This window comes from Stappia sp. BW2 (assembly GCF_008107695.1).
In the GTDB taxonomy this organism is placed as follows: domain Bacteria; phylum Pseudomonadota; class Alphaproteobacteria; order Rhizobiales; family Stappiaceae; genus Roseibium.
Genome location: NZ_VIRG01000066.1, coordinates 1318008 through 1374251, shown reverse-complemented (window position 1 = coordinate 1374251; position 56244 = coordinate 1318008). Strand labels below are relative to the sequence as shown.

At 59.6% G+C, this 56244-nt stretch carries 53 protein-coding genes and 1 tRNA gene (1 of these 54 cut by a window edge); 31 read left to right on the top strand and 23 right to left on the bottom strand.

Going from position 1 to position 56244, the window contains the following annotated elements:
- The 3 genes from argB to FMN63_RS17770 all read right to left on the bottom strand — a co-directional run.
- Positions 1 to 237 carry the 5' portion of an acetylglutamate kinase gene (gene argB, locus FMN63_RS17780; RefSeq protein WP_148585428.1) on the bottom strand. The gene continues 651 nt to the left of window position 1, outside the view, so 237 of the gene's 888 nt are visible here — the first part of the coding sequence; its start codon is at positions 235 to 237; its stop codon lies off the left edge, out of view.
- 97 nt (positions 238 to 334) lie between these two features.
- Positions 335 to 982, bottom strand: coding sequence for a ribosome biogenesis GTP-binding protein YihA/YsxC (gene yihA, locus FMN63_RS17775; RefSeq protein ID WP_148585427.1), 648 nt, complete (start codon positions 980 to 982; stop codon positions 335 to 337).
- Positions 983 to 1016: 34 nt separating this feature from the next.
- Entirely contained in the window at positions 1017 to 1694 is a 678-nt protein-coding gene (locus FMN63_RS17770) for a CatB-related O-acetyltransferase (RefSeq protein ID WP_148585426.1), read from the bottom strand.
- A 43-nt stretch (positions 1695 to 1737) separates the two neighbouring features.
- Between FMN63_RS17770 and FMN63_RS17765 the strand changes: the two genes are divergently transcribed.
- On the top strand, positions 1738 to 3003 hold the full coding sequence (locus FMN63_RS17765; RefSeq protein WP_148585425.1) for a hypothetical protein: 1266 nt from the start codon (positions 1738 to 1740) through the stop codon (positions 3001 to 3003).
- A gap of 85 nt (positions 3004 to 3088) precedes the next feature.
- Here the strand turns inward: FMN63_RS17765 and yidC are convergent, their stop codons facing one another.
- From yidC to rpmH, 3 genes are read right to left on the bottom strand one after another with little or no spacing between them, the layout of a single operon-like run.
- Positions 3089 to 4909 (bottom strand): membrane protein insertase YidC, encoded by a 1821-nt coding sequence (yidC, locus tag FMN63_RS17760; protein WP_205514067.1) that lies wholly within the window; start codon positions 4907 to 4909, stop codon positions 3089 to 3091.
- Positions 4910 to 4915: 6 nt separating this feature from the next.
- On the bottom strand, positions 4916 to 5317 hold the full coding sequence (rnpA, locus tag FMN63_RS17755) for a ribonuclease P protein component (RefSeq protein WP_006934270.1): 402 nt from the start codon (positions 5315 to 5317) through the stop codon (positions 4916 to 4918).
- A gap of 59 nt (positions 5318 to 5376) precedes the next feature.
- A complete protein-coding gene (gene rpmH / locus FMN63_RS17750) occupies positions 5377 to 5511 on the bottom strand; it encodes a 50S ribosomal protein L34 (RefSeq protein ID WP_006934271.1) in 135 nt (44 codons plus the stop codon).
- A gap of 337 nt (positions 5512 to 5848) precedes the next feature.
- On the opposite strand from rpmH, the gene FMN63_RS17745 reads away from it, so the two are divergent.
- The 7 genes from FMN63_RS17745 (at position 5849) to FMN63_RS17710 (ending at position 12897) form a co-directional block, all read left to right on the top strand.
- Positions 5849 to 6658 (top strand): TVP38/TMEM64 family protein, encoded by an 810-nt coding sequence (locus tag FMN63_RS17745; RefSeq protein WP_286192679.1) that lies wholly within the window; start codon positions 5849 to 5851, stop codon positions 6656 to 6658.
- Between the two features lie 37 nt (positions 6659 to 6695).
- The gene (locus FMN63_RS17740; protein ID WP_148585423.1) at positions 6696 to 8126 is read left to right on the top strand and encodes a dihydrolipoyl dehydrogenase family protein; all 1431 of its coding nucleotides are present in this window, start codon (positions 6696 to 6698) and stop codon (positions 8124 to 8126) included.
- Between the two features lie 82 nt (positions 8127 to 8208).
- Positions 8209 to 9681: a sensor histidine kinase gene (locus FMN63_RS17735; RefSeq protein ID WP_148585422.1), complete on the top strand. Its 1473-nt coding sequence runs from the start codon at positions 8209 to 8211 to the stop codon at positions 9679 to 9681.
- 215 nt (positions 9682 to 9896) lie between these two features.
- Positions 9897 to 9973: transfer RNA gene (locus FMN63_RS17730), tRNA-Arg, on the top strand.
- Positions 9974 to 10148: 175 nt separating this feature from the next.
- On the top strand, positions 10149 to 10766 hold the full coding sequence (locus FMN63_RS17725; RefSeq protein ID WP_148585421.1) for a glutathione S-transferase family protein: 618 nt from the start codon (positions 10149 to 10151) through the stop codon (positions 10764 to 10766).
- 1207 nt (positions 10767 to 11973) lie between these two features.
- Complete coding sequence (locus tag FMN63_RS17715) at positions 11974 to 12291, top strand: hypothetical protein (protein ID WP_148585420.1); 318 nt, start codon at positions 11974 to 11976, stop codon at positions 12289 to 12291.
- A 195-nt stretch (positions 12292 to 12486) separates the two neighbouring features.
- Positions 12487 to 12897 (top strand): GNAT family N-acetyltransferase, encoded by a 411-nt coding sequence (locus FMN63_RS17710; protein ID WP_162530065.1) that lies wholly within the window; start codon positions 12487 to 12489, stop codon positions 12895 to 12897.
- A 151-nt stretch (positions 12898 to 13048) separates the two neighbouring features.
- Here FMN63_RS17710 and FMN63_RS17705 read toward each other — a convergent pair whose 3' ends face one another.
- The 4 genes from FMN63_RS17705 to FMN63_RS17690 all read right to left on the bottom strand — a co-directional run bounded on the left by FMN63_RS17705 (position 13049) and on the right by FMN63_RS17690 (position 15087).
- On the bottom strand, positions 13049 to 13300 hold the full coding sequence (locus FMN63_RS17705; protein ID WP_148585418.1) for a hypothetical protein: 252 nt from the start codon (positions 13298 to 13300) through the stop codon (positions 13049 to 13051).
- A 128-nt stretch (positions 13301 to 13428) separates the two neighbouring features.
- On the bottom strand, positions 13429 to 13638 hold the full coding sequence (locus tag FMN63_RS17700; protein ID WP_148585417.1) for a cold-shock protein: 210 nt from the start codon (positions 13636 to 13638) through the stop codon (positions 13429 to 13431).
- Between the two features lie 315 nt (positions 13639 to 13953).
- Entirely contained in the window at positions 13954 to 14220 is a 267-nt protein-coding gene (locus tag FMN63_RS17695) for a BA14K family protein (RefSeq protein ID WP_148585416.1), read from the bottom strand.
- Between the two features lie 165 nt (positions 14221 to 14385).
- Positions 14386 to 15087, bottom strand: coding sequence for a Crp/Fnr family transcriptional regulator (locus FMN63_RS17690; protein ID WP_148585415.1), 702 nt, complete (start codon positions 15085 to 15087; stop codon positions 14386 to 14388).
- 124 nt (positions 15088 to 15211) lie between these two features.
- Between FMN63_RS17690 and FMN63_RS17685 the strand changes: the two genes are divergently transcribed.
- The 5 genes from FMN63_RS17685 to FMN63_RS17665 all read left to right on the top strand — a co-directional run bounded on the left by FMN63_RS17685 (position 15212) and on the right by FMN63_RS17665 (position 21165).
- Entirely contained in the window at positions 15212 to 15730 is a 519-nt protein-coding gene (locus FMN63_RS17685) for a FecR domain-containing protein (protein WP_162530064.1), read from the top strand.
- A complete protein-coding gene (locus FMN63_RS17680; protein WP_148585413.1) occupies positions 15727 to 17643 on the top strand; it encodes a CHASE2 domain-containing protein in 1917 nt (638 codons plus the stop codon). Before FMN63_RS17685 ends, FMN63_RS17680 begins: the two co-directional genes overlap by 4 nt.
- A gap of 381 nt (positions 17644 to 18024) precedes the next feature.
- On the top strand, positions 18025 to 19377 hold the full coding sequence (locus tag FMN63_RS17675; RefSeq protein ID WP_148585412.1) for an aspartate aminotransferase family protein: 1353 nt from the start codon (positions 18025 to 18027) through the stop codon (positions 19375 to 19377).
- Entirely contained in the window at positions 19374 to 20462 is a 1089-nt protein-coding gene (locus FMN63_RS17670; RefSeq protein WP_148585411.1) for an anhydro-N-acetylmuramic acid kinase, read from the top strand. The genes FMN63_RS17675 and FMN63_RS17670 overlap by 4 nt, the downstream gene beginning before the upstream one ends.
- Positions 20463 to 20547: 85 nt before the next feature.
- Positions 20548 to 21165 (top strand): GntR family transcriptional regulator, encoded by a 618-nt coding sequence (locus FMN63_RS17665; RefSeq protein WP_148585410.1) that lies wholly within the window; start codon positions 20548 to 20550, stop codon positions 21163 to 21165.
- Here FMN63_RS17665 and FMN63_RS17660 read toward each other — a convergent pair whose 3' ends face one another.
- Both FMN63_RS17660 and FMN63_RS17655 read right to left on the bottom strand, forming a co-directional pair.
- Positions 21166 to 21570 (bottom strand): MAPEG family protein, encoded by a 405-nt coding sequence (locus FMN63_RS17660; RefSeq protein ID WP_148585409.1) that lies wholly within the window; start codon positions 21568 to 21570, stop codon positions 21166 to 21168. It abuts the gene before it with no gap.
- An 82-nt stretch (positions 21571 to 21652) separates the two neighbouring features.
- Positions 21653 to 23047, bottom strand: coding sequence for an L-serine ammonia-lyase (locus FMN63_RS17655; protein ID WP_148585408.1), 1395 nt, complete (start codon positions 23045 to 23047; stop codon positions 21653 to 21655).
- Between the two features lie 247 nt (positions 23048 to 23294).
- Here FMN63_RS17655 and kynU point away from each other — a divergent pair, with 247 nt between their 5' ends.
- Complete coding sequence (kynU, locus tag FMN63_RS17650) at positions 23295 to 24515, top strand: kynureninase (RefSeq protein ID WP_148585407.1); 1221 nt, start codon at positions 23295 to 23297, stop codon at positions 24513 to 24515.
- Here kynU and FMN63_RS17645 read toward each other — a convergent pair.
- The gene (locus FMN63_RS17645; protein ID WP_148585406.1) at positions 24508 to 26586 is read right to left on the bottom strand and encodes a putative bifunctional diguanylate cyclase/phosphodiesterase; all 2079 of its coding nucleotides are present in this window, start codon (positions 26584 to 26586) and stop codon (positions 24508 to 24510) included. The genes kynU and FMN63_RS17645 overlap by 8 nt on opposite strands.
- A gap of 425 nt (positions 26587 to 27011) precedes the next feature.
- Between FMN63_RS17645 and kynB the strand changes: the two genes are divergently transcribed.
- The 10 genes from kynB to hemP all read left to right on the top strand — a co-directional run bounded on the left by kynB (position 27012) and on the right by hemP (position 36526).
- Positions 27012 to 27641: an arylformamidase gene (gene kynB, locus FMN63_RS17640; RefSeq protein WP_162855047.1), complete on the top strand. Its 630-nt coding sequence runs from the start codon at positions 27012 to 27014 to the stop codon at positions 27639 to 27641.
- A gap of 71 nt (positions 27642 to 27712) precedes the next feature.
- Positions 27713 to 28483: an ABC transporter ATP-binding protein gene (locus FMN63_RS17635; protein WP_148585405.1), complete on the top strand. Its 771-nt coding sequence runs from the start codon at positions 27713 to 27715 to the stop codon at positions 28481 to 28483.
- Positions 28480 to 29187: an ABC transporter ATP-binding protein gene (locus FMN63_RS17630; RefSeq protein ID WP_148585404.1), complete on the top strand. Its 708-nt coding sequence runs from the start codon at positions 28480 to 28482 to the stop codon at positions 29185 to 29187. Before FMN63_RS17635 ends, FMN63_RS17630 begins: the two co-directional genes overlap by 4 nt.
- Before the next feature lie 5 nt (positions 29188 to 29192).
- Positions 29193 to 30065, top strand: a complete 873-nt coding sequence (locus tag FMN63_RS17625) for a branched-chain amino acid ABC transporter permease (RefSeq protein ID WP_148585403.1) — start codon at positions 29193 to 29195, stop codon at positions 30063 to 30065.
- A gap of 15 nt (positions 30066 to 30080) precedes the next feature.
- Entirely contained in the window at positions 30081 to 31067 is a 987-nt protein-coding gene (locus FMN63_RS17620) for a branched-chain amino acid ABC transporter permease (protein WP_148585402.1), read from the top strand.
- 92 nt (positions 31068 to 31159) lie between these two features.
- Complete coding sequence (locus FMN63_RS17615; RefSeq protein WP_148585401.1) at positions 31160 to 32365, top strand: ABC transporter substrate-binding protein; 1206 nt, start codon at positions 31160 to 31162, stop codon at positions 32363 to 32365.
- 328 nt (positions 32366 to 32693) lie between these two features.
- The gene (locus FMN63_RS17610) at positions 32694 to 33872 is read left to right on the top strand and encodes a BaiN/RdsA family NAD(P)/FAD-dependent oxidoreductase (protein ID WP_148585400.1); all 1179 of its coding nucleotides are present in this window, start codon (positions 32694 to 32696) and stop codon (positions 33870 to 33872) included.
- A gap of 292 nt (positions 33873 to 34164) precedes the next feature.
- On the top strand, positions 34165 to 35232 hold the full coding sequence (locus FMN63_RS17605) for a LacI family DNA-binding transcriptional regulator (protein WP_148585399.1): 1068 nt from the start codon (positions 34165 to 34167) through the stop codon (positions 35230 to 35232).
- Between the two features lie 101 nt (positions 35233 to 35333).
- Positions 35334 to 35798: an iron-responsive transcriptional regulator RirA gene (gene rirA, locus FMN63_RS17600; RefSeq protein WP_148585398.1), complete on the top strand. Its 465-nt coding sequence runs from the start codon at positions 35334 to 35336 to the stop codon at positions 35796 to 35798.
- Between the two features lie 386 nt (positions 35799 to 36184).
- Positions 36185 to 36526 (top strand): hemin uptake protein HemP, encoded by a 342-nt coding sequence (gene hemP, locus FMN63_RS29870; RefSeq protein WP_286192693.1) that lies wholly within the window; start codon positions 36185 to 36187, stop codon positions 36524 to 36526.
- 174 nt (positions 36527 to 36700) lie between these two features.
- On the opposite strand, the gene FMN63_RS17590 is transcribed toward hemP, so the two are convergent.
- From FMN63_RS17590 to betI, 4 genes are all read right to left on the bottom strand, one after another.
- Positions 36701 to 37984, bottom strand: coding sequence for an adenylate/guanylate cyclase domain-containing protein (locus FMN63_RS17590; protein WP_148585397.1), 1284 nt, complete (start codon positions 37982 to 37984; stop codon positions 36701 to 36703).
- A 285-nt stretch (positions 37985 to 38269) separates the two neighbouring features.
- The gene (betB, locus tag FMN63_RS17585; RefSeq protein WP_148585396.1) at positions 38270 to 39733 is read right to left on the bottom strand and encodes a betaine-aldehyde dehydrogenase; all 1464 of its coding nucleotides are present in this window, start codon (positions 39731 to 39733) and stop codon (positions 38270 to 38272) included.
- Between the two features lie 58 nt (positions 39734 to 39791).
- Positions 39792 to 41450, bottom strand: coding sequence for a choline dehydrogenase (gene betA / locus FMN63_RS17580; RefSeq protein WP_148585395.1), 1659 nt, complete (start codon positions 41448 to 41450; stop codon positions 39792 to 39794).
- A 15-nt stretch (positions 41451 to 41465) separates the two neighbouring features.
- The gene (gene betI / locus FMN63_RS17575; RefSeq protein ID WP_148585394.1) at positions 41466 to 42068 is read right to left on the bottom strand and encodes a transcriptional regulator BetI; all 603 of its coding nucleotides are present in this window, start codon (positions 42066 to 42068) and stop codon (positions 41466 to 41468) included.
- 364 nt (positions 42069 to 42432) lie between these two features.
- Between betI and FMN63_RS17570 the strand changes: the two genes are divergently transcribed.
- From FMN63_RS17570 to choV, 3 genes are all read left to right on the top strand, one after another.
- Positions 42433 to 43377: a choline ABC transporter substrate-binding protein gene (locus tag FMN63_RS17570; protein WP_148585393.1), complete on the top strand. Its 945-nt coding sequence runs from the start codon at positions 42433 to 42435 to the stop codon at positions 43375 to 43377.
- 77 nt (positions 43378 to 43454) lie between these two features.
- Complete coding sequence (gene choW / locus FMN63_RS17565; protein ID WP_148585392.1) at positions 43455 to 44300, top strand: choline ABC transporter permease subunit; 846 nt, start codon at positions 43455 to 43457, stop codon at positions 44298 to 44300.
- A gap of 11 nt (positions 44301 to 44311) precedes the next feature.
- Positions 44312 to 45340, top strand: a complete 1029-nt coding sequence (gene choV / locus FMN63_RS17560) for a choline ABC transporter ATP-binding protein (protein ID WP_162855062.1) — start codon at positions 44312 to 44314, stop codon at positions 45338 to 45340.
- Between the two features lie 288 nt (positions 45341 to 45628).
- Here choV and FMN63_RS17555 read toward each other — a convergent pair whose 3' ends face one another.
- Positions 45629 to 45841, bottom strand: a complete 213-nt coding sequence (locus FMN63_RS17555; RefSeq protein WP_006934329.1) for a cold-shock protein — start codon at positions 45839 to 45841, stop codon at positions 45629 to 45631.
- Between the two features lie 383 nt (positions 45842 to 46224).
- On the opposite strand from FMN63_RS17555, the gene FMN63_RS17550 reads away from it, so the two are divergent.
- Positions 46225 to 46590 (top strand): BA14K family protein, encoded by a 366-nt coding sequence (locus tag FMN63_RS17550; protein WP_148585390.1) that lies wholly within the window; start codon positions 46225 to 46227, stop codon positions 46588 to 46590.
- 140 nt (positions 46591 to 46730) lie between these two features.
- Here FMN63_RS17550 and FMN63_RS17545 read toward each other — a convergent pair whose 3' ends face one another.
- Positions 46731 to 47186 carry a YaiI/YqxD family protein gene (locus FMN63_RS17545; RefSeq protein WP_148585389.1) on the bottom strand — a complete coding sequence of 152 codons (456 nt, stop codon included), beginning with the start codon at positions 47184 to 47186 and terminating at the stop codon, positions 46731 to 46733.
- Positions 47183 to 48436 carry a BaiN/RdsA family NAD(P)/FAD-dependent oxidoreductase gene (locus FMN63_RS17540; protein WP_148585388.1) on the bottom strand — a complete coding sequence of 418 codons (1254 nt, stop codon included), beginning with the start codon at positions 48434 to 48436 and terminating at the stop codon, positions 47183 to 47185. The genes FMN63_RS17545 and FMN63_RS17540 overlap by 4 nt, the downstream gene beginning before the upstream one ends.
- 174 nt (positions 48437 to 48610) lie before the next feature.
- Between FMN63_RS17540 and FMN63_RS17535 the strand changes: the two genes are divergently transcribed.
- A complete protein-coding gene (locus FMN63_RS17535; protein ID WP_148585387.1) occupies positions 48611 to 49804 on the top strand; it encodes an HD domain-containing phosphohydrolase in 1194 nt (397 codons plus the stop codon).
- Positions 49805 to 49910: 106 nt separating this feature from the next.
- On the opposite strand, the gene FMN63_RS17530 is transcribed toward FMN63_RS17535, so the two are convergent.
- Together FMN63_RS17530 and FMN63_RS17525 are read right to left on the bottom strand one after the other, a co-directional pair.
- The gene (locus FMN63_RS17530) at positions 49911 to 50699 is read right to left on the bottom strand and encodes a glycosyltransferase family 2 protein (RefSeq protein ID WP_148585386.1); all 789 of its coding nucleotides are present in this window, start codon (positions 50697 to 50699) and stop codon (positions 49911 to 49913) included.
- Positions 50700 to 50788: 89 nt separating this feature from the next.
- The gene (locus FMN63_RS17525) at positions 50789 to 52459 is read right to left on the bottom strand and encodes an alpha-glucosidase family protein (RefSeq protein ID WP_148585385.1); all 1671 of its coding nucleotides are present in this window, start codon (positions 52457 to 52459) and stop codon (positions 50789 to 50791) included.
- A gap of 573 nt (positions 52460 to 53032) precedes the next feature.
- On the opposite strand from FMN63_RS17525, the gene FMN63_RS17520 reads away from it, so the two are divergent.
- Both FMN63_RS17520 and FMN63_RS17515 read left to right on the top strand, forming a co-directional pair.
- Entirely contained in the window at positions 53033 to 54199 is a 1167-nt protein-coding gene (locus FMN63_RS17520) for an acetyl-CoA acetyltransferase (RefSeq protein WP_148585384.1), read from the top strand.
- Positions 54200 to 54292: 93 nt separating this feature from the next.
- Positions 54293 to 54745: a hypothetical protein gene (locus tag FMN63_RS17515; protein ID WP_148585383.1), complete on the top strand. Its 453-nt coding sequence runs from the start codon at positions 54293 to 54295 to the stop codon at positions 54743 to 54745.
- Positions 54746 to 54920: 175 nt separating this feature from the next.
- Here the strand turns inward: FMN63_RS17515 and FMN63_RS17510 are convergent, their stop codons facing one another.
- Positions 54921 to 56015, bottom strand: a complete 1095-nt coding sequence (locus FMN63_RS17510) for a hypothetical protein (RefSeq protein WP_148585382.1) — start codon at positions 56013 to 56015, stop codon at positions 54921 to 54923.
- Positions 56016 to 56244 lie beyond the last annotated feature (229 nt).

Below are 56244 nucleotides of genomic sequence, written 5' to 3'. Positions count from 1 at the left end.
GATGTTCAGCCGCTGCAGCATCTTGCCGATCTGCGGCCCACCACCATGAACCACCACCGGATTGACCCCGGACTGGCGCAGCAGCGTGATGTCGCGCGCAAAGGCCTGGCCGAGTTCCGGATCGCCCATGGCATGGCCGCCGTATTTCACGACAACCGTCTTGTTGTCGTAACGCTGCATGTAGGGCAGGGCATGGGCAATGATGTTGGCGCGTGTGGCGGTGTCAGGCGTGGTCATGGAACTGAAATACTCACCGTGGCTGGAAAAAGTCTCGCGAAAGCCCCCTGCTATAGCCGGTTTGAAGTGGCTTCACAATCGGCGCAGGAGACAGGGATTATTGAGTGGCCAGAAGAAACAGCTCTGCCCGCAGTTCATCGACACCGCGGTTTTTTTCCGAAGACGTTGCCAGGATTTCCGGATGGGCGGCCACACGCTTGCGCAGGATCGCCTGGGTTTCCTCGATCAGGCGAACGAGTTGCGGCGGCTTGATCTTGTCGGCCTTGGTCAGAACCACCTGATAGACGACGGCGGCCTTGTCGAGCAGGTCCATCGCTTCGAGATCGTTCTTTTTGATGCCGTGGCGGCTGTCGATCAGAAGGATCACCCGGCGCAGGTTCGGCCGTCCGCGCAGGTAGGAAAACACCAGCTGGGTCCAGGCTTCCACCAGTTCCTTGGGCGCCTGGGCATAACCGTACCCGGGCATGTCGACGATTGTCAGCGGCGTCTCGGGCGCGATGAAGAAGTTCAGCATCTGCGTCCGGCCCGGCGTTGCCGAAGTGCGAGCCAGATCCTTGCGCCCGGTCAGCGCATTGATCAGGCTGGACTTGCCGACATTCGACCGGCCCGCAAAGGCGATCTCCGCCCCGGCTGCCTCGGGCAGATTGGCCATGTCGGTGACGCTGGTCAGAAAGTCCCACGGCCGGCAGAACATCAGCCGGCCAGCTTCAAGGTCTTCATCGGAATATTTTTGGTCTTCGCTCATAAGCGCCTTCTACCCTGCCTGAAAGCAACCGTCACTAGTTTTGGCGTGCCGTGTCGCGCTCAACGCTCAACTCTGTTGCGACAGACTCAAGCACATCGATATCCGCACCGCGGATTGCATCGAGGTTCCGGGAAATCGTTTCGATGGGCCAGTTCCACCAGGCGATTTCAAGCAGCCGTTCGATGGTCGCTTCATCGAACCGGAGTTTCACGACCCGTCCAGGATTGCCGACCACCACCGCATAGGGCGGCACGTCGGATGCGACGACCGCATGCGCGCCTATGATGGCCCCCGAACAGATGGTGACACCGGGCATGACCGTTGCATTGGTTCCGAACCACACATCATGCCCGACAACGGTATCTCCCTTCAGATGGTCGAAAATGGTCGCCGGATCGAAGCCCTGTTCCCAGCCATTTTGAAAGATGTTGAACGGGTAGGTCGAAAACCCGGTCATGGCGTGGTTGGCGCCGCTCATGATGAAGGTCGTTCCCTGCGCGAGTGCGCAGAACTTTCCGATCTTCAGCCGGTCGCCGAGAAAGTCGAAATGGTAGCGCACGTTGCGGTTCTCGAACTCCGCTGCGTGGCTTTCATCATTGTAATAGGTGAAGTCGCCGATCTCGATCGTCGGTCGGGTGACGAGATTCTTGAGAAAAACCGTGTGCGGTTCGCCGTTGAACGGATGGAGCGTATCGGGAGAAGGGCCGTGCATGGGGCCTCCTTGAAAGCAAGAAAACAAGGGAAGAGGAAAACGCGTGTCGGACGCGGTTGACCTGCCGGTGAGCGGCTTCGCCTTGCGGATCAGGTCTTGCTTTACAGGATCATCGAACCAGGCACTCCAAAAGATATCGGTTGAAAGGCGCGAAGGGTTCGCGCTAGGGAGCGGGATAACACCACGGCCTCCGGCTTCGGTCAAGCGCGCGCAATGGCCTGAGCCCGGACTTTCGCTGTGTCCGCCGTCACAGGTCTCACGACAGAAGCGCCCTTACCTTAGTTGCACCGGACAGGTCTTCTGTCGATACCAAGATGGGGAAACGGCGATGCCTTTGCTTCAATGGCGAGAATTCAAAAGAGAGATCGACGCGCTTGTGACGATCTACCGTCAGGACAATGCCTGGGTGGGAAAGTGGAAAGGCGCTTCCTGGAATTTTGAATTCCACATGTACCATTATATCCGCGCTGCCTTCCGGCTTTACCGGGCAACCGCCGAGAACCGGCTGAAATATGTTCTGCTTGGCGGGACTGAAATACGCAAGAACGCCGAATACATCCTGCAATTTGGAGTGACCGCGGCCAACGGCATACAGGATGATGAGACGGTGCAGGGGGTGAGTCAGGCAGACGCATTCCGCACTGGGGTCGTCACGGCACCACGCGCGCAAGCGGCCGTAAATCCGGATAACCGCATCATCCAGGCGCAGGGGGGCGGCAGTATCCTCAGCGAAAGAGGCTGGACACCGATTCTCAACGACGCGCTGATCATCGGTTCGGCGACCGCTCAGCACGATTTCGTGATTGCGCTTGACCAATACGAGCAGGGGATCTGGCGTGAATGCGAAGCTTCGCTGAAGCCGCACCTGGCTCGCATGCATGCCCGATACGCCGGGAGATTTGGCGGCAATCCGCCGGAGTCCTTTCTGAAAAACACCGAAGAGTACAGGCTTATGGTCTGGCAGCGCTTTTTCAGCTGGAACATGCAGATGTTCTGGGACACAAAACTAAACATTCCCCGTGTCCTGACGCGCGAATTGCTCGGGCTCTCGATGTTCGGCTACGAAGTCAAGTTGGGCGACAAGCAGATCGGATTCAAGCCAAACACGAATGCGCCGGATCCGACTTTCGCGGCCTATGTAAATGGATTGCGCGCCTTACGCATGCACGATAGTAGGGCGCGGTCGAATATCATGCAGGCCCTCTCCACCTATCTTTTGGGCGACAACCACGCCATCGGCTTCACAGCAGACCAGAACACTGTCCACACGCCACCCATCACAGGCGGCCAGCCAATACAGTTCGTGTGAGTCTAGCCGCTGTGATTTGCCGGAAATAGAAAAGGCCCCCGGGTGGAGGGCCTTTCTCATTATTTGCGTTGGCTTGGTCAGCCTATTAGCTCTTGTCGTCGGGAGCTGATTTCTTGCGCTTGAAGAGCGCTCCCAGATTGTCCCAGAGCTCCACCTTGGCTCCCTGACGGCGCATGATCACATATTGCTGCGTCACGGACAGGGTGTTGTTCCATGCCCAGTAGATCACCAGACCGGCCGGGAAAGAGGCCAGCATGAAGGTGAAGATCACGGGCATCCAGGTGAAGATCATCTGCTGGGTCGGATCGGGCGGCGCCGGGTTCATCTTCATCTGGACGAACATGGTGATACCCATGATCAGCGGCCAGACGCCCAGCATCAGCATCTGCGGCGGATCCCAGGGGATCAGGCCGAACAGGTTGAACACTGTGGTCGGGTCCGGTGCCGAGAGATCCTGAATCCAGCCAAAGAAGGGCGCATGGCGCATTTCAATGGTGACGTAAAGCACCTTGTAGAGCGAGAAGAACACCGGGATCTGCACAACGATGGGCAGACAGCCCGCAAGCGGATTGATCTTCTCTTTCTTGTAGAGCTCCATCAACGCCTGTTGCTGCTTCTGCCGGTCGTCGGAATATTTCTCCCGAATTTCCGTCATCTGCGGCTGCACGAGCTTCATCTTGCTCATGGAGACGTAGGACTTGTTGGCCAGCGGGAAGAAGATCAGCTTGACGATAACCGTGACGACCAGGATGGCGACGCCGAAGTTGCCGAACAGGTGGAAGAAATAGTCGATGGTGAAGAACATCGGCTTGGTGAGGAAGTAGAACCAGCCCCAGTCGATCAGCAGTTCGAAACGCTCGATGCCGAGTGATTCTTCATAGCCGTCGAGAAGCTTGGTTTCCTTGGCACCGGCAAACAGATACGAGCTGGTTTCGCCGGTTGCGCCGCCCGCCACGGTCACGCCGTTGCCGAGATAGTCGGCCTGGTAAACGTCGGTGGTTGCGGAATGGCTGAAGCCTGGCTGGAATTCCTGACCGGGGGTCGGGATGAGCGTCGCCGCCCAGTATTTGTCAGTGATGCCGAGCCAGCCCTGGTCCACTTTGGCCGGTCGGATGGAGCCTTCTTCCGCCAGATCGTCGTAATCGACTTCCTTGAGGCCTTCTGCGCCGAAGACGCCGAGCAGGCCTTCATGGAGAATGTAGATGCCTTTGGTCTGGGGCTCGCCCTTGCGGGCGATCAAGCCGTAGGGATAAAGCGTTACCGCGTCGCTGCCGGTGTTTTCAACCGACTGGTCGACGGTGAACATGTAGTTGTCATCGACCGAAAACGTGCGCTTGAAGATAAGACCGGCACCATTGTCCCAGGACAGCGTGAGCGGCGTCGACGGGGTCAGGGTCGCCTCGCCGTCGATCGACCAGACCGTATCCGCGCCGGGCAGCGCGAGGTCCGCGCCCGGGTCACCGACCCAGCCATAATCGGCGTAATAGGGATCGGGGCTGCCGGACGGCGAGAACAGCACGATGGTCGGGCTGCTCTTGTCCACGGTCTCGTGATAGTCCTTCAGCCGGATGTCATCAAGACGGCCGCCCTTCAGATTGACGGACCCTTCCAGGCTTGGCGTATCGATGGTCACGCGCTTGGAAGCGGCAATGGCGGCTTCCCGGTTGGCGAAGGCGGTTTGCTGCCCGGCCACCGGTGCGGCCGTATCAGTGCCTTGCGAGGCGTCTGGTTGCGGCTTGTTCGGGTTCGCGCTGTCGGTCGCCGTCTTCTGGACGGTTTCCTGCTGCGCCTGAAGTTCGGCCTGCTGGCGTTCCAGCTGAGGCGCGGCAACGAAGTATTGCCAGCCGAGCAGAACAATCAGGGACAGAACGATTGCGAGAATCGTATTGCGGTTTTCAGAAATCAACTGGATTTACCCCTGTTTCCTGCGCTGTGTCGATTGGGCTTGCGAGCCCTGCCGGCGCGGCTTTCCCCGTCCGCGCGGCGTTTGCGGATCCAGCACCTGGCTGAGGCCAGACTTAAGGTCTGCAACGATTTTTTCAAAGGGAAGAGTGAGCGCGCTGTCGCGGGCGACAAGCACAAAATCCGCTCTTTGCGGGATATCTTCAGGCACAAGCTCGGCCACGGCGGCTCTAAGCCGCCGCTTTATGCGGCTGCGCACGACCGAATTGCCGGTTTTTTTTGTAACCGTGTAGCCCACCCGCGACGCGTCGTCGCTGTCGCGTTTCAAGCCCTGAACGACAAAAGCGCGCCGGCCCAGCCGGCCGCCTTTGGCGACCGCCAGGAATTCGGAGCGCTTTTTCAAAGTGTCCATAGCGGCGGATTGGTGTTGGCAGTGGCCGCCAACCCGGCGCACTGCGGGCTGGTCGCCGATTAGGCGCTGAGGCTCTTGCGACCTTTTGCACGGCGGCGAGCAAGCACCTGACGGCCATTCTTGGTGGCCATACGTGCGCGGAAGCCGTGGCGACGCTTGCGGACAAGACGGCTCGGTTGATACGTACGCTTCATTGTTCTTCCCCGCGCGACTAAGAACGCGGCCCTTGTTCATTTTTTAAATTCTTTGGAGGAAGCACTCGAAGCGCCATGAAGAGCGCGGCTTATCCAAGCCTTGGGTCCGAATGCATGTCCCGGTCGAGCGCGCTTATACGGGCCATGCCGCCTCAAGTCAACTTTGCAGGCCTAAGATTCTGCGTTTTCCTTTCGATCACGCACAGGTGAGGCACAAAGCCGTGAGTGTCACTTATCGGTGAGGCGCAGTTCTTTTTCCGAACTTTAAGGTACATCTGCCAATGAGGTCAGAAAAGCGGGGCGCCCCTGCGACAAAGTCGAACCGATGGAAAAGTGGATGATGGGTGAAGAGGCCAACAGGATGACGCCGTCGAAGGATCCGGGGCAGACCGGCGCAAAAACGCCGGCGCGCACCGGTGCCGCAAGGCTCAAGACGTGGCTTCCGCTGGTGGTTCTCGCGGTGTTGATGGGGATCGGCTTCGCCCTGGGGCTGCACAAGCAGCTGACCTTGTCCAACCTCATCATGCAGCGACAGCAACTTGTCGGCTACGTCGACCAGAACCTGGCGCTTGCCATTCTGATCTATATGGCTGTCTACACGGTCGCCGTCGCCCTGTCGTTTCCCGGGGCATCCTTGCTGACAATTGCGGGCGGCTTTCTTTTCGGCTGGATACTTGGTGGATTTGCAACGGTGCTGGGCGCAACCATCGGCGCCTGTGCCGTCTTTCTCGTTGCGCGGTCCTCCCTCGGCGATGTGCTGACCAATCGCGCGGGCCCCTTTCTGGCGCGTCTGGCCGAAGGCTTTCGAAAAGATGCGTTTCACTATCTTCTGTTCCTGCGGCTGACGCCGGTTTTTCCATTCTGGCTGGTCAACATCGCGCCCGCCATATTCGCGATGCCGTTTGCCTCTTATACGCTCGCCACGTTTTTCGGCATCGTTCCGGGCACCTTTGCCTTCACCTTCATCGGGTCCGGTCTCGACAGTGTCATCGCGGCGCAGGAGGCTGCCAGCCCCGGCTGCGCGGCCGCCGGCACCTGCCAGATCGACGTGGCCGCGCTGGTGACGCCGCAATTGCTGGCTGCATTCTTTGCGCTAGGGGTCGCCAGCCTCATTCCGGTGATCCTGAAGAAATTCCGCAATCGTTGAACCCGCCGCCGTTAGCCTGCAAACCTCGGAGCCTGCCATGGCCAATTTACTGACACCGGACATTTGCGTGATTGGCGCCGGATCGGCGGGCTTGTCCGTTGCCGCTGCGGCGGCTGCCTTCGGCGTTGACGTGGTGCTGATCGAAAAGGGGCTGATGGGCGGCGACTGCCTCAATTACGGCTGCGTGCCTTCCAAGGCGCTTCTTGCTGCCGCCAAGGCCGCACATGCGCAGGAAGCCGCGGGGCGCTTCGATGTGCATGGCGGGCGGCAGGAGGTCGATTTTGCCGCCGCGAACGATCACGTCCGCAAAGTTATCGCCGCCATTGAGCCACATGATTCCCAGGAACGTTTCGAGGGTCTTGGCGTCACCGTGCTGCGGGAGGGGGCAAGGTTCACAGGACCTGACGAGGTGCTTGCCGGGGCGGTGCGGATCAAGGCACGGCGTTTCGTCGTCGCAACCGGCTCTTCGGCCTTTGTTCCGCCAATCCCAGGTCTGGAAGACGTTCCTTATCTGACCAACGAAACGCTGTTTGAACTGCGCGAGCGTCCGGAGCACCTGGCGATCATCGGCGGCGGCCCGATCGGCCTGGAAATGGCTCAGGCCCATAGGCGCCTCGGGTCCAGCGTCACCGTGTTCGAAGCCCAGAAGGCCCTCGGCAAGGACGATCCGGAGCTGGCGGCCGTTGTGCTGGACACCTTGCGGGCCGAAGGCATCCGCATTCTGGAGCAGACGGCCGTCGAGACGGTGAGCCGATCCGGTGAGGGACTTGCGATCAGCGCGAAGGACGCGGACGGACAAGCGGTGACGGTGGAAGCGTCCCATCTTCTGGTCGCGACGGGCCGTGCGCCGAACGTTGAAGGGCTGGGGCTGGATGAAGCCGGCATCGATCACGATCGCAAGGGCATCACGGTCGACAAGGGATTGCGGACAAGCAACCGGCGCGTCTATGCCATCGGCGATGTTGCCGGTGGCCTGCAATTCACGCATGTCGCGGGATATCAGGCGGGTCTTGCGATTCGCTCCATACTGTTCCGCCTGCCTGTTTCCATGAACAGCGACATCGTGCCCTGGGTGACCTACACCTCACCCGAACTCGGTCACGTCGGCCTGTCCGAAGCCGAGGCCCGTGCGCGCTACGGCAGCGGGGTCAAGGTTCTGACGGCAGACTATGATGGCAATGACAGGGCGCAGGCCGAAGGCCTTACCAAAGGCCGTCTGAAGCTGATCGCGGGGCCGCGCGGCAAGCTGCTTGGGGCGGATATCGTCGGCGCCCAGGCGGGGGAGGTTATCAATCTTCTGTCGCTCGCCCTGTCCAGGAAGATGACCATGAAGGACCTCGCCGGATTCATCGCTCCCTATCCGACGCTTGGAGAGCTGGTGCGCCGTGCGGCAATTTCTTACTATGCGGAAGCTCCTAAAAATGCTTGGCTGAGGCGGGTGATTGGTTTCCTGCGTCTGTTCGGGTGACCGTTGGCGCGGCCGGCTTGGGAGGAGCCGTGGTGCCATCACCTTTGCGGGGCCGGGGCCTTGGAATTTGGAAAGACGTGACATGAAACATGAGGGCGCGCCGCAAGGTTCGGCTGTCCCGCAGGAAATCGACGCCACGCCCGTGTCAAGCGGCGACGGCTTCGGGCACTATCGGTTCGGCGGCCTGTCGGGCAAGCTTCTGTTGATGACCGTTCTTTTCGTCATGCTGGCGGAAGTCCTCATCTATGTGCCCTCGATTGCCAATTTCAGAAACACCTGGCTCATGGACCGGCTGACCACCGCCGGTGTTGCAGCTTCCGTGCTGGCCGAAACCAACACCATCGCGCCGCGGCTGCAGGAAGAGCTGCTGCGCACGACCGGCGCCCTTGCAATTTCGCTCGATGAAGGCACGCGGCGCAGCCTGATCGCCATGAGCGACGTTCCCTCAGAGATGGAATTCGTCATCGACATGGCGGAGGTCACCCCGTGGTCGGCGATCATGCACAGTTTCGAGACCCTGACCTATCGCGGTGACGGCGCCATGCGGATCATCGGGGTCGGTCAGATGGGGCACACCGAGCATGTCGACGTTGTCCTTCCGGTGCGCCTGCTGCAGCAGGACATGCTCGCATTCTCCGGCCGTATCCTTGGCTTGTCGCTGGTGATTTCGATCATCACGGCCAGTCTCGTCTATATCACCCTGCGTGCCCTGTTCATCCGGCCGCTGCGCCACCTGACGTCCTCCATGGAGCGCTTTGCCGAAAGCCCGGAGGATACCTCGCGCATCATGCCGGTCTCCGGCCGCCGCGACGAACTGGGCGACGCGGAAATCCGTCTGGCAGGCATGGAGGAGGCCCTTTCAAGGGCGCTTCAGCAGAAGCAGAGGCTTGCGGACCTTGGTCTGGCCGTTTCCAAGATCAACCACGACCTGCGCAACCTGCTGGCCTCCGCGCAACTGTTTCTGGAGCGTCTGGAACATGTCCCGGACCCGACGGTCAAACGCCTCGCCCCCAAGATCCTGGCCACGCTCGACCGGGCAGTGGGCTACACCCAGGCGGTGATGTCCTACGGCAAGGCCCAGGAGCGGGCGCCGCAACGCCGCCTGCTGGCGCTGCGGCGCATTGGAGACGATGTTGCGGATGTTCTGGGTCTCGTGGACCACGCCACAGTGCGCTTGGACAACAAGGTGTCGGCGGACATCGAGATTGATGCCGATCCGGAACAGATCTTCCGCGTCATGCTCAATCTTGTCCGCAATGCCTTCCAGGCGCTGGAGGCGGAAAAGGACGAAACCCTGGTGCGCCGGATCACCATCGAGGCCGAGCGTGAGGGCGCTTGTGTCCGCGTCCGTGTATCGGATACCGGGCCAGGCATTCCGGACAACATCCGCAAGGCCTTGTTCAGGGCCTTTCACAGCGGCTCGAAGAACGGCGGTGTCGGCCTCGGGCTGGCAATCGTTGCCGAACTGCTCAAGGCTCATGGTGGATCGGTGCGTCTGGAGGACAATCAGACCGGCACGTGTTTCTGTTTCGAGGTTCCCGACCGCAAGCCGTAAGCAGAGGGGCGAACTTATTCACCGCTCAATGTTGCGGAATTTTGCGGGTTTCGGAACCGTGTGACAGTTCGTTGAAAAAAAGTTCAAAAAGGTTCTTGCAATCCCCCCCGGACCGCAGTAGGTAAGCGCCCTGTCCGGGGCACACAAGACGCCTCGCAGCGCCAAGACCGGTCATCGGCAGGTTCCAACCGAGATGACAAGATCTTCGCAAATACGCACCGGTAGCTCAGCTGGATAGAGCACCAGACTACGAATCTGGGGGTCGGGGGTTCGAATCCTCCCCGGTGCGCCATTCCCCAAATGTAAAATGCCAGGCAAAACCGACTTCTGTGTCAAATCACTGACCAAAATCGCATGCGGTAAAGGAAAGCCGACGTTTGTGCCTGGCGCAGTGAACGGCGGGAAAGAGCCTTTTTCTCCTGATTTGACAGTTGGTATTCTAGGCGTGATCTGACAGGAGACGAAGTGTGAAAATCTGGGGCCGCGACAATTCCACCAATGTCCGCAAGGTACTGTGGTGTGCCGAAGAACTTGGATTGAAGTACGAACATATCCCTGCTGGAGGTGCGTTCGGTGTCGTAAATTCTCAGGAGTTTCGCGCGCTCAACCCAAACGGCTTGGTGCCGTCTCTCAAGGACGGGGATCTGGTGCTTTGGGAATCGAACGCCATCGTCAGATATCTTGCAAGACAATATGGGACGACCCCGTTTGCACCTTCGGACCCGCGCATCTGGGCGGTGGCCGACAAGTGGATGGACTGGGCATCGCTTTCTTTCGCAGTGCCTTTCCGCGATGTGTTCTGGAATCTGGTGCGCTCTACGCCGGAACAGCGTGATGATGTGGCCGTAGAACGGGGGCTCGCGCAGTGCGCCACTCTCATGAGCATTGCGGATGATGCCCTTTCAGAAAGCGAATGGCTTTCAGGCGCTGAGTTCGGGTTCGGCGACATTCCCTTGGGCTGCATCGCCTATGCATGGTTCAGCATGTCAATCGAACGGCCAGAGCATCCTGCGCTTGAGGCATGGTATGGTCGCCTCTCTGAGCGCCCGGCCTATCGCAAGGCTGTCATGACGGGGCTGACCTGAAAAAAGGCCGAACGGCAGAAAAGTCCCGCAAAGCGGACCCTCGCGCGTTCCACGCATAGGGTCCGGTTTGGGTCGGAAATGCTTGGCATTTGAGCCGGGATTGCCTGGCACAGCTTCCCAATGCGGTTCAGAAAAACCAGAGCGCAGAGTCGGTTCGGCATGGCATTCGACACCAAAAGTGTCCTGCCCGCAGAGATGACCATCGGTTTATAGCGGTGACATGGGCAACGATCTCGTGCCGAACGGGGCGTCGATTGTCTGTAGCGTTCTCTGCTTCTGGCCGGTGTGTCGCAGATCATGGCTCGTGAAGCCGATCATCCAAATCCATCGTCTTCCTCTTTGTTCACAAGCTTCTGACCAGCCAGAACCATCCAGACATTGTTCTTCTTGCGATGCATGCAGATCCGACCTCAGGCGGAGCCTGGAACGCCCCTGTCATGGAAGGGATAGTCCAGGGGCGGCAGTTCCTGATATTGCCTGGGTCGAGGCCTGCGTAGACGACCACCGCCGCCTTCATGGCGCAGGCTTTCGGCGGACGTTGCGCGTTGAATTTCCTTACGAGAGCGCCAACCTTGATCTGATGCTGAAGGATGTTCCTGCCCGAAGACCGGTCGGCTTCTTTCTTGGGGGGGGATTGACCCGCTTCTCCGACGGCGCTCGTCCAGGATATCGCCTCCAACTTCCGAAGAGATAGCGTTTGTGTCTCAGGTGAGGGCTTGTTCGTTGAGCTGGGAATTACAGCCGTGCGGATAGGCGTGATCAGAAATCGGGCGGCCAATCCGGCTTCTTCAAAAAGAATTCATTGAGATAAAATTTGAAAATATTTTGCTGTTTGATTGTTGTTGCAAAGTGTGTATGCTCTTATAAAGAAGAACAGGCTTATCAAGAAAAATAAATTCATTCGTTCGCTTGTTTTTTCATGAAAATACAAAATTCATAACTGTATTTTGCAAAGTTGATGTGCGCGCTTTGGGTTGCGACGTTCCAGAGTAAGTGTGTCCGCAAGAGGCGGTCATGGCATATTTGATGGCGCTGATATCTGCTGCTTGCCGTCGCGCATCAGGCTTCACCGGACCAAAATCAGTTTGCGAAAGCATGGACGCGGCCGCCGGTTGAGCTGCCGGTCAGACGTATCTCTCGATACCGATGCCTTCACATGGCGGATCTCCGCTCACGAATTCTTCAAAACAAAGGATACCCAATTATCATGACCAAAACGACGGTCACAAAAACCAGCACAGACAAGGCTTCAGGCGGCTCCGCGGACCACAGTTTCCGGATAGGGCAGGCCGTGCGTCTGAAGAATGTATTCGGAGGCAAGAGTACGTCTGGTTTGACGTATCGCGTCACAGGCAGATTGCCGGCGCGCGATGGCTTGCCGCAATATCGCATTCAGTCCGATGGTGAAGCGTATGAGCGGATGACCACCCAGGATCAGCTGGAAGCGATCAGCAGCAACAGCACCGCTCCCGGTTCTACCAACTCGGCGCTGCTCGAAAAAACTTTCGGTTCCAGCCACCGCTAAGGTGGTTGAGAAATCGGTTCTGCCCGAGTGCGCGAAGAGGTATTCCTCGTCTGTCATCTACCCGATGCAGCAGGAACCGGAAACGTGCTCGAACTGGTTGAATTCGATTCCGACATTCGTCACTCCGCTGGATTGCCCAGGGGCCGTCTCCGGTCCTTTCTCGCAAGTTGTTGGCGTGAGACCTACGGGAAACAGTTGGGCGCCGATACAGCGTCCGCATTGATCGCGACCCTTGAAGGCGACCGTCTGGGCGGCATCCTGCCTGCAACGGATGAGCGTGTGCTCCTTGCCTTTCAGGATAAGCAGATCGTTGGAAGCTGCGTTTATGCGGCTCGCGGTTCTGTTGCCTATGTCTGGGGCTGTTATGTCAGCCAGGCAGTCCAGAGATCGGGGATCGGACGCAGATTGATCCGGCAAATCCTCAACGCGAATTCAGGTGCCGAGCGTCTTCAGGTCACTGGGCTATGGGCCAGCAAGAGCGCAACAGGGTTTTACACAGCCCTGGGATTTAAGGTTGTAGATCAGGTTGAATTCGAGCTCCTGCCCAACTGCAAGCAACCTGCGCTGGTCATGGACGCGTTTGTCGCGGACCTCGCGGCAGATTGACTGCGTGCTATCGATCCGGGCTCCGGCTGGTAAAATGGGCAGAGATTGAGATCGGCCCATCCTGAACGGTCATTTCGCTCACCTTGCCGGTCGCTCCCCTTGCCGGCAGTGCAGACAAAAACTCTCCAGAACGAAGAAGGAAGGTTGCCTGTCAGGCCTTGCGGAGAGTGCGTTTGCGCGGCTTTGCCTTGGTCGCTTTGCCTTTGGCTGTCTCGGTTGCCGTGCTTTCCTGATGCGCCTGGTTTGCCAGTCTCGCGGCTTTCAGCCGAGCCGTCTTGGCATCGCGTGCCGATGCTTCTGCCTCATTGATTTCGCGTGCAATGCGGCGGGTCGTTTCTGCTTTGCTTTCCGCGGTCTCCCGCCTTGTGCGAAGCGGAGTTTCTGTTTCCTTGGACGAAGTCATCTGCGCGCCTCCAACCGGTCAATGGTGGTTTAAATGCAAAAAAGGCCGGGAGTTACCCGGCCTTTTCTATTCATCCTGCCATCCGGTGCCAGTACATCCGTGGTCACCGGACAGAGTTGGATGCGGAATTAGACTTCCTGAAGATTGTCAGCAGCGGACTTGCCGGAACGGCGGTCCTGGACAACTTCAAAGCTGACCTTCTGGCCTTCGACCAGGCCGCGCATGCCTGCGCGCTCGACAGCGGAGATGTGCACGAACACGTCAGAAGCGCCATCTTCCGGCTGAATAAAGCCAAAGCCTTTGGTGGTGTTGAAGAATTTTACGGTTCCTACTGGCATAACGATTTCCTTTCAATCGGTCATGGTAGTTTGCGCGCCTCACGCTATGTGGGGCAGCGCGGTTAGGTCGACGTTGATGGGAAGATCGTTCAGAACACGGAAAACCGCGCAGTCACAAAGTTCGACAAACAATATCGATTGCTCATTTCTAGGTTGAAACCGTGTTCAAAACAAGGCGTATTTTCAGATTCCGTAAAAAGAATTTTCCGACCATCCATTTCGGCAATATTCGTTCGATTTGATCCGGCTTCACGACCGATCTGGTGCATGAGGGGGCGTTTGGCCGGGGCCGGCAGGACTGATGCCGTTTATCCGTCAGCGTTTCATGAAAGGCGAGGAACACTGCAGGCGCGCGCCTTGGCCTGTCCAGTAAGTGTTGTCGGAAGTGCGATAGGAATTGTGTTGGCGGAAGCACCAGTCGATGTGCCGGGTCACGACTGCATCACGAACGCCGATAGCCCAGGGATGCTGATAGTCGCGGCCATGATGATTGCTATGGCCGCCGGCGATAGCTGCCGGAGCGAAGACTGTTGTTGCGAGAGCTGCAGCTGCAACGGCGGTGAAAATGGTTTTCTTGAACATTTGGGGCTTCCTTTGGCCAGGTGTTGGCGAAGCGGTGTTCGCCGGTGCCCCTTACCTAGGAAATTTCATGCGCCGGGACCTGTGACGAGACACACAGCCCTCGCATGGCCTGTCTCATGACAGGGCAGGGCCATGCCTTCAGCCGCGGAAGCGTTGCCGACAGGCTCACACCGAATCGGCGACATCCTCCAGGCCTTCCCGGTTGCGGATAATCAGCCAGCCGTCCCTGATTTCGATCAGCTCTGCTTTCTGGAACTTGCGAAGGCACCGGTTCACGGTCTCTCGCGTATTGCCGATCATTTCGGCAATTTCCGATTGGGAAAGCGACAGTTTGGTCAGCGGTTTTTCTTCGCTGCCGGGAGCCGTCACCGTGATGCGCAGCAACAGGCGGGCAAGGCGTTCGGGCAGGCCGAGAAAGCCGATTTCCATCATCCTCTCGTCCGACCGGCGCACCCGTTTGCAAAGCAATTCGATCACGCGGATGGACAGAGCCGGATCGCGGTTGAGAACCTCAAGAAGAGACCGCCGTTCGAGCACGACCAGCTTGCAGTTGGTCAGGGCCCGGGCATTCGCAGACCGCTCGCCGCCATCAAGCAGGGCGATTTCGCCAAAGATATCTCCCGCATGCAGCTCCGACAACGTGACGTCGCGGGCGCTGGGGGTTGTCATGGTGATGCGCACGGAACCTTCCGCAATCGCCATCATGCTCTGCCCCGGTGTCCCCATGTCGAAAATGACATCGCCGGCAGTGTAGCGTTTCACATGGGCGAAAGCGGCAAGGTCCTTTCGACTCTGCTCGTCCAGGGCTTCGAAAATAAAGCTCTGTCCAAGAAGCTTTTCTTTATTCAAACTCTCGTCGGCAGCCATGTTCTCTCTTTCGGGTGTGATAAGAGTGTCACTGCAACGCTTGTTACAACGGTTGCCATGCCATACCAAGGTGGTATTTCACCGTGATGCCCTACAAGACCCTGACAAGCCTATCGGATATGCAATGTCAACAGGACGACTGAAACTGGCCATAACCCTGCTCTGGATGATGTTCGCAGCATCGACCACGGCCATGGCGCAAAATGTAAACGGGTGTGAGCGAACGCAGGTTCAGGATCCGCCAAGGGTCGTTTTTCAGTGTGATAACGGCCTTGTGATCGAAGCTGAAGCCGCCTCTGCGTTCAGTATCGATACTGCGGCCGGCGCCAGCCGCCCGGACGAGGTCGATCTGAGTGCCGATGCGGTGCTGATCGAGGTCGAGCCCGGCAGCGGACCGTTTCAGGTGCGCACCCCCCATGCCATCGCCGCCGTGCGCGGCACGATCTATGCGGTCGACGTCGGGCCGGAACGCACGTCTGTCTTCGTCGTGCGCGGCCATGTGTCGGTGTCGCGACCGGATGGCTCCGATACGGTGCTGCTGGCCGCGGGTGAGGGGGCGGATGTTGCCCCTGGGCTTCCCTTTGCGCCAGCCACATGGTCGGCGGAAAGGGCTGCAGGGTTGTTGTCCCGTTTCGGGCAATGAAACTGAAGCTCTATGCCTGTCTCGTCGCCCTGGCGATGTTGGCAGGTGTTGTCTGGGCGGGCGCGCTCGCCCAGAGCCACGTCGCCGGACGGGCAAGCGTTCTGGACCGTCTGGAAACCGTGCTGCTGGATCTGCGTATTCTGATAAAGGGGCCGCGTGAAGCGCCGCGGGACGTGGTGATTGTGGCCATTGACGACAAGACCGTCGCGGCCGCGGGGCAATACCCGGTCGGCAGGGTTATTCTGGCGGCGATTGTTGAACGGATCCGGGAAGCCGGTGCGAAGGCCCTGGCCGTCGACATTCTGCTGATTGGCAAATCGGATGAGGCCGCCGACGCCGGTCTGGCAAGCGCACTGGGGTCGCTGCCCTCGGTCATTGCGGCCGGCGGTCAGTTTCCGCTTGATGAGGCCGCTGTGGTTCGGGTGCCCGCTCCCGAAAGCGAGCTGCGCCCCTATGAGATCTTCGCCGAAGTCGCCAGCGTCGGGCTGGTCAACGTCGCGACCGATGCCGGCGGCACACCACGCCATTTCCCTCTCATCTTCAGGACGGATCAGGGCCTTGCCCCGTCTTTCGGCATGCAGGCTGTCGGCAAGTATCTTGGAAAGATCCCCTCGGTAACGGCCGAAGGCATCCGCCTCGCCGGACGAGTACAGCCGCTGGATATGCACTGGCAACAACCGCTGAACTATTACGGCAAGGGCGGCACGATCAGGACCGTCAGTGCAGAAGCGCTTCTTCAGGGGTCAGCCGCCGCCAAGGCCGCTCTCGATGGTCATCTGGTGATGCTCGGCGTGACGGCCTCGGCGGTCGGCGACCGGTTTTCCACGCCGTTCGACCCGATCCTGCCCGGAGTGGAGGTGCTGTCGACAGGGATCGCCAATCTGCTGGACGGTTCGGTGCTGTTGCGTGACAGCCGCGTTCGTCTGGGCGATGCCATTGCGGCCGTGTCCATTACGCTGCTTGGCATGGCCGTGATCGTGTTTCTGCCGCTGGCCAGCGCAACGATCGTCTATCTGCTGCTTCTTCTGGGCTGGCTCGCGGTCACGGTCATCAGTTTCAATCAGGGAATCTGGCTGAACGCGACGCTGCCGATTGCTGCAAGCTTGCCACCGGTCGTGGCTCTGGCTGTGCTGCGTGAGGGCTTCGACTGGTTTCGGGTGCGCCGGTTGATGGCTGCCCGCGAAGCCCTCAGCCGGTTTCAGGCTCCCGGCCTTGCCAGGCGCATTGCCGACGATCCCGGTTTTCTGCAGGTCCCGCGGGAGCAATCCGTCGCGATCCTGTTCATCGACCTGTCGGGATACACAGGCCTGTCGGAAAAACTGGGGCCCGCGCGCACGCGCGATGTCTTGAAGGCTTTTCATACGCTGGTGGTCAACGAGGCGGTGCGTAACAGGGGGCTGGTTCTGGATTTCATGGGCGATGGCGCCATGATCGGCTTCGGCATTCCGGACGCCACATCCAGGGACGCAGAGGATGCTTGCCGCTGTGCTTTCGACCTTGTTGGCGCGGTGCGAGACTGGATAAAGGCGTCCGGCCTAAATGCCGATATTCGGGAGGTCCGCATCGGGGGCCATTACGGCCCAGTGGTGCTGTCGCGTCTCGGCCATGACAATCAGCAACAGATCGCAGCGACCGGCGATTGCGTCAACGTAGCCAGCAGGCTGATGGAAGTTGGCAAGTCACACGGTGCATCGATGGTCCTTTCCACGACCCTGACCACAGCAGCCCAGACCATGTCAGATCAGGCCATGGCAGATCAGACCGCGGCGACCCCGGCATTCCAGGAGGCGTTGGCCAGGCCGCCACGCCTGGAGGCCGTTGCCATCAGGGGCCGTGTGCAGGAGCTGGAAGTGGCGCTCTGGACGGCAGACCAGGCAGTGCCGGAGCCGAGCGGGACCACCGCAACGCACTGAATATGCGAAACGCAATCCCTGGCCGGGACAAAAAAGTACGGACGGAAGCTTTCTGCTTCCGCCCGACTTGTGTACCGGCCATCCGCCTGTGGGGAGCTTCGGCCGGTGATGCGTCCGGTTCAATGGACTGAAAGACACTAGGCCGACCAGATGCCGCAGACATGTGACGGCAATCACACGAAAAAAGACACGCCGCCGCTGTTTCAAGCCTTTGACGACCCGGTCAGGCGGCTGCAATTTCGCGTTCCGCCTGCGCGGAAATACCTCAAAGCAATCTCTTCAATTTTGTCAGGCTATGGCCTACCGTGTGCGGTACCACGCAGGAACCTTTGAGTCGTCTGCGGCCGGATCTTTTCAACCTCATTCGAGACGAGACCCTCCATGGCACAGCTGCCGAATTCCCTTGAAGCCCGCGATACAGCTTTTCAGCTCCATTCCTACGCAGATGCCCGCCGCCAGGAAGAGACAGGCTCCCTGGTGATTGAAAAGGGCGACGGCATTTATGTCGAGGATATCAACGGCAAGCGTTACATCGAAGGCATGGCAGGCCTCTGGAGCGTTGCCGTCGGCTTTGGCGAAAAGCGCCTGGTGGAGGCGGCTGCCCGGCAGATGGAGAAGCTGCCCTACTACCACACCTTCACCTACAAGACCCACGGCCCATCCATTGAACTGGCGGAAAAGCTGGTTGAGATGGCACCGGTGCCGATGTCGAAAGCCTATTTCACGAATTCCGGGTCCGAAGCCAACGACACGGCAATCAAGCTGATCTGGTACCGGTCAAACGCCCTTGGCCAGCCGGAACGCAAGAAGATCATCTCCCGCGTGCGCGGGTATCATGGCGTCACCATCGCTTCCGCCAGCCTCACGGGCCTGCCCAACAACCACCGCTCGTTCGACCTGCCGCTGCCGCAGATCCTGCACACCACCTGCCCGCATTATCGCACCATGAAAAAGGACGGCGAGAGCGAGGCGGATTTCGCAAAGCGCTGCGCACAGGATCTGGAAGACCTGATCCTGGCGGAAGGCCCGGAAACGATCGCAGCCTTCTTTGCCGAGCCGGTGATGGGCGCTGGCGGCGTCGTTGTGCCGCCGGACGGATATTGGGAAGCGGTTCAGCCGGTCCTGAAGAAATACGGCATTCTTTTCGTGGCCGATGAAGTGATCTGCGGCTTTGGCCGGACCGGCAACATGTTCGGCACGGAAACCTACAATCTGCAGCCGGACATGATGACGCTCTCCAAGGGCTTGTCGTCGTCCTACCAGCCGATTTCCGCGCTGTTGATCAATGACACGGTCTATCAGCCAGTTGCGGACGAAAGCCACAACATCGGCGTACTCGGCCACGGCTACACTGCCGCCGGGCACCCGGTCGCTGCCGCCGTTGCGCTGGAAAACCTGAAGATCATCGAGGAGCGGGATCTGGTCGGCCACGTCAAAGCTATTGCGCCAACCTTCCAGAAGCGTCTTGCCGGCCTTGCGGAAAGCCCGTTGGTCATCGAGACCCGCGGGGTCGGGTTGATCGGTGCAGCGGAACTGAAGCATGAGGCTCTGGCGGCAATGCCTGGAGCGCTCGGCGCAAAGACCAATGCAACGTTCCACGACAAGGGCCTGATTTCGCGCAACATGCTGGATGCCATGGCTTTCTGTCCGCCGCTGATCATCACCGAAGCCCAGGTGAACGAAATGTTCGACATTGCTGAAGCCGGTCTTGAGGCAGTTCAGGGCAGTCTGTGAGCGGCAACTACTCCATACTCGGCACTATCTCCGGTACGTCCGCCGACGGGATCGATCTTGCGTGGATCGAGACCGACGGCCGGACGGTGGCCCGTTTCGGCCCGGCGGAAACCGCAAGCTACCGGCCTGAGACCAGGCGCCGGGTGCTGGACGCAGCTGCGCGCAAGGGAACCGGGAGGGAAGCCTGGCCGGAGATTGCCGCAGCCGTCACCCGGGATCACGCCGAGGCGGTCCTGGCCTTTCTGGCACAGCACGACCTGTCGCCCGACGCCGTGGTGTTTCACGGTCAGACCGTGTGGCATGACCCGGACAGAGGCGAAACGGTGCAACTGGGAGATCCGCAGGCGCTGGCAACGGATCTCAACGTGCCGGTGATCGGCGACGTGCGTCTGGCCGATATGGCTGCTGGAGGGCAGGGGGCACCCCTGGTTCCCGTCTATCATCAGGCGCTTGCCAAGACCCTGGTCGGCGAAAGCCTTGAGCCGCTTTGTTTCCTGAATATCGGTGGGGTTTCCAACCTCACCTATATCGAGGGCGACCGGCTGCTTGCCTTCGATATTGGCCCGGGCAATGCGTTTCTGGATGACTGGATCCACAAGCATGGCGCGGGTGACTATGATGCAGGCGGTGAGATTTCCGCCAGAGGAAAGGTCGATGAAGACCGCCTGCGCACGGCATTGACCCATCCGTTTCTGTCTGCGCCCGGCCCGAAGTCCCTCGACCGTTACAGCTTTTCCGGCGAGTTCGCCGAAGGTCTCAGCCTTGAGGACGGCGCCGCAACGCTGCTTGCCTTCACTGCCGAAGCAATTGCCGCATCGGAAAAGCTGTTGCCGCAGGTGCCGAAGCTCTGGCTGGTCTGCGGTGGCGGCCGGCACAATCCGGTTCTGATGAAGGCACTCTCGGAACGTCTTGCGGGGCAGGTCGTTTCAGCGGACGAATACCGCATCGACGGAGACGCCCTGGAGGCCCAGGCAATGGCGTTTTTGGGCGCGCGTCTGAAGGCCTCGCTGCCAACCACCTTTCCCGGAACAACTGGTGTCAGTCAGCCTGTTGTTGGCGGCGAACTCTTTATGCCAGGCACATGAACACTCGCAAAGGGGTGAGGTTGGGGCGCACGAACGGTACCTGCATTTGCTTGCACCGGCCCGTGCTTGCCGCTAACCAGACATCATGAACGGATCTGAAATCTACCGGCGGCTGATCGGCCTCATCGAAGAGCGGGTCTTGAAACCCGGTGACCGCTTGCGCGAGGCTGATCTTGCGGAAGAATTCGGTGTGTCCAGAACGCCGATCCGCGAAGGGTTGAAACGGCTGGAGGCGCAGGGCCTCGCCGTGCATGAACCCAACCGTGGCATGGTCGTGCCGACACTGGATCATGGCCAGATCAACGAAGTCTATTTCATGCGGGAAATTCTGGAAGGAACCGCAGCCGGGCTTGCTGCCAAACATGCCTCCAAGCCGGAGGTGGAGATACTGCAGGACCTTGTCACGGCAGACCGTAAGCGCATTGCGGACAAGGACAGCCTCGTACGCTCCAACCGCGAATTTCACCGCCGTCTGTGCCTGGCGTCGCACAACCGCTATCTGGTCGACCAGATCGACCACTTGCGCCTGTCGCTCATCCTGATGGCGGGCACCACGCTGGACACGCCCGAGCGGCGCGAGACGGCGGTTGAAGAACATGCCGCCATTGTTGATGCGATTTCCGAAGGAAACTGTGCGGCCGCGGAAGCTGCCGCCCGTCTTCACATTGCCCATGCGCACAAGACACGGCTGAAGCAGATCTGATCAGGCGTTCACAATCGACCCTGCCGATTGCAGCAACAGAGTGAGCGCCGCAACTGCAAGGACAGTGAAGGTCAGACCCATGCCCGCGACCCGGAATTTCAGTGGCTCCGGCTCCTGACTGACGCTGTAGGCGTGCAGGGCTCTGCCGGCAAGCAGGGCCAGACCTAGAGCCCAGAGCAGCCAGTGGGCAGTTCCTGTCAGCTCCAGTATCAACATCAATACCAGAGCGAGCGGAGCATATTCGGCAAAGTTGCCATGAGCACGCATGCGTCTTTGCAGCCCGCTATGGCCACCATCCCCCAGGCCGACGCGTTCGCTCTTGCGCACAGCGATGACCCGAATGCTCAGGTAGATGTAAAGCAGCGTTAGAAGACCCGCAAAAAGCGGAGTGATGTAAAGCGCCATATCGCTCCCTTGAAAGAAGAGCCGGCGGCGCAGGGTGTTGCCGCCGGGTATGTTCAGCTTACGACGAGTGAAAAACTGCGGATCAGCATTCGACGATATTGACGGCCAGTCCGCCTTTTGACGTTTCCTTGTACTGCTCCATCATGTCCATGCCGGTCTGGCGCATTGTCTCGATGCAGCCGTCCAGAGGCACGAAATGAGACCCATCGCCGCGAAGCGCCAGAGAGGCCGCCGTCACCGCCTTGACCGCGCCGAGGGCGTTGCGCTCGATGCAGGGAACCTGCACGAGGCCAGCGATCGGATCGCAGGTCATGCCGAGGTGGTGTTCCAGAGCGATTTCCGCTGCATTCTCGATCTGCTCGTTCGTGCCGCCAAGGGCCGCGCAAAGACCGGCGGCGGCCATGGCGGAGGCCGAACCGACTTCTCCCTGGCATCCGACTTCGGCGCCTGAGATGGAGGCATTTGCCTTGATGATCCCGCCAACGGCCGCTGCCGTCAGCAGGAAGGTGCGGATGCCGGCCTGATCGGCGCCGGAGCAGTGGTCGAGATAATAGCGGGTCACGGCGGGAATAACCCCGGCGGCGCCATTGGTCGGCGCTGTCACCACACGTCCCCCTGCTGCGTTCTCCTCATTGACGGCCATCGCGTAAACGCCGAGCCAGTCGACCACGTTGTGCTCGAAACGCGGATTGGTGCGGCCTTCGCGGATGAGCTTCTGATAGATGTCGGCGGCGCGGCGTTTCACCTTCAGGCCACCTGGCAGGATACCGGTCTGGGAGATGCCCCGGTTGATGCAGGAATCCATGGCAGACCACAGCCGGTCGATACCTTCTTCCACTTCAGCCTGAGGTTTGTCGCTGCATTCGTTCTGCAGCTTCATCTCGGCAATGGACAGCTCGGCTTCCCGGCCCATCTCCAGCATCTGCTTCGCGCTGGCAAAGGGGAACGGCACATCCTGTTTGGCCAGTTCGTTGACCGGTTCATTACTGGTCTTGCGCAGCTCGGATTCGCTCACCACGAAACCGCCGCCAATGGAGTAATAGACGAATGTGTCGACGACCGAGCCCGCAGCATCCAGCAGGTGAAACGTCATGCCGTTGGCATGAAGGTCCAGCGGCGGGCCATAGTCGAAAATGACGTCTCGCGACGGTTCGAACTGCAGCTCGGGCAGACCGTCTATCTTCAGCCTTTTGGTCTGCTCCAGCTCTTCCAGCATCGGGTCGACCTCATCCGGGTCGATGGAATCCGGCCGCGCCCCGAGCAGTCCGAGGCATACGGCCTTGTCCGTGGCGTGCCCCTTGCCTGTGAAGGCCAGCGACCCATGCAAGGTGACGGTCAGGCGTGTCGCACGGCTTTCCGCACCAGAAAGGCCACGCACCCGGTCAAGGTAGCGCTGAACGGCAACCATCGGCCCAACCGTGTGAGAACTGGACGGCCCGATGCCGATTTTGAAAATGTCGAAGACGCTGATGAACATCTCTTGAACCGCGGTTATTAGATGCACCGGCTACCGGTGCTTTCAGGTCACGCTAACAGATAACGCCCGCCAAGCCGCCATTCAAACGGGCAATTTTGTGTTATTTGCGACATACCGCCGAAACAGACGTTTTCCCGTGCAGCTTCCAACCGGAGCAAATGGTTCGCGGAAACAGTTGTTTGCGAAATGACGCTTTGATAGCGTTCGGCTTCCTTTCAAATGCAACTATCCGAAAAAAGAGCTTCTCATGACCTCGCAGCACCCGGCCGACATCGCAGATGATCTGGCTTCCAAAAAACAGGCGTTTCAGATCCCGGACGGGGTGATCTATCTGGATGGCAATTCGCTGGGTGTGCTGCCGAAACACGTGCCCGATCGCATCGCACAGGTGATCAAGGAAGAATGGGGCAACAGCCTGATCAGGGCCTGGAACACCCATAGCTGGATCGATCTGCCCACCCGCACGGGGGACCGCATCGGCAAGTTGATTGGCGCGCCGGCCGGAACGGTCGTGGCCTGCGACAGCACCTCCATCAATGTGTTCAAGGTGCTCTCCGCGGCCTTGTCCTTGCGGCCGGACCGGAAGGTGATCCTGTCCGACAACGGCAATTTCCCGACGGATCTTTATGTTGCGTCCGGGCTGACCGAGTTGCTCGACAAGGGGTACGAACTGAAGGTCGTCGATCCGGAAGCGGTCAAGGAAACTATAGGTGAGGACGTCGCGGTGGTGATGCTCACCCAGGTGGATTATCGCACCGGCCGGCTTCATGACATGAAGGACATCACCCGCAAGGCGCATGATGCCGGCGCCCTTGCCATTTGGGATCTTGCCCATTCGGCAGGTGCGATCCCGGTTGACCTGAGCGGTGCCGGCGCGGATTTCGCCATCGGATGCGGCTACAAATACCTCAACGGCGGCCCGGGAGCGCCGGCGTTTCTTTACGTCGCCCCCGAGCTTCAGGACAAGGTGACGTCGCCGATGACCGGCTGGATGGGGCATGAGGCGCCTTTCGCGTTTGATCTCGACTATCGTCCAGTCTCCGGCATCAACCGGATGACGGTCGGCACCCCGGCCATCCTCGCGCTTTCAAGTCTTCATGCGGCTCTCGATGTGTTCGAAGATGTCGACATGGCGGACATCCGCCGCAAGTCCGTGTCGCTCAGCGAATTGTTCATCGCCGAAGTCGAGGGCAAATGTCCGCAATTGACGCTTGCAAGCCCGCGCGACCCGGAGGCCCGCGGCAGTCAGGTGTCGTTCCGTTTCGCGGAAGGTTACGCCGTCATGCAGGCGCTGATCAGCCGGGGCGTGATCGGCGACTTCCGGGCACCGGACGTAATGCGCTTCGGCTTCACACCGCTTTACCTGTCGCATCAGGACATTGTCGATGCGGTCGGCATTCTGAAAGACATTCTGGAGACGGAAAGCTGGAACCGGCCGGAGTTCAAGACCCGCGCGAAGGTTACATAGCCGCGGCGCGGACCTGGGCCTGAAGCATGTCGATGAATTGCTCTTCCGGGACCGGCCTGGAATAAAGGAAGCCCTGGAAGAGGTTGCAGCCATTTTCCGACAGCCAGCTTCGTTGCTCGATGGTTTCCACCCCTTCGGCAACGACGCTGGCATCAAGTGCGGAGGCCAGCGACAGGATCAGCCGGACGATGGCTCCACCCGTGGCGATGTCGTTCATGAACATCCGGTCGATCTTGATGCCGTCGATCGGATAGTTGTGCAGATAGGCCAGGTTCGAATAGCCGGTGCCGAAATCGTCAATGACGATCCGGTAGCCGGCCGCCTTGAGCTTCATCAGGGTCTCATAGGCATGCGGAATATCGCCAAGCAGAACGCTTTCGGTGATTTCCAGAGAGATTTCGCTCGCGTTGCAGGCCTTTTCCTTCGGCAGGTTCTCCATGCAGGTAAGGAATTTCGGGTCAGACAACTGCTTGGGGGAAACATTCATCGACAGTGGAACGGAAACATCGAGCAGCTTGAGCCGGGACTGCATATCCGCGACGTTGCGGCTGACCCAGGTGCCGATCTCGTTGATGAGACCTGTTTCCTCGGCAACCGATATAAAGTCGTCAGGGCCGACCAACCCCTTTTCGGGGTGCTGCCAGCGCAGCAGCGCCTCGGCGCCGACAATCCGCTGGCTACGGGTACAGGCGATCGGCTGATAATAAAGGAGGAACTCATTCGCGCGGATCGCGCGTTCAAGATCCTTCTTCAGGGACAGGTGCTTGTCCCGAAGCTTGCGCATGAATTCCTTGTAGCGGACGCATTTGTGCTTGCGATCCGACTTGGCCTGGTAAAGCGCAAGGTCCGCATGACGCATGAGCTCATCGATATCGCTGCCGTCCATGGGATAATGGACGTAGCCGATGCTCAGCCCGACATGTCGGGGTTTGCCTTCAATCATTTGCGGCGTGGCAAAGGCCTGCAGAAGGGCCTGGCCGAACCAGTCCGGGCGCGGGCTTTCGGGCGAAGACAGATGGCAAATCAGAAACTCGTCGCCGCCAAGGCGCGCAACGATATCGTTTTGACCCGCCAACTCCTTCAGCCTGGTGGCGACAAGTTGCAAGAGATGGTCGCCTGCCGCATGGCCAAGCGTATCGTTGACCATCTTGAAGTCGTCCAGATCCACAAGATAGAGCGTCGCGATCAGATCGTTTTCCTGCGCTCTCTGCTTCACCTGCATCAGACGCTCTTTCAAGTAGGTCCTGTTCGACAGACCCGTCAGAGCGTCGTGGCTGGCAAGATATTGTGCGCGTTCCTTGGTCTGATGAAGCTCGGTGACGTCGATCTCGCTCAACAGAAAGGCGGGCTTGCCTGACACGGCGTCGTGGCAGCGGCGGATAGTGATTTCGTGCCAGCGCAAACCGTCGCATGTGAGCACTTCCGCCACGAATTTGGTGTTGGCCTTGTCGCTCAGCACACTCATCACCTTCCGGGCGAGAGCCTTGTCGATGAAATGATCCCACAAGGTGCACTCAAGATCGGTGCAGGCGGCCCTGGCAGCCGTGTTGCGATACAGCGGGTGTCCATCTTCGGAGAAAAGCGAAATCATCACCGTGGTATGCATCAGCGCTTCGGCGCTGCGCAGCGTTTCCGGCTGTTGCTCGTGATGCGGGCGGCCTTCGCACAAAAGCGCCATGCGCCCGTCATTCAGCCGGATGCCGCTCATGACGACTTGCAGAACCTCCGCCTTGCCCTTTGGGTAGAGGGTCCAGATCTCCGAAAAGCTCACATCGTGTTTGGTGAAGTCCTGCTGGTACTGGCGCAGACGTTGTGCCACGGAATGCGACATGTCCGAGCCCATGTCGCGTGACCGCAATTCTTCCAGTGAATCGGCACCGGTAAATTCTAGCGCCTTGCGATTGGCCCAGAGAATACATTTTTCATCGAAATCGAAAACCCAGATGCCGGTGTCGAGACGGTCGTAAATAGAAAAGATCAGATCCTGATCCACCTTGCCGTCTGCAGGAATAAAGGTAGGGGACGCTTTCTTTTGCTCGGTTACCCGCTGCGTCTGGGAAAGGTCGGACATATGTGACAGGGTCGTTCTCCAGGGTGAACGCAATCAACATCAGATCTTTTGACGGCTCAGGCCATCGGTTCGTGTCCGGCAACGTGACTTCGTGACTCTGCTTAAGTGTATGGAACGCGAATAAATCATTCAATTTAAAATCGAAAAAATCGCTGACAAACTTAACGCGATATGCTGACGCTTTCTGTTCCTGATTGTAGTTGCCTGCCGGTTGAAAACAGACATAGCAAGTTCACGAACTGCTTTTTGCGAGAATTTACATACGGTTACTGGTGTTTTCGATGTCGGGAAAAGGTATTTCCCGAAAGGGTTGTGGCGGTTGCCGATTTCTCGCAAATGTATTCATTCCGTAGTAAAACACTTGAACGCCATGATTGTTTCCCAACGTTCGAAACGTTGCAAATGATTCCAGCAGGATAGGTAATGTGACGGATCTCTTTGACATCACGCCGCCGGTACGGCCGGGAATTGCGGTTTATCCAGGCGATGCGCCCTACCGCAGATCATGGACGGCGAGGATCTCGGCAGACAGTCCGGTGAACGTTGGCGAGTTCTCCATGTCGAGCCATTGCGGTGCCCATGCCGATGCACCGCTACACTACGATGCAAACGGACGCTCGATCGACCAGATCGACCTGCACGAGTTCATCGGTCCGGCGCGACTTCTTGAGTCGCGCGGACCTGGTCCGCTCTGCCAGCCCGCAGACCTGGAGGCTTCACTGGAGGACTGTCCGCCGCGCGTGCTTGTGCGGCTCGCCGATGAGCGGGACGTGACGGTTTGGCCTGAGGGGTTCAGGGCTCTGGCGCCGGAAACAATGACCCTGCTGGCGGACAAGGGGGTGAAGCTGATTGGTGTAGATGTGCCCTCAGTCGATCCGGATACTTCCGAAAACTTGCCCAGTCACAGGATTGCATGTTCCCGTGACATGCTCATTCTGGAAAATCTTGCTCTTTCTGCGGTGGAACCCGGTGATTATGAGTTGATTGCGCTGCCAATGAAGTTAGAAGGTCTGGACGCCTCGCCGGTTCGGGCCATTTTGCGCCCGCTCCGCTAATCCCGGGAAACGGGAGTGCGCGGCGGAGAATTAAGAAAAAGGCTGACCGTGGGGAGCGGCAAGGAGCGTGAATGCTGGAGCTTGATCAGCTCGTGATGGATTTTAGCGGATTCAGGGCGGTGAATGGCTGCTCGTTCCGTGTCGATGAAGGCAGTATTACCGGCTTGATTGGCCCGAACGGGGCCGGCAAGACAACGCTTTTCAACATGATCGCAGGGGCGCTGCAGCCGACAAGCGGCCGGATCCGGTTTCTGGGGGAGGATGTCACCAACCTGGCCAGCCATGAGCTGTTCCATAAGGGACTGGTGCGGACCTTTCAGATCCCCCATGAATTTCACAAGCTGACGACCCTGGAAAACCTGATGATGGTGCCGCCGGCGCAGCCGGGTGAAAGCCTGTTTTCCAATTGGTTCGCCTGGGGGCGGGTGAAAGCGGCCGAAGCCGAGGTCGAGAAAAAGGCATACGAAACCCTGGCGTTTCTGGAACTGAGCCACGTGGCGCACGAGCTGGCCGGCAATCTGTCCGGCGGCCAGAAGAAGCTTCTGGAACTGGGTCGCACCATGATGACGGATGCCAAGCTTGTGCTGCTGGATGAACCGGCGGCCGGCGTCAACCGCACGCTTTTGCGCAAGCTCGAAACCAAGATCGAGATCCTGAACAAGGAGCGTGGCTACACGTTCATCCTGATCGAACACGATATGGAAATGATCGAGAAACTCTGCGATCCCGTCGTGTGCATGGCCGAGGGCCGGGTGCTGATCCAGGGCGACTTCCAGACCGTGCGGTCCAATCCGCAGGTGCTGGAAGCCTATCTGGGCGAGACCACGGGAGATGCCGCATGACAGCGCTTCTTTCCATGGAGGGTATCACCGGGGGCTACGGTGACGCCGACATTCTTGAGGACGTTTCCCTGCATGTGGACCCGGACGAGATCGTCGTCATTGTCGGCCCGAATGGTGCGGGCAAGTCCACGGCCATGAAATCCGTTTTCGGCCTGCTGACCATTCGCGCCGGCCGCATGCTGTTCGACGGTGACGACATTACCGTGTGGGCGCCCAACCGCATTGTCCAGCGCGGGATCTGCTACGTGCCGCAGGTCGACAACATCTTCCGTGAGATGTCGATCCACGAGAATCTGGAAATGGGCGGGTTCCTGAAAAAGGGTGACCTCAGCGCAGCCTATGACCGGGTCTACACCCTGTTTCCGGACCTGAAGGAGCGTCGCAAGACGCTCGCCGGCTCACTGTCGGGCGGGCAGCGCCAGATGGTGGCCATGGGCCGGGCCTTGATGCTCGACCCGAAGCTTCTTCTTCTTGATGAGCCGACCGCCGGGCTTTCGCCCAAATACATGGAACAGATCTTCCAGATCTGCCGGGATGTGCGTGACACGGGTGTCGCCATTCTTCTGGTGGAGCAGCATGCCAAGCAGGCACTTGCCTTTGCGGACCGGGGTTACGTTCTGGCTGCCGGCAAGAACCGCCACGAAGGCAGCGGAGCCGATCTTCTGGCCGACCGTGAAGTCGCCGAAATGTTCCTGGGGGGCTGAGCGGTATGGAATTTCTGGAACTCATCAATTTCTACGTCATTCCGGGCATCGTGCTCGGCTCGATCTATGCGCTCGGCGCGGTTGGCATTACGCTGATCTTCGCCATTTTGCGCTATGCCCATCTGGCGCATGGCGACCTGGCGACGCTTGGCGCCTTCATTGCGCTGGCAGTTGTCACCGGCCTTGGCGTTTCGCCGCTGCTGGCCCTGCCGATTGCCATTATCGCAACCGCCGCCGTTGCTGTCGGCATCGACAAGGTGTTCTACGAACATCTGCGCGAACGGCCGAAAATCGTCACCGTGATGGCCTCTCTGGGTATCGCCCTGATGATCCGTGCCGTGGTGCAGGTAGTCTGGGGTGTCGATACCGAAACCTATTCGCGTGGTATTGTCCGTCCGGAAAACTATTTCGGCCTGCGCATCCGTGACCGTGAAATCCTGACGTTCATCGCCATGATCGTGCTCGTCGGCGGGCTGCAGCTGTTCCTGACGCGCTCCAAATGGGGCAAGGCGATGCGTGCCATGTCGGACAACCCAAATCTCGCTTTGCTTTCGGGCATCGACAACAAGAAGGTCGTGATGCTCACCTGGATAATTGCCGGTGGTCTTTGTGCGGCCTCCGGCGTCTTTCTCGGGCTCAATACGGAGCTGAAGTCGATGATGGGCTGGCAGATGTTGCTACCGATGTTCGCTGCGGCCATTCTGGGTGGGGTCGGCCGGATCGAGGGCGCCGTGCTTGGCGGGCTCATCGTCGGCATTGCCGAAGAGCTGTCGGTGCTGGTGATCCCGAGCGAGTACAAGGCCGCGATGGCCTTCGCCATCCTCTTGTTCATGCTGCTTGTGCGGCCCACCGGGCTGCTCAAGGGCAAAGTGCTGTAAGGGGAGGTAGAGAAAATGGAATATCTCGGTCTTCTCAACTACGCCATCTTCATGGCGATCTTCATCGGCATTTATGCCTTGCTGGCGCTTGGGCTGAACATTCAGTGGGGCTTTGCGGGTCTTTTCAATGCAGGCATCGCCGGATTTTTCGCGGTTGGCGCCTATACGTCCGCCGTGCTGACGACGGAATATGCCGACGGGCGCATCGGCGGCTTTGAGATGCCGTTCTTCGTCGGCTGGATCGGTGCGATGCTTGCCGCCGCGCTGGTGGCCTGGCCCATTGGCAAGATCTGTCTGCGGTTCCGCTCCGACTATCTGGCGATTGCCTCCATCGGCATTGCGGAAATCATTCGCCTGGTGGTCAAGTCCGAAGCGGTGCTGACCAACGGCGCGCGTGGCATCTCCGGCATTCCGCGTCCGGCGACAGAGTTTCCGACCCTGGCGCAGGAAACCGCCTATCTGGCATCGCAGGCAGCTTATCTTGCCATCGTGGTCGTCGTGCTGGTGGCTGCCTATGTGCTGGTGGAACGCCAGTTCAACGCGCCCTGGGGCCGTATGATGCGCGCCATTCGCGACAACGAAGGGGCCGCCAAGGCCATGGGCAAGGATGTCGAGTTCCGCCGCCTGCAGGCCTTCATCTTCGGCTCGGCGCTGATGGGCCTGGGCGGAGCGCTGTTTGCGCATTTCAACCGCTCCATCACCCCGGAAGCCATCGACCCGATGGTGGCAACCTTTCTGGTCTGGATCATGCTGATCCTGGGCGGCAGCGGCAACAACCGTGGGGCCATTCTGGGGGCGGCGGTGGTCTGGATCATCTGGTCCATGTCGGAAATTGCCACCGACCGGCTGCCCACGGAATACGCGATCCAGGCGAAATACATCCGTCTGTTCCTGATCGGTCTGATGCTGCAGCTTGTGCTACGCTTCCGTCCCGAAGGCCTGCTGCCGGAGCCTCTGAGAGGCGACCGGCGCGCAAAGAGATCCGGTGCGGATCACACCTAGATCCGTTCCTCAGGCTAGCTTTCCGTTTCGGGAGGCCGAGCCTCGAAAAACCAAAGCCCCGGCGAAGACCGGACTATTGAGGAGGTACTTTGATGAAAACCAAGATTCTCGCACTCGCTGCCGGTCTGATGACCGCAACCGCGCTGGCGTCCGTACCGGCAAAGGCCGACGTCAAGATCGGCTTGCTCGGCGGCATTTCCGGCCCGATCGCAGCCATGGCTCCGGCCATGATCGATGCAGCACAGCTCGCTTTCCAGCAGGTCAACGAGCAAGGCGGTATCGGCGATGGCGAACAGCTGGTTGGTGTTGTCGGCGACAGTGCCTGTAACCCGCAGAACGGCACCGACGCCGCAACCAAGGCCGTCAACATCGAAGGTGTCATCGGCGTTGTCGGCCCGCACTGCTCGGGTGCGGTGCTGGCCGCTGCCGGTTCGGTCACCATCCCGGCCGGTATCACCATGATCACGCCGTCCGGCACGTCGCCGGAAATCACCACGCTCGATGACAAGGGCACCGTCTTCCGCACCGTGCCGTCCGATGACTATCAGGGCCGTGCGCTGGCACGTACCCTGAAGGATCAAGGCTACGAGAAGGTCGCTGTTGCTTACCTCAACAACGACTATGGCACCGGTCTTGCCAACGCGTTCAAGGCGGAATTCGTCGATGAACTCGGCGGCGAAGTCACCCAGTTCGCAGCGCACGAAGAAGGCAAGGCCTCCTATCGTTCCAACCTGGCCGAACTTGCCAAGGGCGACGCTGACACGCTGGTGATCTTCGACTATGGCGATGGCACCGGCCTCACCATTCTGCGTCAGGCTCTGGAAAACGGGTTCTTTGACAAGTTCGTCGGCGGCGACGGCATGAAGTCCGAAGCGGTGATCAACGAACTGGGCGTCGAAAACCTCGGCACCTTCGTGGCGTCTTCTCCGGTTGGCGAACAGTCCGCTTCGCTCGATATCTTCAACGAAGATTTCAAGAACATCGGCGGCGATCCGGATGCGATCTTTGCCACCACGTCCTATGATGCGGCGTTCCTGCTGGCACTGGCGGTCGAAAAGGCTGGCGGCAAGAAGGAAGACGTTGCAGCGGCCATGGCCGAAGTCTCCAACGGCGAAGGCGAACCGATCCGTCCGGGCGAGTGGAAGAAGGCCAAGGAACTGATCGCAGCCGGCAAGGCCATCGACTACAAGGGCGCTGCCGGCGACCAGAACTTCGACGCCAATGGCGACGTTCCGGGCACCTACGCCCTGTGGGAAGTCGGCACCAACGGCTTCGAAGTCCTGACCGAAATGAAATAAACGACTTCGCAAGAAGCGTTAGAATGAAACCGGCGGCTCGAAAGGGCCGCCGGTTTTTTGGTTTGAGAAGCCATGCAATCCTCCACTGCGGTCATTCCGGACAAGCGAGGCAAAGCTGCGCACCGATCCGGAATCCAGACATATTTCGCGCGTAAGCGCGGCTGGTTCTCTTTCTTTTCAAGAAGTGTTCGCTCACGCTTACGCTTATGTGCTGGGTTCCGGATCGGTGCGCAGCTTTGGCTGCACTTGTCCGGAATGACGGAGGAGCGGAGAAAACAAACTGAGGTCTCCCTTACCCCGTCCAGATTTTCCCGCTATACACCTCGCCATGCGTGATCTGGATGTTCTTGTGCTTGGTGGTGGTGCCGCCGGGTTGATGTGTGCGATTGAGGCGGCGAAGCGTGGGCGCAAGGTGCTCGTGGTCGACCATGCCGGGAAACCGGCGGAGAAGATCCGCATTTCCGGCGGGGGGCGCTGCAACTTTACCAACATCCATTGTTCGCCGGCTAATTTTCTGTCGCAGAACCCGAGGTTCTGTGTCTCGGCGCTGAAGCGCTACACCCAGCAGGACTTCCTGAAGCTGGTCGAAAAGCACCGGATTTCCTGGCACGAAAAAACACTCGGCCAGCTCTTTTGCGACGACAGCGCCAGGGACATCATCCGCATGTTGCTCGCCGAGCTGGAAGCGGCCGGCGGCACCTTGCAGCTGGAAACGGAAATCAAGGCGATTGAAAAACCGGACGACCGGTTCTCCGTCTCTACCTCCAAGGGGCCATTGCGGGCAGCATCGCTTGTGGTGGCGACCGGCGGGCCGTCGATCCCGAAGATGGGCGCGACCGGCTTCGGGTACGATCTGGCCAGGCGCTTCGGCCACAACGTCATTGCCCCGCGCGCGGCGCTGGTGCCGCTGACCTTTTCCGATGCCAACAAGGAATTGTGCGGCCGGCTTGCCGGGATTTCGGTGGATGCGGTCGTTTCCTTTCAAAAGACATCGTTTCGCGAAGGCCTGCTCTTCACCCACCGGGGTTTGTCCGGTCCGTCGGTGCTGCAGATCTCGTCCTACTGGCAGGAGGGCAAGCCGATCTCGGTGAACCTGTCTCCGGAGGCGGATGTCTTCGAAGCCTTGCGGGGCGCCCGCAAGGACAACCCGAAACAGGACCTGAAGACTGCCCTCGGCGGATTGCTGCCCAACCGGCTGGCCGATGAACTGTCGCAGGCCTTTGCCCTGAAAGGCCGCCTTGCTGACCAGTCGGACAAAGTTCTGCGCCGGGCGGCCGAACAGTTGAACCACTGGCAGCTCACACCGGTCGGCACCGAGGGGTATCGCACGGCGGAGGTTACCCTGGGCGGGGTCGACACGAAGGAACTCTCCTCCAAGACCATGGAGAGCACAAAGGTGCCCGGGCTCTATTTCATTGGCGAGGTGGTCGACGTCACAGGCCATCTGGGCGGCTTCAATTTTCAGTGGGCCTGGTCGTCTGGCCATGCCGCCGGTCAGGTAGCCTGACAGCGTATCCTTTCGGGGAAGAGATTTGCGCGGCGCAGCATTTTTTGATGACCGCCCCTCAGAGCCGGGTATAGTGACCCGAAAGAAGGTTTGGCTCCAGGCCGTCCTTTCGCCGCGACCGTGTTGTTCCTTTTCCTGAGAAGGTGCTTCAGGGCTGTCTCGAAGGATGGGCGGCAAACGCCGGAACACGCGGCCCGTTCTTCAGCATCGGCCTGGTGGTCCGCGCGGAGACGAGCAAAGGGCTGCGCCTGGGTGAAAGAGAGCGGCTTGTGGTTGTCGTTCGGGGGGATGAATGAAGCGCGTAACCATTCACGATGTGGCCGAAACGGCTGGCGTCAGCCTGGCGACGGTTGACCGTGTGCTGAACGGCCGGCCGGGGGTGCGCAAGGTCACCATCGAAAAGGTGCGGCAGGCGGTCGATGCGCTGAATTACAAGCCGGATGTCTTTGCCGCGGGTCTTGCCAAGAAACGGGTCTATCGTCTGCACTTCCTCATTCCCAATGGCCCGAACGCCTTCATGGAAGACCTGACCCGCGAAGCGCTGTCTCACGCCGAAACCATGAGCGCCGACCGCATGCATGTGCATGTGGAGCCTATCGACGCCTTCGACGGCCACCGGGTGGCCGGCACGCTGGCGATCCTCGATCGGACGCAGTGCGACGGTGTCGCGGTCGTCGCACCCGCATTTCCGGAAGTGCAGGCCGCCATCGACCGGCTGCAGGACCGGGGCGTGCCCGTGGTCACGCTGGTCTCCGATCATCCGTCGTCTTCCCGCCGGCATTTCGTCGGTATCGACAATGTGGCCGCCGGGCGCACCGCCGGGCGGTTGCTCGGCCGTTTCCTGCCAAAGGTGCCGGCCAAGATAGGGATCATTGCAGGCTCACTCGGCCTTCGCGACCACGCCGAGCGCTATCAGGGCTGCCGGGATGTCATCGAAAAAGACTTTCCTCATCTGGAGTTGTTGAAGGTGCGTGAGGGCAGGGACGATAACGCCCGCAACGCCGACCTGATGCGAAAGCTCCTGGCAGAACACCCGGATCTTGCCGGGCTTTACAATATCGGCGCGGGCAACAGGGGTACGATTGCGGCCCTGAAGGAAAGCGGCCGTAGTCAGGACATTGTCTTTGTCGGTCACGAGTTGACGCCCTACACGCGTGAAGCGTTGCTGGACGATGTGCTAGATGCCGTGATTGCCCAGGACCCTGGACACGAAATCCGTAGCGCTATCCGTGTGTTGAAGGCGCTCTGCGACGGCGCTGCGATCATCGAAGGGCAGGAACGTATCGGCATTGATGTGTTTATGAAGGACAATCTGCCCGGCGATCTGGAGCCTTCCGCACCCGCCGGGCAGCCTGCCTGAGGGTGTCGTCAGCGCAGCTTTTGGCCGATTCTGGCAAAAAGTCTCCTCCTACATTCAAATTTTGAATTGACCTTTCAGGGCGCGCGCCTCATATCTAATGCATGCGTTTGACACAACAGACAAACTATGCCGTTCGCGCGCTGATGTACTGCGCCGTGAACCCCGACAAACCGAGCAAGGTCGCGGATATCGCGGCCAGCTTTGACATGTCTGAAACCCACTTGTTCAAGATCATGAAAGTCCTGGTCGATGCAAATCTGATCAAGACCATTCGTGGCCGGAACGGCGGGGTCATGCTGGCACGCCCGGCAGAGAATATTTCGGTAGGCGAGGTTGTCCGCGCCGCTGAAGAGAGCTTCCTGCTTGCGGAATGTTTCGACAGCGGCCGCAAGGATTGCCCGCTCATCATGTCCTGCGGCTTCAACGGCCTGCTGCATGAGGCGCTGGAAGCGTTCATGGAAGTGCTGGACGGCAAATCGATTGCCGACCTATCGGAAGACCGCTTCGGCATGCGCGATCTCCTGAAGATCGATATGACCAAGACTCCGATCGCGGCCAACGCGTAAGGGGTTCCCGGTTCATCAAGTTTTCGAAGGCGCCACCAACCGGTCGGCGCCTTTTTTGTTTGGGCTAGGGGAAGTTCAGCGAGTGATGGCCCGGGTCGCCGGCTGGAAGAGAGGCCTCTGGCGCAAGGAGAAGCTGACGCAGGCTCTCGCTGCGGGGGCGATCTGTTTCAGCATGTCGGGGAAAGGTCGGTCACGGCACGCATCATGCGCGGGCGGGGACTTAAGAAAAGGCCGGGCTGGCTTGCCGCTGAGGGAGAGGAGAGGGCGGTTGGCTGGCCTGGCATTTGTCACTCCGGTCTCCCGGAGGGCCTGTCTAGTCCGAAACCAGAGGACGCGATTTCCGGTTCCGTTTCGATCAGGCATTGCCTTGATAGGAAAACTTGAGTATGAGTGTCAAGTATAAAGTTGAGTTGGAAACTCATCTTTTAATTTCGATGTCCCACTGCTCCTTTAACAAGCTGAAATTTGACCAGTTTCAGGAGCGAAAAAAGGCCAAGGACCGAATGCGCGCTATGACACCAACCGCCAACAGCCAGAAGCACCGCCTCTCCCTGGGTTCCAGCAGCCGCGCCTCGCGCGCCTTTGCGGCAAAGCCGCCACGGGAGACGAAATCGGAACTCGATACCCGCGACCTGTTCAGTGGTCAGCGCCAGATCGAGATCCGCCACAACAACGAAACCTACCGTTTGTCCATCACCAAGCAGGGCAAACTGATTTTGACGAAGTGATTTTTCCCGGCCGTGGTCCCTTCCCCCTTGTGGGGAAGGGTTGGGGAAGCGGCTGAACGGCGATTCCAAACTTGCCGCCAGTTCTCATCAAGAACCTCCACCGCTCCTCGCTCCCACAAAAGGGGAGGGCGACGCGCCTGAAGTTCCAGTCACTCCAGGTAAAATTGGTTGAACTCAGGCCCCGAAAATCGCCACAGGTTTGCCGACACCGCGCAGGGCGTGTTCGCCCATGGCGCTGAGGTCGGTCTGAAGGTCGCCGGACAGAGCGTTCCGCACCGGTTCTGTCAGAAGCAGAGCGCGACCGAGGGGCTTGCAAAGGGATTCCACGCGACTGGTCTCGTTGACCGCGCGTCCAATCACGGTGAAGTCGAGCCGTTCTTCGCCGCCGACATTGCCGAAAAAGACCTCTCCCCGATGAAGGCCAATACCGATCTTTAGCGGGTGCCAGTAAACCGGATCCGGAAGCTCTTCGGGCGGATTGCGGTTCAACGCGTCGATAGCCTTAAGTGCTGCCTTGGCGGCCTTCATCGCCGCATTCGCTGCTGCCTTTTCGCCGAGTGTTTTCTGATCGAACACGGCAAGAATGCCGTCGCCCATGAACTTCAGGATATCCCCACCGTGGTTGAGCACGGCATCCGACACCCGGTCGAAATAGGCATTGAGAATTGAGGTGACTTCCGGCCCGCTGAGCCTGTCGGCCAGTTGGGTGAAGCCGCGCATGTCTGCCATGAAGACAACGGCCGTGATCGCCTCGCCGTCGCCGCGCTTGATCTCACCGTCCAGCACGCGCTGCCCTGCAATGGGTCCGAGGTAGGTCTCGGCAACATTGCGGGCAATCCGCTGGACGATGTGACGCTCGATATGGAGTGCCAGCAGATCGATCAGATTGCGGATCGGATCTTTTTCCTCCGGCAACCAGCCTCCTGGCTTGCGGGTCGCCAGGGTCATGGCATTGTGTTTTTCGTGCGAGGAACTGAGCGGCAAGGCGATATAGGCCGTGTAACCCTGATCGGCGAGTTCACGCATCAAGGGGGCGGAATTCGCGCCCTTGTCACTTTCCAGGTCGACCCTGATGATCTGGCCTTCGTTTATGACGTGAGACAGCGGATTACGGGTGAAGGCTTCAGATTTTGACGCATTGGCATCTGCGGCCACCTCGTCGCAGAACTTGTCCTGGCTGTTCCACACCCAGGAAAAGCCGACGACGCGGGGATGAAGCGTCCCGATGTGCAGCGTTGCCCGGTCAAAGGCAATGCCGGCGGCCTTGCAGCGCCACATGAACTCCTCGAACATCAGCATGACATTGTCGATCCGTGTTGCCTCGTGCAGCAGCCACGAATTCAGTTGCTCGATACTGAGTGTTTCCGGCGCACAGGAAGGCCCCCGCCGGGAGCGGGCAATCAGATAGACATGGGGCGCATAGCTGCGCGGGGCGGGATCCAGGAAAGCTTTGTTCATCGGGGCTCCGTGACACGGATTAAACTAATATCTCGGGCGCCGACGATCAAAATTCAATCGGCAAAATACCGATTGGTAGAAAATGCGTTCGCACGACTCGGGAGAAACGGGCGAACGGGAGAACGCCAAGATTGATGTATCCTTGGAGACAGAGCTGCGCGCTTCCTCAGGATGAGGTTGGAGTATCGCACACACTGGCAGACCTTCAGGACATTCTTCGAAAAATGAGGAGCCGCGTGTGCGGCTCCCCGAAGAAGAGTGTCTGACTCATGGCAAGGTGGCGCGTTAAAACGCCGCCTCGACGCCACCCATTTCCACGTAAACGCTCTTGGTCTGGCTGTAGTACTCGATTGCCGCATGGCCGTTTTCGCGGCCGATGCCCGACTTCTTGTAGCCGCCGAAAGGCATTTCGATCGGGGTCAGGTTGTAGGTGTTGATCCAGCAGGTTCCGGCCTGCAGTTGGTCGATCACCCGGTGTGCCCGCTGAATGTCCTTGGTGAAAACGCCTGCGGCAAGACCAAATTCCGTGTCATTGGCGCGTGCGACGACATCGTCCTCATCCGTGAAGTCGAGAACGCTCAGCACCGGGCCGAAAATCTCCTCGCGGGCAATGCGCATGTCGTCCTTCACGTCGGCAAAGACGGTGGGCTGCACGAAATAGCCATCCGGGAAGCTGGAGACCGAGGCCGTGCCGCCGCCACAGACCAGACGCGCGCCTTCTTCCTGGCCGATCTGCATGTAGTGGAGCACCTTGTCGAGATGCTGTTTGGAAACCAGCGGGCCGATGTTGGTTTCCTCGTCCAGCGGATCACCCAGCACCGCTTTGGCCGTGCGTTCCGCCAGCCGCATCAGGAAGGCTTCCTTGATTGCTTCGTGAACGAACACGCGCGTGCCGTTGGAGCAGATCTGACCGGTTGAGTAGAAGTTGGCGTTGATGGCGGCGGACACGGCGTTTTCAATGTCCGCGTCGTCAAAGACGATCAGCGGTGACTTGCCGCCAAGTTCCAGCGTTGTCTTCTTCAGGTGTTCGCCCGCAAGCGCGGCCACCTTTGCACCCGTGGGAACGGAGCCGGTGAGGGAAATCTTGGCGATGGCCGGGTGAGCCACCAGCTTCGCGCCGACGTCGCCAAAGCCCTGCAACACGTTGAAGACGCCGTCCGGCAGACCGGCTTCGGTAAAGGCTTCCGCCAGCTTCAGGGCGCTCAGCGGGGTGACTTCCGACGGCTTGAAGATCATGGCGTTGCCGCAAACAAGGGCCGGGGCGGATTTCCAGCACGCGATCTGGATCGGATAGTTCCAGGCGCCGATGCCGAAGCAGATGCCGAGCGGTTCGCGCTTGGTATAGGCAAAGGAGCCGCCCAGATCGATATGTTCGCCGGTGAGTGTCGCCGCCAGGCCGCCGAAATACTCCAGGCAGTCGGCCCCGGAGGCAGCGTCAGCGATGAGGGTTTCCTGCAAGGGTTTGCCGGTGTCCAGCGTTTCCAGAATGGAAAGGTCCCGGTTTTTCTCGCGCAGGATCTCTGCCGTCCGGCGCAGCACGCGGCCGCGCTCGGCAGGAGGCGTCGCCGCCCAGATCTTCTGACCCTCGCGGGCGGAGCGGATGGCTGCTTCGATCACCGCATCATCGGCGGCGTAAAGCCGGGCAATCGCTTCACCGGTTGCTGGATACAGCGAGTCGAAAGGTGTGCCGCTCTGGCTCTCGGCATATGAGCCGCCGACATAATGGGACGCTTGCGGTTGGGCGCGCATGGGTTGGCTCCTTGATTTGTGTCTGCCCTGGTTTGTCAGTGATCTGCTGTGCCAGAGGTCAGCGTTGGCTTGTTTCCCACTCCGGGTGGATCCACGGTTCCTGGTTTGACGCGGGAAGCGGGGTTTTGCCCAGAATATGGTCCGATGCCTTTTCCCCGACCATAATCGAGGGCGCATTCAGATTGCCATTGGTGATTTGCGGAAAGATGGAACTGTCGGCGACACGCAGGCCATCGACACCGATGACCCGGCATTCCGGATCGACCACGGCCATGGCATCGTCCTTGGCCCCCATCCGGCAGGTGCCACAGGGGTGATAGGCGCTTTCCACGTGTTCGCGAATGAAGCCGTCGAGCTCCTCATCGCTTTGCACTTTATCTCCCGGCTGGATCTCCTTGCCGCGATAGGGAGCAAAGGCTTCCTGGCCGAAGATCTCGCGGGTCAGACGAATGCTGGTCCGGAAGTCTTCCCAGTCGTCTTCGTGAGACATGTAGTTGAACAGGATCGACGGCTTGGCCTTTGGATCGCTGGAGGTCAGCTTGATCCGGCCGCGTGACTTGGACCGCATCGGCCCGACGTGGGCCTGGAAGCCATGGCCTTCCGCGGCCGCCTGGCCGTCGTAACGCACGGCGAAGGGCAGGAAGTGATACTGGATGTCCGGATATTTCACGCCAGCCTTGGAGCGGATGAAGGCGCAGCTCTCGAACTGGTTCGAGGCGCCTAGGCCCTGTTTCAGGAACAGCCACTGCGCCCCGATCACCGCCTTGGAGATCAGGTTCCAGTGCTTGTAGAGCGTGATCGGCTGGGTGCAAGCCTGCTGAAGATAAAGCTCCAGATGGTCCTGAAGGTTGGCGCCAACGCCGGGCCGGTCGGCCACGACATCGATCCCCATTTCAGCCAGATGTGCCGCCGGGCCGATGCCCGACTGCATCAGGATCTTCGGCGAGTTGATGGAGGAAGCCGACAGGATCACCTCGCGGGCGGCCCTGGCTTCGCGGACTTCGCTACCGGTTCCGAATTCCACGCCGACTGCGCGATTGTCCTCGATCAGGACCCGGCGCACCAGGGCGCCCTTCACCAGGGTCAGGTTGCCACGTTTGAGGGCCGGTTTCAGATAGGCGTTGGCGGCGGACCAGCGGCGGCCGCGATGGACCGTCATTTCCATGTCGCCGAAGCCTTCCTGACGTTCACCGTTGTAGTCGGAGGTCACGCCATATCCGGCTTGTTCGCCAGCGGTCTTGAAGGCGTCGAACAGCGGGTTCCACTTCGTGCCGCGTTGGACATGCAGCGGACCTTCGGTCCCGCGCCAGCCCTCCTGGCCACCATGGCTGTGTTCCTGGCGCTTGTAGTAAGGCAATACGTGGCGATAGCCCCAGCCGCTCGCACCCATCTCTTCCCAGGTGTCGAAGTCGCAGGCGTGGCCACGCACATAGACCATGCCGTTGATGGAAGACGACCCGCCGATAACCTTGCCGCGCGGTGTGGCCAGACGCCGGCCACCGAGGTGCGGTTCCGGCTCGCTGACATAGCCCCAGTCGTAGAGCGGCATGTTCATCGGATAGGACAGGGCAGCCGGCATCTGGATGAGCGGACCGGCGTCCGTTCCGCCGAATTCCAGCACAAGCACCCTGTTGTTCGGGTCTTCCGACAGGCGATACGCCAGGGCGCAGCCGGCGGATCCTGCCCCGACAATGATGAAGTCGAACTGGTCGCTCATGTTGGTCCTAGTTGCTCAATTCTTGCTGTTGCGCCCTTCGTGGACGGCAATCTGGGTTTCCACATAGTCTTCGACCAGAGCGATGGCGGCCGCGCGGTCGGTCTTGCCGTCGCGCAGCGCTTGCCGGATCCAGACCCCGTCGATCATGGATGCGGTGCCCTCTGCAATGCGCCGGGCCTCGTCCTGGGGCATGAAGGCACGCAGGTTGTGGGTCAGGTTCGAGGCGAGCCTCGCGGCATAGATGTTCAGAAGACGGCTGTTGCTGTCGGTGGTGCGCGACTGGACGTAGAAGGCCAGCCACGCCGCGATCACTGCCGGGCGAAACTGATCGACCGAAAAGTTGCCGGAAATGATTGCGGAGATCCGTTCACGCGGAGTTTCCGCCTTTCTCAGGTTTTCGCGGATGGCGAGGCCGAGTTCGGTCAGCAGATGGCGCATTGTGGCGGCCAGCAACTGGTCCTTGGAACCGAAATAGTGATGCACAAGTCCGCCGGAGACACCCGCCCGCTTGGCGATCTGCGCCATGGTTACATCGCTGTAGCCACGTTCGTGTATGGCATCGACCGTGGCGTCAATCAGGCTGCGCCGCCGCTCTGCTTCCATTCCGACCTTGGGCATTTCGACCTCCATTACAGGGTGAGAGAAGAATTCAGATCAGCTTTTCGACCGATAGTCTGACGATGGCAATTCCAGCCAAGCACAAATCCGGGTTCCGATCGTCACGGTCATCGTGCAACTGCGTCAAGGCGAAGGACTAGCCTCCCCCACAGCCTTTTCCGGACCCTTGCCTGGTTCATCTCACACTCAGGTTTTATTTTTAATTGATCAATCAATCAATGAAAACTTGCAAATTTTTCCGGTGGATGTTTGGATCTAAGTTAGTCAGGCTGTGGGCAGGGGAAACTGAGGGCGTTAGAACCTGAAAGACACCCTTCGCACCGCAGAAGAACAAGAAATCAGACTTTCCACAGGAGGCATACACATGAAAATTGCAGCGAAACTCGCTGGAGGCCTGGCGCTCGGGCTGATGCTCACGGGAACCGCCTTGGCAAACGATCCGGAAAGCTGCCAGACGGTTCGCTTCTCCGACGTCGGCTGGACCGACATCACGGCAACCACTGCCGCAACCTCAGTCGTGCTGGAAGCACTCGGCTACACGCCGGACGTCAAGCTCCTGTCCGTGCCGGTGACCTATGCGTCGCTCAAGAACAAGGACATCGACGTCTTCCTCGGCAACTGGATGCCGACCATGGAAGGCGACATCAAGAATTACCGTGAGGACGGCTCCGTCGAAACGGTCCGTGCCAATCTGGAAGGCGCGAAATACACGCTGGCCGTTCCGGATTACACCTATGAAAAAGGCCTGAAGAGCTTCCAGGACATCGCCAAGTTCAAGGACGATCTCGACGGCAAGATCTATGGCATCGAGCCGGGCAACGACGGCAACCGCCTGATCATCGGCATGATCGACGAAAACCTCTTCGGCCTGGAAGGCTTCGAAGTGGTGGAATCCTCCGAGCAGGGCATGCTGGCGCAGGTCGCCCGCGCGAACCGCCGCGACGCGGACATCGTCTTCCTCGGCTGGGAACCGCACCCGATGAATGCCAACTTCAACATGAAGTATCTTGAAGGCGGCGACGACATTTTCGGCCCGAACTACGGCGGCGCCACCGTCTACACCAACGTGCGTGCCGGTTACGTTCAGGAATGCCCGAATGTCGGCAAGCTGCTGGAGAACCTGGAATTCTCGTTGCCGATGGAAAACGAGATCATGGGCGCGATCCTGACCGATGGCGAGGATCCCAACAAGGCGGCAGCCGCCTGGCTGAAGGAGCATCCGGCAACCTTCGAAAACTGGCTCGTCGGCGTGAAGACCTTTGATGGCGGCGACAGCTTCGCAGCCGTCAAGAGCGCTCTTGGACTTTAACGTCTCTTGTGAAGTGAACGCCGTCGCTCGCGACGGCGTTCTTTTTGGTGGCAACAGGTTTCACAAGGGGGCTCACGTTGGAGTGGCTGACTGAAGAAAAGATCCCGATCGGCAGTTGGGCGAAAGCCGGGGTCGATTGGCTTACCGACAACGCTTACTGGTTGTTCGACGGAATTTCCGCCTTCCTCTTGACGATCATCGACGGGATCCTGTGGGTGCTCCAGGCACCGCATCCTCTGGTGATGGTCGCCATTTTCGTCGCGCTGGCCTATTTCGTTCACCGCACAATATCGTTTGCAGCCCTTGTGGCGGTCGCCCTGTTGCTCATCATCAATCAGGGGTACTGGGAAGAGACCACGGAAACCCTGGCCCTGGTCATCGCCTCCACGCTTGTCTGCATGGCTATCGGTGTGCCGACCGGCGTTCTTGCAGCACATCATCCGCGCTTTTACGCGGTTCTGCGTCCCATACTCGATCTGATGCAGACGCTGCCCACCTTTGTTTACCTGATCCCTGCGCTCATTCTGTTTGGGCTCGGCATGGTGCCGGGCCTGATCGCAACGGTGATCTTTTCCATTCCCGCGCCAATCCGGCTCACGCAGCTCGGTGTGTCGTCAACGCCAACCTCGCTCCTGGAAGCCGGAAAGGCGTTCGGAGCGACGAATTCCCAGATGCTCTGGAAAATCGAGTTGCCCTACGCCATGCCGCAGATCATGGCGGGACTGACACAGACAATCATGCTGTCCCTGTCGATGGTCGTGATCGCCGCGCTTGTTGCTGCCGACGGTCTCGGGGTTCCGGTGCTGCGTGCGCTGAATACGGCAAACGTCGCGCTCGGCTTTGAGGCGGGCGTCTGCATTGTCCTGATCGCCATCGTTCTCGACCGTTTCTTCCGCACACCGTCTGGAGGCAACAAGAAATGAGCGATACAACCATGATGCCTGTCGTCTCCTTCAAGGAAGTCGACATCGTCTTCGGTGAAAAGCCCCGTTCGGCCTTGCCTTTGATTGACGCCGGCAAGACCCGACAGGAAATCCAGGCAGAGACCGGTCAGATTCTGGGTGTTGCCGGTGCCACCTTCGACATCTACGAAGGTGAAGTGATCGTGCTGATGGGCCTGTCGGGCTCGGGCAAGTCGACGCTGCTTCGTGCCGTGAACGGCCTTAACCCGGTCATCCGGGGCGAAGTGCAGGTTCATGACGGCGCACGCTACGTCAATCCCGAAACCTGCCCGGAAAACGACCTGCGCGAACTCCGCCGGCACCGGATCGGCATGGTGTTCCAGCAATTCGGTCTTCTGCCGTGGCGCACGGTGGCGGAGAATGTCGGCTTCGGCCTGGAGCTGGCCGGCATGCCAGCCAAGGAGAGGGCGGCCAAGGTCGAGGCCCAGCTCAAGCTGGTCGGCCTGAACGGCTGGGGTGAAAAGCACGTCCACGAACTTTCCGGCGGCATGCAGCAGCGTGTCGGCCTGGCCCGTGCCTTTGCGACCGATGCACCGCTTCTGCTGATGGATGAACCGTTCTCGGCTCTCGATCCGCTCATCCGCGACAAGCTTCAGGACGAGCTGCTTGATCTGCAGAAGGAACTCAACCGGACGATCATCTTCGTCAGCCACGACCTCGATGAAGCGGCCAAGATCGGTTCGCGCATCGCGATCATGGAAGGCGGGCGCGTCATCCAGCTCGGCACATCGCAGGAGATCGTCAAGTCACCGGCAACAGACTATGTTGCCGAATTCGTCAGCCACATGAACCCGCTGAACGTGCTGCGCGCACGCGACATCATGGTGCCCCCCGGCAGCTTGCCGGGCTCGCTTGCCAGCGGGCTGACCTGCGAAACCGAAGCCTCGGTCCGCGAAGTCGCAAAGCTGAAAAGATCCAGCAAGGATCCCGTTGTCGTGAAGGCAAAAGGCTCCATTGTCGGCGTCATCGGCGAGAAGGAGCTGCTGGACTGCATGGCGTAAGGCATGCGGGGCAAAACGAAGGCGGTTCAACCCGGTGGCCCTCATCCTGAGGAAGCGCGTAAGCGCTGTCTCGAAGGGTGGGCGGCTTGTTCGGTGCGTGCGGCCCATCCTTCGAGACGGACCTGAAGGCCCTCCTAAGGGAGAGGACGGATATTAGACTGCGGGCAAGCGCATTAGAAGACTGGCTGCCACGCCGCAAAACAGAACAAAAAACGGGGCCGCAGGGCCCCGTTTTTCATTGGTCAATCCGCGCCAGCCGTCCGCAGACGGTGGCTGCAGTCTGATACCTTAGAGCAGCTCGAGCTGAGCAGCCTGCTTGCCGCGGCCGCGACGATCGTCTTCTGCGACGAAGGAGATCTTCGCACCTTCGACGGGCGTTCCGATACCGGCCTGCTCGAAAGCGGTGATGTGAACGAAGACGTCCTTGGAGCCGTTTTCCGGAGTGATGAAGCCGAAGCCACGGTCATGGTTGAAGAATTTAATGGTGCCGTTCTCGCGCATGGAGAAACCTTTCCGCAGGTTGGATGCGCCATCCCGTTTCCGGCAGGCGCGGATAAACGAGAAGTCAACAAGAAACGGAAAGCTTGGAAATTCAGAGCAGCGCTTGATGGAGCCCTGCCGAAGTCAGTCTCACCGGGTCTTTCGTCAGTCCCGTACGGCACAACGCGTACCGATGGACAATAATGTAGGTCCAGCCGGGCCCTACGGCAAGCGAAAGATTTTTGCAGTTGCCAAACCGAGGCCATAAAGCCGGTAAATCGTGTTCAGATGACAAAGTGACAGCTTGTGACACCAGTCACAGAGCCCGGCCGGGGGGCGGGTTATCTTCGTTTCATGAGTTGAGGCGGACAGCAGGGCCTCAAGAGACAGGAAGGGATACCGTCATGTTCAAGAAGTTCGCAGTTACCGCCTCCGCGCTGGCTCTCGTTGCTGGCATCACTTTGACCTCTCAGGCAACACCTGCCCATGCCGCCAAGGGTTGGCAGGTTGGCGTCGGCGTCGCCAGCGGTCTCGCCGCCGGTGCAATTCTCGGCTCGGCTCTTTCCCAGCCGCGCTATGTTGCTCCGCCGCCGGCCTATTACCCGGCCCCGCCGGCCTACTATCCGGCTCCGGCCCCGGCCCCGGTCGTCTACCGTCCAGCTCCCTGGAGCCCGGCCTGGTACAACTACTGCAGCCGCAAGTACCGTTCGTTCAACCCGAACACCGGTTACTTCCTGTCCTACTCCGGGCAGTACCGCTTCTGCCAGTAAGGCAGTCTCCGCTTCGCCGGATGCAACCGGCCCGAAAAGGCCACCGGCCACTCCCTGCAAGGTTCTCCTCCCACCTTGCAGGGAGTTTTTCGTTTGGGTGCCATAAGGTCTCTCATGGCCGTCAGGCAAAGGCCCGCTGCCTAGGAGGATATGCGTTTTGCCGCGCGCATCGTGGTTTCAAGCTGATTGAGAAAGCGCGAGCGGTCGGCCTTGGTGAAGCCCGGGCCGCTTTCGCGGATCTCGCCGATTTCCCGCAGATGCGTGTTGAGATCGCGCATGGCAAGGCGGATGCCCATGGCGTCCTCGCGGAACGGCTTGCCCGTCGGGCCGATAACAAGAGCGCCGGTTTTCACGCAGCGCGCCGCGAGCGGCACATCGGCGGTCACCACCACATCGCCTGCCACGGCCCGTTCCGCGATCCAGTTGTCGGCTTCATCCGGCCCTTCGGGCACAACCACCCGTTCGATCAGATCGCCTTCGGGAAGCCGCATCCAGCTGTTCGAGACGAATTTGATCTGCACATTGTGGCGCTCCCCCACTCGCACGGCTTCGTCCTTGACCGGGCAGGCGTCTGCATCAATGTAGAGCACGGTCATGTTGTTTGCTCCTTTTTTGAGCTTTGAAGATAGGCTGCAATGCCGTCAGCTGCGCGGGCACCCGTCGCAAAACAGGCCTGCAGCAGATAACCGCCCGTCGGGGCTTCCCAGTCCAGCATTTCACCGGCTGCGAAGACGCCGGGCAGTTTCTTGAGCATCAGCCCGTCATCCAGTTCGTCCAGCGCAATGCCGCCCGCAGACGATATCGCCCGGTCGATGGAGTAGGGGGCGTTCAGGGTAACGGGAACAGACTTGATGCGCTGCGCAAGGCTTTCGGCATCCGAAGGGATGTCCCCGGTTTCGTGCAGCAACGCCAGTTCCAACGGGCTCAACCGCAGGGTCTTCTTCAGGAAGGTGGCTGCGGACTGCTTGCCGCGAGGTCTTGATAGTTTTGCCGCCAGTTCGTCCACGCTGGACTGCGGCCGCAGGTCGATCTCCAGCGACGCCGAGCCGGTCCGGTTGATGGCTTCGCGCAGTTCGGCGGAGAGGGCGTAGATGGCGCCTCCCTCAAGGCCCTGGGCAGACACGACCGCCTCTCCCGGCACCCTCTTGCCGTCATGGCAAAGGGCAATACGCTTCAGCGGCGTTCCGGCGAAGCGCTCTTTCAGAAAATCGCTCCAGCCGGTCTGAAAGCCGCAATTTGCCGGCTGAAACCGGTTGATGCGGATGCCGTGCTCTTGCAGCAGCGGCACCCATGCGGCATCGGAGCCGAGTTTCGGCCAGCTCGCGCCACCCAGTGCCAGCAGGCAGGCGCGTGCGGAAAGAGGTGGCGTGTCGCCGGTCCCGTTGGCCTTTTCCTCGGGATTTCCATTGAAGGTGAAGACCTGAAGCGGTCCATTTCCTTCGATGCCGCCCAATGCGCGCCGTGCCAGCAGGCGGACGCCGTTCCCGTCCAGCCGGCGCAGCCAGGCCCGCAGCAGGGGAGAGGCCTTCATGGATTTGGGGAACACCCGCCCACTGCTGCCGACAAAGGTTTCTTCGCCCAGCCCTTCGCACCAGTTTCTCAACGCCTCTGGCGGGAAGTCCTGGATGAGGGGCGTCAGAAAGGCTTCGGCCTGCCGGTAGCGTGCCAGAAAGGCCGTCAGATCTTCGCTATGGGTCAGGTTCAGGCCGCCGCGGCCAGCCATCAGAAATTTGCGCGCGGGTGAGGGCATGCGGTCGATCACCACAACGCTATGCCCTTTTTCGGAAAGGCGCTCCGCGGCAAAGAGGCCGGCCGGACCGGCGCCGGCAATCAGGACGTCAAACATGCGGCCTTATAGTTCAAGGCAGGGCGCGAAGACCACACCGGATTTTCGACAGGATGGGGGCCATAGTCTCGGATTACTGCAAGTATTTGTTATCAGTCTCATGAGACTATCTTCGGGCGGGCATACCTGCGGAAGTCTTTCTTGCAGGACTGCTTCTTGAGATGGGAGCCGGGAATGGAAAAAAATACGGACCTGGCAGTCGTTGCCGATCCGGATAAAGAGGTTCAGACGGGCTTTGAACGCCTGTTTGGCACCCACATGAGAATTGTTTGCTTTTCAGAGACAGAATCTGCCTTAAAGTTTCTGAAGCAAAACAATGGCGCAGCTGTCATTTTTTCCAGTTTTAATCTGCCCGGTCGTGGCGGAACAGCTTTTCTCCGGGCCGCCGAAACCGTTGCTCCTCAGGCCGCACGGGTCATGCTGACCCGGGAAACCTCGGCCGAGGCTATCAAGAAAACCCTGAACGAAGGCCATGCCTTCTTGTATCTGGAAAAGCCGTGCCGGCCGGCGGACTTGGCCAGCGCCATGGAAACGGCGCTTGCCCACCATATTCAACTCGCCAAGGACCGGGCGCTGCTGGAACGCACATTGGCCGGGTCGATCAAGCTGCTCATCGATATGCTGGCGCTGTTCCACCCGGAAGCCTTCCGCCGCACGAGCACCGTCCGCAAACAGGCATTGCGGCTGGCCAAGCGCCTGGGGATGAAAAAAACCTGGGAGCTGGAGATGTCGGTGATGTTGTCACCGCTCGGCGAGGCGTTGTTGCCGAAACAGATCATCGCCCGCTACCGCACTGCCCGCAGCCTCAGCGAGCAGGAACGCACCATTCTAGACAAATCCCCGGTTCAGACCCGGGATCTGTTGAAGAACATACCGCAGTTGGAGAAAGTATCGGAATATCTGTACCTGTCAGGCCGTGGCTTCGACGGGTCGGGTTTCCCCAAGGATGGGCCGACGGGCAAGGAAATCCCGATGATCGCCCGCATCCTGAAGCTTTTGACGGATCTCTGGTATGCCAGCCCGGAAAGCGGCCCGGACGCCGCCGCCTTCGAAGCCCTGACCATCAACAAGCGCAAATATGATCCGATGTTGCTGGAGCTGGCCAAGGACACGTTTTTGGACAACGTTCCGGAAGAACGCAAGAAGCTCATTGCTGAATGCTACATCCGCTCGCTGCGGCCAGGTGATGTGCTGATCGATGACGCGCTCACCGAAACCGGCCACGAACTGGTTCTGTCCCGCGGACATATGCTGACGCCAACCACCATCCGGCGGCTGGAGCATTTCAACCAGGCTGCAGGTGTTCGCCAGCCTATCCGCGTCGAACGTCATTTGGCCCCGGAAGAGGTTCTGAGCGACACAGCCTGAGTGGAACGGAGACGACACGGTAACACTGTTGTCTCCTGCCCGTCCTCTCCTCATTGTTCAAACCGGGAAGTGACGGGAGACGTCGCCTGGGAACCGGGCGGAAACGTCAGTCTGTCCTGGACTTGTCCAGCAACTCCGCCTCATAGGCCTTGGCAACGCGCAGGAAGCGGGCGTGGGCGTAGTTCATGGCCAGAATAAAGCCCCACCAGCCGTATTTGCGGTACTTGCGCACGAAATAGGCCTTGAAGAAGCTCACCGGAAATTCGGTAAGAAGACGGCTTTTGGGCAGCTTGCGGCCGCGGGCGCGCATGTCTTCCACCTGCATGCCCGAATAGCGATTGTATTTGCCGACCTGGAATTCCAGCGAACGGATGGACCGATGCGCCATGATGCCGGAAAGGTTCGCGATGCGCGCGCCTTCCTCTGGGCGCACCGTGTCATGCACTGTCGAGGCGGAGAACCGGCCTTTACGCCGGTCGTAGAGGCGGATCTGGTGGTAGCCGTAAGCCCAGGGGGCTGGGGTGGTTTCATGGGCATATAGATCGCGGATCATGATGCGCCAGCCGTCGGCGTCCGTGTAGCTCCCGTCTGCGAATTTGGCCTTGATTTCAGCGGCAAGGTCCGGAGTCACCTCTTCGTCGGCGTCCAGGTTGAGCAGCCAGTCGTTGCGGCACAGGTCTTCGCCAAAACGCTTCTGCGGGCCGTAGCCGGGCCAGTCGTTGTAAACGACCCGCGCCCCGAGCTTTTCGGCCACGGCGACGGTCTCGTCGCTTGAGCCGCTGTCGATGACGATGACCTCGTCCACCCAGCCGATGACACTTTCGATCGGCCGGGCGATCCGGTCGGCCTCGTCACGGGCAATGATGAAAACGGAGAGGGGCAGGCGGTCGGTCATGAACGGTCCGGCTTTGCTGTGAGCGTTTGGCCGGAAAAGCTCCGGCGCGACTATTTAGCCGTGCCGGAGCCTGAATTGAAGGCAGGAAATCAGGATTTTACGCGGGCAAACAGAGCATCGAGCCCCTGAAGCGTAATCGTGTCCCCTTTCAGCGTGCCGCTGAAGCCAGGCGCCTCGAGGTCTTCCAGCTCAAGTCCGCTCAACGTGATGGTGGCTGGATCGGTGCCCAGGTTGAAGGCGCAAAGAACGGTTTCATCCTGATGGCTGCGAGTGAAGACCAGCATGTTGTCCTGGCTGTCCAGAAACACCATGTCGCCCTTCTTCAAGGGGTCCTGCATTTGCCGCCAGGCGTAGAAGGCCCGATTGCGATTGAGGATGGAGGTTTCATCCTTGTCCTGTTCGAAGGCGGCAAGGGCCAGGTGATCCTGCGCGACCGGGAGCCAGGGTTCGGCTTCGGAGAAACCTGCGTTCCCGTTGTCCTTGACCCAGGGCATCGGCGTCCGGCAGCCGTCGCGGCCCTTGTATTCCGGCCAGAACCGGATGCCGTAAGGATCCTGCAGCTTCTCAAACGGGACATCGGCCTGAGGCAGCCCCAGTTCCTCGCCCTGGTAAAGGCAGGGCGTGCCGCGCAGGGAAGCGCAGAGCGCGGTTTCAAGCGGTGCGAACCGGGCGATGTCCAGGTCTTCCCCCCAGCGGCTGGCAACCCGCTTCACATCATGGTTCGACAGCGCCCAGGAGGCCCAGCCGGAGCCGATGCCGGCATTCATCTCTTCCACGATCTTGCGGATGTAGGGCGCCGAATGCTGAGGCGTCAGAAGATCGAAGCTGTAGGCCATGTGAATCCGCTTGCCGGCTTCCGTGTAAGAGGCCGTCAGCTCCACCGCCTGTCCATCGGCGCCGATTTCGCCGACCGATGTTGTGCCCGGATATTCGTCCAGCAGCGCCCGCAGCTTTTCCAGAAACACCAGATTTTCCGGTCGGGTCTTGTCGTACAGGTGATCCTGATAGCCGTAGGGGTTGGACGGGTCGACGGTGGACGGCATTTCAGCCGCGTCCAGCGGTGGATTGTCCCGAAGCTGCTCGTCGTGGAAATAGAAGTTCACCGTATCGAGGCGGAACCCATCAACGCCCCGGTCGAGCCAGAACCTGGCCGCGCCCAGCACCGCGTCCTGAACGTCCGGGTTATGGAAGTTCAGATCCGGTTGGCTGGTCAGGAAATTATGCATGTAATACTGGCGCCGGCGGCCGTCCCATTCCCAGGCCGGACCACCGAAGATCGACAGCCAGTTGGTCGGCACTGTGCCGTCCGGCTTGGCGTCGGCCCAGACGAACCAGTCGGCCTTGGCATTGTCCCGGGAAGCGCGGCTCTCGACAAACCAGGGGTGCTGGTCGGACGTGTGCGAAATCACCAGATCGATGATCACCTTGAGGCCGCGGGCATGGGCGGCGGCCAGCATCCGGTCGAAATCGGCCAGTGTGCCGAACATCGGGTCGACATCTTCGTAATTGGAGACATCGTAACCGAAGTCGTCCATCGGCGAAGTGAAGAAGGGTGACAGCCAGATGGCGTCGACACCCAGCGAGGCGATATAGTCCATCCGCTCACTGATGCCGTTCAGGTCGCCGATGCCATCGCCGTTGGTGTCGTTGAAGGAGCGCGGATAGATCTGATAGATCACTGCTCCGCGCCACCAATCCGGGTCTTTGATCAAGTTTGCTGTCACATCAGCCTCCAGGCCCGTTTCGGCTTCTTCGAACATTGCCGGGTGTCTCCGTTCCGCTTCTGAAGCGGTTGTATGATTTTCAAAGCGCTTTGAATGGCTATATCCAGGGCCTTCTTAGGTCAAGTAAGCAGTCATGAAAAAGTCGCGCGGCAATCGCTTTCGGTAAGCGATGTGTGAATTGCGTCGCATCTGCATGTCAGGAATCAGGAAGCACAAGCAAAAACCGGCCCTGCGAGGCAGGACCGGTGGAGCTACTGAAAAGGAACGAAAAAGGATTTTGTCCGGAACGCGTTCTTCTTATACCGCTTAAGTGACAGGCATATGACCGTCTGCCTCGCCTTCTTGGCAAAACGCAGTAAGGCAGCGCCCTGCCGGCAGCGCCGCTGGCGACCGCTTTATCTCTTTGGACTAATTCAGTTAAGTTAAAGAAATAAAAGAGGAAAAAATTTTGTTATGACGTTTAGGTCAGTTTCTTCTTGCAAAGCAACATGGAAGCTGGAACTGTCCAGGCAATCAGAAATTACGTAAGATGGAGGGGCTGAGGCCAGGGCCAGCGGTCCGGCCGAAATCCTGTTCCCTCTTGCGGGCAAAAAACCTGGAGGAAGTGTCATGACGGCAGCCATGGTGGGTTGGGCACACATGCCCTTCGGCAAGCATTCGGAAGAGACAGTTGAAAGCATGATCGTCAAGGTGGCGGTCGATGCCATCAAGGACGCCGGCATCGAGCCGGGAGATGTCGACGAGATCCTGCTCGGACATTTCAATGCCGGTTTTTCGGCGCAGGACTTCACCGCCTCTCTGGTGCTGCAGGCCGATCCGGCCTTGCGTTTCAAACCGGCAACCCGTGTCGAAAACGCCTGCGCAACCGGCTCTGCCGCCGTCCATCAGGGCGTGCGCGCCATTGCGTCGGGCGACGCCCGCTTCGTACTTGTTGTCGGTGTCGAGCAGATGACCACGACGCCCGGACCTGAAATCGGCAAGAACCTGCTGAAAGCATCCTACCTGAAGGAAGAAGGCGATATCCCGGCAGGCTTCGCCGGTGTCTTCGGCAAGATCGCAGATGCCTATTTCCAGAAGTATGGCGACCAGTCCGATGCGCTGGCCAGGATCGCGGCGAAGAACCACAAGAACGGTGTCGGCAACCCCTATGCCCAGATGCGCAAGGACCTCGGTTTCGACTTCTGTCGTGCGGAATCGGAAAAGAACCCGTTTGTCGCCGGTCCGCTGAAGCGCACCGACTGTTCTCTGGTATCCGACGGCGCCGCCGCACTGGTTCTCACCGATCCGGCAACGGCGCTCGGCATGAAAAAGGCGGTTGCCTTCCGCGGGCTTGCTCACGTTCAGGATTTCCTGCCCATGTCGAAGCGCGACATCCTGAAGTTTGAAGGATGTTCCAAGGCCTGGGGCCAGGCACTCGGCGATGCCAATCTGGCGCTGGACGATCTGTCCTTCGTTGAGACTCACGACTGCTTCACCGTTGCCGAGCTGATCGAGTATGAGGCCATGGGCCTGACCAAGGAAGGTGAGGGCGCCCGCGCCGTGCTGGAAGGCTGGACGGAAATGGGCGGCAAACTGCCGGTAAACCCGTCCGGTGGTCTGAAGGCCAAGGGCCATCCGATTGGCGCCACCGGTGTTTCCATGCACGTGCTTACCGCCATGCAGCTGACCGGCACCGCCGGTGATATTCAGGTCAAGAACGCCGAAATCGGCGGCATCTTCAACATGGGTGGCGCTGCGGTGGCGAACTTCGTGTCCGTGATGCAGGCGATGAAGTAGTGTTGTAACGAACAGGAAGTGCAATTAGCTTACGATGGACGGATCGGCCGCAGCCGATCCGTCCATTCTTGTTTTAGTCTCTATAAAAATCTCATGGCAAAAGACTTATTCAACAGTTTATTTTATGTGGCGGTATTATATTTCGCCAGTGCATTTACAATGCTGCAGGGATACCCGCCCTTTTACAAAGAATCCAATTCGATTTTCGCCCTTAATTCCCCGAATAAAGATGAATTTCTAGAGGGAATGCAATTTGTGTTGGTTGCCTCTGGAGTTGTTCTAGCCACGGTTTTTCTGAGTTGGTTTATCGGCTTAAACGTATTTCTGGCCCTCTCCGCCTGTTGCCTCTGCGGCGTCTGGTCCATTCGCTCAAAATTGAAACGGACGACTGACGGGCCTCTGCCCTGGGTCGCGGTCTACACAGCATCATCGCTGCTGTTCCCGCTGTTCGATCGCAGGCCGATGCTGCTGTTCGACATCTGGACACTGGCCGTCGCGGGCGTCTTCGGGTTTCCCCTAGTCGCGATTGCCTTCATGAAGGGGTAAGGCGGGGCGAGGGTTTTCGTGTTTCCGGACTGCCACCCCTATTCGCAGCGCAGCAAATGGCCGGGATTCGGCAAATTGGTTGTTGCGCAGCACAGTGACTGATGTGACTCTTGGCTACCCACTTACGCAGGGATGACAAAAGTGGAAATGCGTTTGCAGTGCCAACCCATGAGGATTACTGCGCCGCGCTTGCAACTGCTGAATAAAGGTCCTCATCCGTCAGTTCAGGTGGAGAGACCGGTGAACCGCCGCCTTCGCCTACATAGGTATCCGCGACACCGTAGATGAAGACCCCGCCCGCCTTGCGTGGAACGATGGCGACGCGTTCGATCAAATGGAAGTCGCCTGCTTCGCAATTGGCATAGCTTGTGTAGATCGCTTTCCCGTTCTCGTTGATCCGTTCCGAACTGGAGGAAAATCGGCCTTCTGTGCAAGCCTTCTGGCTGTCGGCGACAACAATCGCCATGAGCTCTTCTTCCGATTGATAGCTGCCCACCGGGAAGATATGCGCCACAAGCGTTCGGGCATCGTCGGCGGCAACCGCGTACAAGCCGTTGAGGTCTTCCTCGCGCTGGCCGTCCGGAATCAGCTTCAGCCCGGAAATGCCCGCACTGCCCATCAGGTTGAACAGAGCCTGGGTGGCTTCGATGGCAAGTTGCGGATCGGCAGCCGCGCTGGTGGCCGGTGTGCTCTCATTGGTCGGTGCCGAATTGCCCAGGCCGCCTTGCGGGCTGGCTGCGGCGGTTGTACCTGTGCCGGGTGCTGCGCCGTGGCGGGCAATGTTGCGTTCAACGCATTTGGCAAGGCGGGCCATCAGGCGGGAGGTTCCTGTCAGGCGGAATTGGTAATCGTAGGTACCGTCCCGTACGTACAGGGTCCGGCCGCGTCGGAACCGGGTGATGATGTAGCCGCCTTGCGGCATCTGCATGCGGGCCAGGTCCTTGGACGTCGCCTTGGCAACGCCGCTCTGCCACGCGCCCCGGTCGATGCGATACTGAAGCGGAATATCCGCACCCACCTTCATGTTCCAGTGCGGGGCTGAAAAGCCGATGGCCCAGTTGTAGGTGGTGTCGACCTGCACATAAAGCGTAATGCCGCTTCGATAGCTTGCCGATGCGACACAGGTCGTAAACGCGCCGGTCTGATCGTCTGTAAAGGCACTGCCGTTCCAGCTGCCAAGACGAAAACTGTCGACGACGGCAGCATGACCAATTCCGAGGCCGCCGAGGAGCAAAAGTCCTGCGGCAACCAATAAGTGAACAAGACGCATCATACCCCCCCAGATGCCATAGCGGCCGGTTCCAGCCATTTGGAAAGGCTAAGTGATTTCCGCTGCGGCAGCAAGAAGGGTGCTCTTCGCAAAAGGCTTCATGACTTTTCGTTTTCATTGCGGCGCCTCGCCCCGGGCAGGCAGCCGGGAATTGAAATTGGTCAAAACAGACGATTGCAAAAAACTATTCCGCTTCTGTTTCCAGCTTTGAAATCCGGTGCCCGGCGCT

Bases quoted from the DNA above. Each gene is read 5' to 3' on its own strand.
- yihA (WP_148585427.1), bottom strand. From the start codon at position 982: ATGAGCGAAGACCAAAAATATTCCGATGAAGACCTTGAAGCTGGCCGG.
- FMN63_RS17770 (WP_148585426.1), bottom strand. From the start codon at position 1,694: ATGCACGGCCCTTCTCCCGATACGCTCCATCCGTTCAACGGCGAACCG.
- rnpA (WP_006934270.1), bottom strand. From the start codon at position 5,317: ATGGACACTTTGAAAAAGCGCTCCGAATTCCTGGCGGTCGCCAAAGGC.
- rpmH (WP_006934271.1), bottom strand. From the start codon at position 5,511: ATGAAGCGTACGTATCAACCGAGCCGTCTTGTCCGCAAGCGTCGCCAC.
- FMN63_RS17745 (WP_286192679.1), top strand. From the start codon at position 5,849: ATGATGGGTGAAGAGGCCAACAGGATGACGCCGTCGAAGGATCCGGGG.
- FMN63_RS17740 (WP_148585423.1), top strand. From the start codon at position 6,696: ATGGCCAATTTACTGACACCGGACATTTGCGTGATTGGCGCCGGATCG.
- FMN63_RS17735 (WP_148585422.1), top strand. From the start codon at position 8,209: ATGAAACATGAGGGCGCGCCGCAAGGTTCGGCTGTCCCGCAGGAAATC.
- FMN63_RS17715 (WP_148585420.1), top strand. From the start codon at position 11,974: ATGACCAAAACGACGGTCACAAAAACCAGCACAGACAAGGCTTCAGGC.
- FMN63_RS17705 (WP_148585418.1), bottom strand. From the start codon at position 13,300: ATGACTTCGTCCAAGGAAACAGAAACTCCGCTTCGCACAAGGCGGGAG.
- FMN63_RS17700 (WP_148585417.1), bottom strand. From the start codon at position 13,638: ATGCCAGTAGGAACCGTAAAATTCTTCAACACCACCAAAGGCTTTGGC.
- FMN63_RS17695 (WP_148585416.1), bottom strand. From the start codon at position 14,220: ATGTTCAAGAAAACCATTTTCACCGCCGTTGCAGCTGCAGCTCTCGCA.
- FMN63_RS17690 (WP_148585415.1), bottom strand. From the start codon at position 15,087: ATGGCTGCCGACGAGAGTTTGAATAAAGAAAAGCTTCTTGGACAGAGC.
- FMN63_RS17685 (WP_162530064.1), top strand. From the start codon at position 15,212: ATGTCAACAGGACGACTGAAACTGGCCATAACCCTGCTCTGGATGATG.
- FMN63_RS17680 (WP_148585413.1), top strand. From the start codon at position 15,727: ATGAAACTGAAGCTCTATGCCTGTCTCGTCGCCCTGGCGATGTTGGCA.
- FMN63_RS17675 (WP_148585412.1), top strand. From the start codon at position 18,025: ATGGCACAGCTGCCGAATTCCCTTGAAGCCCGCGATACAGCTTTTCAG.
- FMN63_RS17665 (WP_148585410.1), top strand. From the start codon at position 20,548: ATGAACGGATCTGAAATCTACCGGCGGCTGATCGGCCTCATCGAAGAG.
- FMN63_RS17660 (WP_148585409.1), bottom strand. From the start codon at position 21,570: ATGGCGCTTTACATCACTCCGCTTTTTGCGGGTCTTCTAACGCTGCTT.
- FMN63_RS17655 (WP_148585408.1), bottom strand. From the start codon at position 23,047: ATGTTCATCAGCGTCTTCGACATTTTCAAAATCGGCATCGGGCCGTCC.
- kynU (WP_148585407.1), top strand. From the start codon at position 23,295: ATGACCTCGCAGCACCCGGCCGACATCGCAGATGATCTGGCTTCCAAA.
- FMN63_RS17645 (WP_148585406.1), bottom strand. From the start codon at position 26,586: ATGTCCGACCTTTCCCAGACGCAGCGGGTAACCGAGCAAAAGAAAGCG.
- FMN63_RS17635 (WP_148585405.1), top strand. From the start codon at position 27,713: ATGCTGGAGCTTGATCAGCTCGTGATGGATTTTAGCGGATTCAGGGCG.
- FMN63_RS17630 (WP_148585404.1), top strand. From the start codon at position 28,480: ATGACAGCGCTTCTTTCCATGGAGGGTATCACCGGGGGCTACGGTGAC.
- FMN63_RS17625 (WP_148585403.1), top strand. From the start codon at position 29,193: ATGGAATTTCTGGAACTCATCAATTTCTACGTCATTCCGGGCATCGTG.
- FMN63_RS17620 (WP_148585402.1), top strand. From the start codon at position 30,081: ATGGAATATCTCGGTCTTCTCAACTACGCCATCTTCATGGCGATCTTC.
- FMN63_RS17615 (WP_148585401.1), top strand. From the start codon at position 31,160: ATGAAAACCAAGATTCTCGCACTCGCTGCCGGTCTGATGACCGCAACC.
- FMN63_RS17610 (WP_148585400.1), top strand. From the start codon at position 32,694: ATGCGTGATCTGGATGTTCTTGTGCTTGGTGGTGGTGCCGCCGGGTTG.
- FMN63_RS17605 (WP_148585399.1), top strand. From the start codon at position 34,165: ATGAAGCGCGTAACCATTCACGATGTGGCCGAAACGGCTGGCGTCAGC.
- rirA (WP_148585398.1), top strand. From the start codon at position 35,334: ATGCGTTTGACACAACAGACAAACTATGCCGTTCGCGCGCTGATGTAC.
- hemP (WP_286192693.1), top strand. From the start codon at position 36,185: ATGAGTGTCAAGTATAAAGTTGAGTTGGAAACTCATCTTTTAATTTCG.
- FMN63_RS17590 (WP_148585397.1), bottom strand. From the start codon at position 37,984: ATGAACAAAGCTTTCCTGGATCCCGCCCCGCGCAGCTATGCGCCCCAT.
- betB (WP_148585396.1), bottom strand. From the start codon at position 39,733: ATGCGCGCCCAACCGCAAGCGTCCCATTATGTCGGCGGCTCATATGCC.
- betA (WP_148585395.1), bottom strand. From the start codon at position 41,450: ATGAGCGACCAGTTCGACTTCATCATTGTCGGGGCAGGATCCGCCGGC.
- betI (WP_148585394.1), bottom strand. From the start codon at position 42,068: ATGCCCAAGGTCGGAATGGAAGCAGAGCGGCGGCGCAGCCTGATTGAC.
- FMN63_RS17570 (WP_148585393.1), top strand. From the start codon at position 42,433: ATGAAAATTGCAGCGAAACTCGCTGGAGGCCTGGCGCTCGGGCTGATG.
- choV (WP_162855062.1), top strand. From the start codon at position 44,312: ATGATGCCTGTCGTCTCCTTCAAGGAAGTCGACATCGTCTTCGGTGAA.
- FMN63_RS17555 (WP_006934329.1), bottom strand. From the start codon at position 45,841: ATGCGCGAGAACGGCACCATTAAATTCTTCAACCATGACCGTGGCTTC.
- FMN63_RS17550 (WP_148585390.1), top strand. From the start codon at position 46,225: ATGTTCAAGAAGTTCGCAGTTACCGCCTCCGCGCTGGCTCTCGTTGCT.
- FMN63_RS17545 (WP_148585389.1), bottom strand. From the start codon at position 47,186: ATGACCGTGCTCTACATTGATGCAGACGCCTGCCCGGTCAAGGACGAA.
- FMN63_RS17540 (WP_148585388.1), bottom strand. From the start codon at position 48,436: ATGTTTGACGTCCTGATTGCCGGCGCCGGTCCGGCCGGCCTCTTTGCC.
- FMN63_RS17535 (WP_148585387.1), top strand. From the start codon at position 48,611: ATGGAAAAAAATACGGACCTGGCAGTCGTTGCCGATCCGGATAAAGAG.
- FMN63_RS17530 (WP_148585386.1), bottom strand. From the start codon at position 50,699: ATGACCGACCGCCTGCCCCTCTCCGTTTTCATCATTGCCCGTGACGAG.
- FMN63_RS17525 (WP_148585385.1), bottom strand. From the start codon at position 52,459: ATGTTCGAAGAAGCCGAAACGGGCCTGGAGGCTGATGTGACAGCAAAC.
- FMN63_RS17520 (WP_148585384.1), top strand. From the start codon at position 53,033: ATGACGGCAGCCATGGTGGGTTGGGCACACATGCCCTTCGGCAAGCAT.
- FMN63_RS17515 (WP_148585383.1), top strand. From the start codon at position 54,293: ATGGCAAAAGACTTATTCAACAGTTTATTTTATGTGGCGGTATTATAT.
- FMN63_RS17510 (WP_148585382.1), bottom strand. From the start codon at position 56,015: ATGCGTCTTGTTCACTTATTGGTTGCCGCAGGACTTTTGCTCCTCGGC.